Genomic DNA, 57,671 nt, shown 5'->3' with positions numbered 1-57,671 from the left:
CTATGAGTCAAGGTAGAGCCTCTTTCTCTATGGAATTTAAAAAGTATGCAGAAGTGCCAAATAATATCGCTGCTGAAATTATAAAATCTCGTAACTCATAATTAAAAGGAAATAAAAAATGGCTATAAATAATCAACGTATTAGAATTAGATTGAAAGCCTTTGATCATAAGCTTATTGATGTTTCTACGCAAGAAATAGTTGATACTGCTAAGAAAACAGGGGCACAAGTTAAGGGACCTATCCCTTTACCAGTTCGTAAGGAAAGATTTACAATTTTGATTTCTCCTCACGTAAATAAAAAAGCAAGAGATCAATATGAGATAAGAACTCATAAGAGATTGATTGATATCGTAGAGCCTACAGATAAGACTGTGGACGCTCTTATGAAACTAGATTTAGCATCAGGTGTTGATGTTCAGATCAGTTTAAGCTAATATATACGTTACTTTTTTGAATATAATTTCAGAAATTCCAAAAAAGTAGCTATTAGGTCTCTGTGGTCAATCGCAATCATGGAGTTAATATAATAATAATAGAGGATTAAATAATGTCTTTAGGATTAGTTGGTCGCAAATGTGGTATGACTCGTATTTTTACTGAAGATGGTGTTTCTATACCTGTGACAGTTATACATGTAGAGCCAAATACGGTTACGCAAGTTAAAACTGTTGAAAAGGATGGTTATAATGCTATTCAGGTAACTACTGGCTTTAAAAAACGTTCTAATGTAAATAAGCCTATGTCTGGGCACTACGCTAAAGCTAGTGTAGAGCCGGGAAGAGGTTTGTGGGAATTTACAATCGAAGGTGATAATAAGTACCAAGTTGGTTCATCTTTTGACGCTACAGTGTTTGAGGCTGGTCAAAAAGTTGATGTAAGAGGTGTATCTAAAGGTAAAGGTTTTGCAGGTGCTGTAAAGCGTCATAATTTTAGTACACAAGATGCTACTCACGGTAACTCTTTATCTCATAGGGTGCATGGTTCTACTGGTCAGAACCAAACTCCAGGCCGAGTTTTTAAGAACAAGAAAATGGCTGGGCATATGGGTAATGAGAATGTTACTATCCAGTCACTTGAAGTTGTAAGAGTAGATGCAGAAAATGGTTTACTTCTTTTAAAAGGTGGTATTCCAGGAGCGGTTGGTGGAGATGTTATAGTTTCTTCAGCAGTAAAGAGTTAGTAGATTAAATATTAAAATACCGGAGAGTTATTGTGGACTTAAATATTAAATCATTAACTGGTAAAGAGGCTGGTTGTGTTGATGTTGCAGATAATGTTTTTGCAATCGACTATAACGAGTCTTTAATTCACCAGGTTGTTGTTGCCTATATGGCAGGTGCTCGTCAAGGTACAAAAGCTCAAAAAACTAGATCAGAAGTTTCTGGTGGTGGAGCAAAACCTTGGAGACAAAAAGGTACAGGTAGAGCTAGAGCTGGGACCATCCGCTCACCTATCTTTAGAAAGGGTGGAGTTACATTTGCCGCTAAACCTAAAAGTTATAAACAAAAAGTTAATCGTAAGATGTATGCTGGAGCAGTTAAATCAATCTTATCTGAATTGTTAAGATCAGGTAGAATGATTATTGTTGAAGGAATGAAGTTAGAAACTCCAAAAACAAAAGAATTTAAAGCTATTGTTGATACTTTGGGTCTTAAAGATGTGCTTTTTGTGGTTGGTGTTGAGGAGTTTGATGAGAACTTATACCTTTCTTCAAGAAACCTTAAGAATGTGGCTGTGTGTGATTCTGTAGATATTAACCCAGTTTCTTTGGTGTGCTTTGAAAATGTAGTTGTTACTAAAAAAGCAATAAAAGAAATAGAGGAGAAGTTAGTATGAGTTCTCAAGAAAAAATATTAAAAACTGTTATAAGACCTCATGTGTCTGACAAAACTTATGGTTTATCGGATGCTAATTCTACAGTTGTGTTTGAGGTTGCTAGGTTCGCTAACAAGTATGATGTTAAGGATGCAATTGAGCAGCTATTTGAAGTTAAGGTTGAATCAGTTAATATCCTTAACGTGAAGGGTAAAGCACGAAGATTTGGCCGTATTGAGGGTAAAACAAAAGCTTGGAAGAAAGCTTATGTGAAGCTTGCTGAAGGGCATGATATCAATTTTGTTGGTGCAGAGTAATTTTTAAGAAGGTTTGTAAGTCATGATTGAAATAAAAAAAGCTAAACCTACTTCACCTGGCCGTCGCCACGTAGTGAGCGTAAAAAATACAGAATTACATACAGGTAAGCCATTCAAAGGTTTGGTAGAAGTAAAGAAAAAAAATGCTGGTAGAAATAATACTGGTAGAATAACAGTGCGTCATCAAGGCGGTGGTCATAAGCAGCACTATCGTATAGTTGACTTTAAAAGAAATAAAGATGATATTGTAGCTAAGGTTGAAAGGATTGAATACGATCCTAACCGTAGCGCAAATATTGCTTTAGTTTTATACGCTGATGGTGAGAGAAGATATGTGATTGCACCTAAGGGCCTAAGCAAAGACATGTCAATAATTTCTGGTGAGAAAGTTGATGTGGCTGTTGGCAATTGCATGCCACTTAGAAACATCCCTTTAGGTACAGTAATTCATAATCTAGAAATGAAGCCTAAGAAAGGTGCTCAGATGATCAGAAGTGCTGGGACTTTTGCTCAGCTTGTTGGTAAGGATAATGCATATGCAATTATTCGTTTAAGATCGGGTGAGATGAGAAGAGTGCTTTTAGATTGTAGAGCAGTTATTGGTGTTGTATCTAACTCTGAACATAACCTAAAATCTCTAGGTAAGGCTGGTGCTAAGCGTTGGAGAGGAATTAGGCCTACTGTTAGAGGTGTGGCTATGAACCCGGTAGATCACCCACATGGTGGTGGAGAGGGTCGTACTTCAGGTGGTAGACATCCTGTTACACCTTGGGGCGTACCTACAAAAGGTTATAAGACGCGTAAAAATAAGCGCTCTAATAAATTAATTGTTCAAAAACGTAAGTAATTAGGGAGAAGGGTGTGCCTCGTTCGTTAAAAAAAGGACCTTTTGTAGATCATCATCTGCTAAAAAAGGTTTTTGAAGCGCAAGAAAGTAATTCTAAAAAGCCGATCAAGACTTGGTCAAGAAGATCGATGATCGTGCCAGATATGATAGGTTTAACCATGGCTGTACATAACGGTCAGCAACATGTGCCAATTCTTATGACAGAAGAAATGGTGGGTCATAAGTTAGGAGAGTTTGCTATAACTCGTAACTATCGTGGCCATGCAGCTGATAAAAAAGCTAAGAAGAAATAGTTGGGGTTATATACATGGAAGTACAAGCTAAATTAAAATTTGCAAGAATCTCGGCTCAAAAATGCAGATTGGTTGCTGATCAGGTTAGAGGATTGCCAGTAGAAAGAGCTCTTAATATTTTGTCTTTTAGTAATAAAAAAGCAGCGGTTTTAATAAAAGATGTTTTAAACTCTGCAATCGCTAATGCTGAGCATAATGACGGTATGGATATTGACTCTTTATATGTCTCAACTGTATTTGTAGATGAAGGCCCTACTATGAAGCGTTTTGAAGCAAGAGCTAAAGGTAGGGGTAATCGTATTTTAAAAAGAACTTCACATATTACTGTGAAAGTTGCTGAGAAAAATTAAGAGGTGTAGTAATAATGGGTCAAAAAGTAAATCCTAATGGAATTCGTTTGGGTTATATAAGAGACTGGCGTTCAACTTGGTATGCAGACTCCTCTAGCTACGCTACAAAACTTAATGAAGACATTAAGGTAAGAGAGTTCTTACATAAGAAGTTGGCGTCTGCAGCAGTAAGTAAAATCCAAATAGAGAGACCTGCTCAAAATGCTAAAATCACAATTCATACAGCAAGACCTGGGATTGTGATTGGTAAAAAAGGTGAGGATGTTGAAAAATTACGTGCAGAAGTGCATAAGTTAATGGGTATTCCTGTACAAATTAACATAGAAGAGATTCGTAAGCCAGAATTAGAGGCTAAATTAGTGGCTGAAAGTGTTGCTCAACAATTAGAAAAAAGAGTGATGTTTAGAAGAGCTATGAAAAAAGCTATGCAAGCTGCTATGAAGTCAGGAGCTAAAGGTATCAAAATTATGGTAAGTGGTCGTTTAGGGGGTGCTGAAATAGCTCGTTCTGAATGGGCTAGAGATGGTAGGGTTCCGCTACAGACTTTTAGAGCAGATGTTGATTATGCTACAGCTGAAGCTTTAACAACCTATGGTGTTATTGGTGTTAAAGTTTGGATCTATAAAGGAGAAATTCTTCCGGGTCAATTGGCTGAGAAGAAAAATAATAAAAAAGGAGCTAGATAATGCTACAGCCTAAGCGTACAAAGTTTCGTAAACAGCAAAAGATGCGTAATAGAGGCTTGGCTCATAAAGGCAATAAAGTAAGCTTTGGTGAGTTCGGTCTTCAGGCAACATCTAGAGGTAGAATTACTGCTAGACAAATAGAGGCAGGACGAAGAGCAATTAATCGTCACATTAAGCGTGGTGGTAAGGTTTGGATAAGAATTTTTCCAGATAAGCCTATTACACAAAAGCCTTTGGAAGTCCGTATGGGTAAAGGTAAAGGTTCAGTTGAGTATTGGGTTGCTCAAATTCAACCAGGACGTGTGCTATATGAGATTACTGGTGTTAAAGAAGAGTTGGCTCGTGAAGCTTTTGCAAGAGCAGCTGCTAAGTTGCCAGTGTCGACAACTTTTGTTGAAAAGCAGGTGATGTAATGAAGAGAAAAGATACTTTAAAAGATTATAGAGGTAAAAGTATTGACCAGTTGCAAGAAGCTAAAATCGAGTTGCTACAACAGTTGTTCTCGCTTCGTATGCAAAAGGGTACAGGGCAATTAAAGAAAAACCACTTATTTAAAAGTGCAAAAAAAGATATTGCTCGTATAAATACAATAATATCAGAAAAGAATAGATAGGTGCCTATAAGATGGATGATAAGATTAGATTACTAGAGGGTAAAGTCTCTAGCGATGCTATGGATAAAACTGTAGTTGTAGAAGCTGAAAGATATGTTAAGCACCCTTTATATGGTAAGTTTGAGAAAAAAACTACTAAATATTATGTTCATGATGAAAAAAATGAATGTAAGGAAGGTGATGTTATTAAATTTAGGGAAACTAGGCCTTATTCAAAAACTAAGAAGTGGTGTTTAGTAGATATTATTCGTAGAGAAAAATAATAAATTTGATTTTATTTTTGTTTATTGATATATTTATTGGGCTGCAAAAAATCACTGCAGTCTTTATATAATAACAAATAAGGGTTATTTGTATGATTCAAATGCAGACAGAACTCCAAGTTGCTGATAATAGTGGCGCTAAGAGAGTTGAGTGTATAAAGGTGTTGGGAGGCTCTCATCGTAGATATGCATCTATAGGTGATGTTATCAAGGTTACGGTGAAAGAAGCTTCTCCAAGAGGTAAGGCTAAAAAAGGAAATGTGTACAATGCGGTGGTTGTTAGGACTGCTAAAGGTGTACGCAGAAAAGATGGTTCTTTGATTCGTTTTGATAATAATGCAGCTGTACTGTTAAATGCTAATGGTCAGCCAATTGGCACGCGTATCTTTGGCCCAGTTACAAGGGAACTTCGTTCTGAAAAGTTTATGAAGATTGTATCTTTAGCACCAGAAGTACTATAATTATTTATTGAGGTGTAGGTAATGAATAGATTAAAAAAAGGTGATGACATAATAGTCATTGCTGGAAAAGACAAGGGTCGCAGAGGCGTAGTTAAATCATTCGCTAAAGGTGGTTCTTTAGTTTTGGTAGAAGGCATAAACGTTGTTAAAAAACACGTTAAGCCAAACCCGAATAGAAGTATCGAAGGTGGAGTTGTTGAAAAAGAGCTTCCTATAGATGCGTCGAATGTTGCTATTTTTAACCCAGCTACACAAAAAGCTGATAGAGTGGGTTATAAATTTGTTGATGAGAAAAAGGTTCGCTACTTTAAGTCTAATGGCGAGCTTGTAGACTTATAGGAATAAGTTTTATGGCAAGATTAAAAGATCATTATCAAAAAGAGCTTGTTGCTAAGTTAAAAGATGAGCTTAAATTGGATAATATAATGGAAGTGCCTCGTATTGAGAAAATTACTCTTAATATGGGTGTTGGTGATGCGGCAAAAGATAAAAAGATTATGACTTTTGCGCTAAACGATTTGACAGCAATAGCTGGGCAAAAGCCAGTTGTTACTAAGTCTAAAAAATCTATCGCTGGTTTTAAAATACGTGATGGTTGGCCAATAGGCTGTAAAGTTACGTTACGAGGTGAGCGTATGTATGAGTTCTTAGATAGACTTATAACAATTGCTGTCCCTAGAATTAGAGATTTTAGGGGGTTAAGTCCTAAGTCTTTTGATGGTAGAGGTAATTATAGTTTGGGTATGAGAGAGCAAATCTCTTTCCCGGAAATTGATTACGATAAAATTGATATCATTAGAGGTTTAGATATTTCAATAACGACTACTGCTAAAAATGATGACCAAGGAAGAGCTTTGCTAAGAGCTTTTGGTTTTCCTTTTAAATCATAATTAAATTGAGGTTTTAAATGGCAAAAAAATCTATGATTCAGAGAGAGTTAAAGAGAGAGAAATTAGTAGCTAAATATGCTCAAAAAAGAGCTGAGCTTAAAGCTATTATTCTTGATATAAACTCTACTGAAGAGCAAAAATGGGAAGCTCAAATTAAGCTGCAAAAATTACCAGTAAATTCTTCAGCTTCTAGAGTTCAAAGAAGATGTAAGGTTACAGGTAGACCTCACGCTGTTTATAGAAAATTTGGTTTATGCCGTAATAAACTAAGAGAGTATGCAATGGCAGGTGATGTTCCTGGTCTGAAAAAAGCTAGTTGGTAATAAGGAATTTAGATTATGAGTATGCAAGATCCTATAGCGGATATGTTTACAAGAATTAGAAATGGTCTTTCGGCACATAAAGAAACCGTTTCTATTCCTTTTTCAAAAATGAAAATGGAAATAGCAAACTTTTTGGTAAAAGAAGGTTATGTTGCACAATGTTCAAAAGCAACAACAGCAAAGGGTCATCCTTCTATAAATATTGAGCTTAAATACCATGCTGGTGCTCCTGTGATTGAGATGATCAAGAGAGTTTCTAGGCCAAGTTTAAGAATATATAAGTCACATGCAGAGTTACCTAAAGTATATGGTGGTTTTGGTGTTGCTATCGTTTCTACTTCCAAAGGTTTGGTGAGTGATAGAGAGGCTAGAGCTCTTGGTATTGGTGGTGAAATTATTGGCTACGTGGCTTAATTTTGGAGGAATATAATAATGTCAAGAATAGGTAAAAAACCTGTCATTATACCAAGTGGAGTTAGCATAAGTGTGGCTGCTGGTAATGAGGTGCAGGTTAAAGGTGCTAAAGCAACTTTGACAAAAAAATTCTCTACTGATGTGAATTTTGATATCGCTGATAACGTTGCTAATATCAAGCCTTCAAGTAATAGCAAAAATGCTATTGCCCAATCTGGTACAGCTAGAGCTATATTAAGTAATATGGTTGAAGGTGTAACAAAAGGATTTGAAAGAAAGTTAAAAATTATAGGTGTTGGTTACCGTGCTAAAGCTCAAGGTAGTGAATTAAATTTAACTTTAGGTTTTTCACACCCTGTTGTTTATCAGCTGCCTGAGGGGATAATAGCAGAAACTCCAGCTCCTACAGAGATAGTTTTAAAAGGTGCTGATAAGGAGCTTTTAGGTAAAGTAGCTGCCGAAATTAGAGATTATAGAAAACCTGAACCTTATAAAGGTAAAGGTGTTCGTTATGAAGACGAATTTGTAGCTAAGAAAGAAGCTAAGAAGAAGTAGTAGTAAAGGATAGTATTATTATGGATAAGAAAACTGCTCGTTTGAATCGTAGTAAGCGTACTAGAATCAAGCTAAAAGAATTAGGGCATACTAGGCTTTGTGTTTATAGAACACCTAAGCATATTTATGCTCAAGTTATTTCTGGTGATGGTTCTACTGTATTGGCTGCTGCATCTACTGTAGAAAAAGATATAAAAGCAAAGTGTAAATATACTGGAAATGTGGCATCTGCTATAGTTATTGGTGAAGTAATCGCTAATAGATGCAAAGAAAAAGGTATAGAAAGAGTTGCTTTTGATAGATCAGGATATAAGTATCATGGACGTGTTAAGGCTTTAGCAGATGCTGCTAGAGAACATGGTCTACAGTTTTAATAAATAAAATATGGATGATTATTCATTATGTCTAATGAAGTGAAAAAAAATGAAGAACTGATTGAAAAGTTGGTTAGTGTTAAAAGGCACTCTAAGACAGTAAAAGGTGGTAGAATTATGAGCTTTGCTGCCTTGACAGTTGTGGGTGATGGCAAAGGCAAGATTGGAATAGGTAGAGGTAAATCAAGAGAAGTGCCTATAGCTATCCAAAAGGCTATGGAAAGCGCTAAAAGAAACATGGTATCAGTAAATTTAAATAATGATACGTTATGGTATCCGGTGATGTCGAATCATGGAGCATCTAAGGTGTTTATGCAACCTGCTTCAGCGGGTACAGGTATTATTGCTGGTGGTGCTATGCGTGCAGTTTTTGAAGCTGTAGGTGTGCATAACGTTTTAGCAAAGACTTATGGTTCAACTAACCCAGCAAACGTTGTTAGAGCTACTATCGCTGGTTTGGCAAAAATTAAATCACCAGAAGAGATCGCTGAGAAAAGAGGTCTTTCTGTTGAAGAGATTCAGGAGTAATTTAAAATGACTCAAGCTAAAACATTCAAGGTTACTTTAGTAAAAAGTCTTATTGGCCGTAAGCAAAACCATATAGCATGCGCTAGAGGTTTGGGGTTAAGAAAGATACGCCATACAGTAGAAGTTCTTGACACTGCTGAAAATAGAGGTATGGCTAATAAAATATATTATATGGTTAAAGTAGAGGGGTAGTATAAGATGAAATTAAATACAATTGCTCCTGCTGTTGGCTCAAAAAGTGCTCCTAAGAGACTAGGTCGTGGTATTGGAAGTGGACTGGGAAAAACTTCTGGTAAAGGTCATAAGGGACAAAAAGCGCGTTCAGGTGGCTATCATAAAGTAGGTTTTGAAGGTGGACAAATGCCTTTGCAAAGAAGACTACCAAAGTTTGGTTTTACTTCTTCAACTAAGAGATATGTTGCTGAAATCAGATTGCATGAATTAAACAATATTGCAGCAGATGAGATTACTTTGGATATTCTGAAAGACTTTGGTCTTGTTAGAAAAGATATAAAAATAGCTAAGGTTATAGCTAGTGGAGAGATTCAAAAAGCTGTTAATCTAAAAGGAGTGGCTTGCACTAAAGGTGCAAAAGAAGCTATTGAAAAAGCTGGCGGTAAAGTAGAGTAAGAAACAAAAATATGTCAAAGTTTAATAGTGCTTCGGGTACAAGTGAATTAAAATCTCGTTTGATCTTTGTTGTGATGGCTATTATCGTGTTTAGGTTAGGAGTTTATATTCCTATTCCGAACATAGATCCAGCAAAATTGGTAGATATTATTTCTAATCAACGCTCATCAACTAGTGGTTTGATGAGTATGTTTAATATGTTCTCTGGCGGCGCTCTTACTCAGATGAGTATATTTGCTCTAGGTGTAATGCCTTATATCTCAGCATCTATAATTTTTCAAATGCTGTCAGCAGTTTATCCTAAGTTTATGGAGCTAAAAAAAGAAGGTGAATCTGGACAGAAAAAAATAACTCAATATACTAGATATTTGACTCTTGCTTTAGCACTGGTGCAATCTTTAGGTATAGTTGCTTTTGTGTTACATCAAGATGGTTTAGTAACAACAAATAATACTGTTTTGTTTTATTTGACAACTATCGTTTCGGTGACTACAGGTAGTATGTTTTTGATGTGGTTAGGTGAGCAAATTACAGAAAGAGGTGTTGGTAATGGTATTTCATTATTAATCTTCTCTGGTATTGTAGCTAACCTTCCTGCTGAAATTTTAAATACTATTTCACAAGCTAATGCACCAGGCTCTAGTATAACTTATTTATCAGTTTGGGTACTACTTATTTTACTACTACTAGTGATTGCTTTTGTAGTGTTTATGGAAAGTGCTCAAAGAAAAATAACTGTAAATTACGCTAAAAGACAGCAGGGTAGAAAAATGTATGCTGCTCAAACTAGCCATTTACCATTAAAACTTAACATGGCAGGGGTGATTCCAGCGATATTTGCATCTTCGATACTTATGGTACCAGGTGTATTGTTTGGTTGGCTATCTAACTATAGTTCATTAAGTTGGTTGGCGGATGTTTCAGAAATACTTCAACCCGGTAGTATAGTTTACACTATAGTATTTGCAGTAACTATTATATTTTTCTGTTTCTTTTATACTTCTTTAGTATTTAATCCAAAAGAAACAGCTGATAACCTGAAAAAGTCAGGAGCTTACATTTCTGGTGTTAGACCTGGTGAGCAAACTGCTAAATATATAGATGCAGTTATGACAAGGCTAACTTTGGTAGGATCGTTGTATATTACAGCAATATGTTTATTGCCTATATTTGTAGTTAAATTTTTTGCACAGGGATTGTCATTTACATTTGGTGGTACTTCGTTGCTAATTGTGGTAGTGGTTATGATGGATTTCATGGCTCAAGTGAGATCACATATGATGTCAACTCAGTATGATTCTTTATTGAAAAAAGCAAATCTCAGCAGTAAGAAAAAGTAGAGAAATTTTTGGAGAAATATAATGAAAGTTAGAGCTTCAGTTAAAAAAATGTGTAGGAATTGTAAGGTTATAAAACGTAATAGAGTTGTTCGCGTTATATGTACTGATCCTAGACATAAGCAAAGACAAGGTTAAGGTACCAAGCTTATATAAATAAAGCTTGATTATTTGTTTTTAAAAAGTTATCCTAGCAAGTTACTAATTGCTTGTGATAGCACTAAACTAAGAATAATTATTAGGAGTGAAATAAATGGCTCGTATAGCTGGTGTTAATATTCCTGTTCATAAACACGCTGTAATAGGATTGACTTCGATTTATGGAATAGGTAAAACAAGAGCGATGAAAATTTGTGAGAATTGCAAATTAAATCCAACTGTTAAAATCAAGGATTTAACAGAAGAGCAAGTTGAGAGCTTAAGAGCAGAAGTTGCTAAATTTACTGTAGAAGGTGATTTACGTCGTGAAGTTTCTATGGATATAAAAAGACTTATGGATTTGGGTTGCTACAGAGGTAGAAGACATCGTCGTAGCCTTCCTGTAAGAGGGCAAAGAACAAAGACTAATGCTCGTACTCGTAAAGGTCCGAGAAAGCCTATAAAGGCATAATACAATTATAACTATAACGATTAAAGGGTAGATTATATGGCTAAGTCTGTTAGATCAACAAAGAAAAAAGTAAAAAGAGTAGTTACTGATGCAGTTGCTCATATTTACTCTTCTTTTAATAACACTATAGTAACTATTACGGATAGACAAGGTAACGCTTTATCATGGGCTACGTCTGGTGGTAGTGGCTTTAGAGGGTCAAGAAAAAGTACACCATTTGCTGCTCAAGTTGCAGCAGAAAGAGCAGCTGATGTGGCCTTAGAATATGGTGTTAAGAATGTAGATGTTTTAGTAAAAGGACCAGGTTCAGGTAGAGATTCAGCTGTTAGAGCTTTGAATGCTAAGAACTTGAAGGTAACTAGTATCACAGATGTGACTGGTTTGCCTCATAATGGATGTCGTCCTCCTAAGAAACGTCGTGTTTAATATTTTAAAGGGAATTTTATAATGGCTAGATATCTAGGACCAAAGTGTAAACTTTCTAGAAGAGAAGGTACAGATTTATTCTTAAAAAGTGGCGTAAAAGCTATTGATGAAAAATGTAAAATGAATACAGCGCCAGGTCAGCATGGAGCTAGAAAGGCTCGTCTTTCTGACTATGGTCTTCAGTTAAGAGAAAAGCAAAAAGTTCGTCGTATGTATGGTATTTTAGAGGGTCAATTTAAGAAATACTATATTGAAGCAAGTAGAAGAAAAGGTAACACAGGAGCTACTTTACTAGAGCTTTTAGAGTCAAGATTAGACAACTTAGTTTATAGAATGGGGTTTGCCGCGACTAGAGCTGAAGCAAGACAATTAGTCGTGCATAAAGGTATATTATTAAATGGTAAAACATGTAATATACCATCTGCGCAAATAAAAGCTGGTGATGTTGTTGCGGTTAAGGAAAAAGCTAAGAACCAATTGAGAATACAAAATGCAGTAGAGCTTGCAAAACATAGAAAAGAACTTTCTTGGATAGATGTAAATACTGATACTTTAGAGGGAACTTTAAAAACTTCTCCAGATAGATCTGAATTATCGTCAGATATAAATGAACAATTAATTGTCGAGCTTTACTCTAAGTAATTATATTTTTTAAGATTCATTACTTTAGTAGCTCATTATAGCCTTATTTCAAGGAGATTTTTAGTGAGTAATAATAATTTGAAACAGGAATTTACACCTAGTGTACGACTTATAGAAGAATTGGGTGCTTTTGGATATAAGGTGCAGCTTTCTCCTGTGGAAAAAGGTATGGCTCATATTCTTGGTAACTCAATTAGAAGGGTTCTGCTTTCATCTTTGCCTGGAGCATCTATAGTTAAAGTAAATATAAAAGGTGTTTTGCATGAATATTCTACATTAGATGATGTTAAGGAAGACATTGTTGAAGTAGTTTCAAATTTGAAAAAAGTAGCGGTAAAGCTTGATGAAAATGTTGATAATGTTGAACTAGAGCTATCAGTTAATAAAAGTGGCGTTGTTACAGCAGGCGACTTTAAACCTACTGGTGGAGTTGAAATTATAAATAAAGATCAAGTGATTGCAACTTTAACGAATAAGAGAGAACTTAACTTAGTAGCTAGCGTTGTTTGGGGAAGAAACGTTGGTATCCTTTCAGCGATGCCTGCTGAATTAGAGAAAGTAGGTGATATAGCTGTAGATGCTGATTTTAACCCAGCTAAAAAGGTAGCCTTTGAAGTTATTGAGAATGATGATAGTGAAATATTAGAAATATTTCTAAAAACAAACGGGACTATAGAACCATTAGAAGCTGTTACAAAATCGTTGGAATACTTTTGTGAACAAATGTCAGTATTTGTCTCATTAAAGGTGCCAAATCACAGTAAGATCGGAGATGCTTTAATAGATTCTAATATTGATCCGATACTTCTTAAGCCGATAGATGATTTAGAACTTACAGTTAGATCATCTAATTGTCTACGGGCTGAAAATATTAAATATTTAGGAGATCTAGTTCAATACTCTGAGTCGCAACTAATGAAAATACCTAACCTAGGTAAAAAATCTCTTAATGAAATTAAGCAGATACTTATAGATAACAACTTATCTCTAGGAGTTGTAATTGATAATTTTAGAGAATTAGTTGAAGGTAAATAAATATATAGTAATCAAATAATATTAACTATAAAGGAGTAATTACTATGAGACATCATAAACAAGGTAGGAAGTTCAGCAGAACTAGTAGTCATAGAAAAGCAATGTTCAAAAACATGTCAGCTTCTCTTATTAATCATGAGATTATCAAAACTACATTACCTAAAGCTAAAGAACTAAGAACAATAGTTGAGCCTTTAGTTACTTTAGCAAAAAGAGAACATAAATTAAGAAATGAGTTAGATATAAACTCTAATGAGTTTAAATCACAGTCTGTAGCTTTAAGAAGACAAGCTTTTGATTTCTTGAGAAATAAAGCGGCAGTAAAAAAGCTTTTTGAAGAATTTGGAGCGCGTTTCGCTGAAAGAGCAGGTGGTTATACTAGAGTTCTAAAATGTGGATATAGATTTGGTGATAAAGCACCTATGGCTTTCATTGAACTAGTAGATAGACCACAAGCTGAAGAATCAGCTAACGAAGAATAGTTTTTCATTCTTTAATTCGTTTAATCTCTTAAAGTTAAAAGTCATTTTTTAAACACTTAAAAAATTCTATTTTTATTGTAGTTTTAATCGCAGAAAGGTTATAATTTTACATTCACAAATTTAAATACTTAGAATGTTTCAACCTTTTTATTTTTTACTTTTAGTGCTAACTTTCCAAATTGGTAATTCTTTTATATGTTATCCAGAGGTTAATAAATCTAAACCTAAGGAAATAAAAGGAGGACAATTTGACCATTGCAATCTTTCTCAAGAGATAATTTATTGTGATCCTCAAGTGGGCCAAAGTAATCCCATGAGTAGGCATCATATTTTTGACAAAAGTTCGTGGATAGAGATCTTAGATAGAGGTTTAAATCATGGAGGTATACACTCTGAAGCTGCTAAACAAAATATTATTGCAATGCTAAAAGCTATTGGAGCCCCAGCTTCTGTTGTAAGTGACCTTGATAATCAAAGCCAACAATGTAGTAAAATTACTAATAGTTGGTTGACATGGTTGCCGGTTAATCTTTCTTTAGGGCCAGCACCCCAAGATCGTTCATTTGATCCCTCTAATAGCTTTGATAATTGGGCACTACTAATTATTCCTGAAGAATATCAAAATATGTTTATTATTATTAGAAATGCTATTACCAATTATGATAATATGCAAGTAGCAATTACTTTAGCGAAATTGCCTATAGTAGATGGTCCTTGGCCAATGACTTTAGGCCAACAAGCTAATTGGGTGCGAGCATATGATATGAATAAAAAGATAAAGTATTGTCCTAAAGTTATTTTTGATAAAATTTATTTTAAATGCTCAAACTACGATATAAATGTTGGTCAGGAAAATTTTTTACAAGTAGCTTAATAAAAAAATCTTGAAAAATAATATATAACTCTCATATTAACCATGTTGTAAGTAGGTTAATCTAATAAAAGAGGGTTATATAAATGTCAGAAAAAAAATACACTTTTGAAACCGAAGTAGATAAGTTACTTCATTTAGTTATTCATTCGCTATATTCAAATCGTGAAATATTCCTAAGAGAGCTAGTTTCTAATAGTTCTGATGCTATTGAGAAACTTAGATACGAAAGTATTTCAAATGCACAGCTTAATGAAGATGATACTGATTATGCTATAAAAATAGATTTTGATAAAAAGGCTAAAACAATAACTGTTAGTGATAATGGTATTGGTATGACAGAAGAAGAAGTTATCGAAAATTTAGGAACAATAGCAAAATCAGGCACTAAAAAATTTTTAGAAAGTCTAACTGGTGATAAAAGTAAAGACAATGAGCTGATAGGCCAATTTGGAGTTGGTTTTTATTCATCATTTATAGTTGCAGATAAGGTAACTGTAAGAACTAGAAAAGCAGGACAAGATAAATCCCAAGCAACAAAATGGGTATCTGATGCACAAAATGGTTTTACTGTAGAGACTATTACAAAAGAAAAGCGTGGTACAGAGATTACTCTTCACCTTAAAAAAGAGCATGAAGACTTATTGGAGCACCAAGTTTTAAAAGGGTTAGTCAATAAGTATTCTGACTGTATAAATACTCCTATCCAAATGAAAAAAGTTGAGTTTGATAAAGATGGTAAGCAAACTATAAAAGATGAATATGAAACTGTAAATAATACTAAAGCTATCTGGTTAAGATCAAAAGATGAGATTACAGATGATGAGTATAACGAATTCTATAAGTATATTTCACATGATTTTGCTAACGCATTGATATGGTCCCATAATAAGGTAGAAGGTAACCTTGAATACACTAGCTTGTTATTTATACCAGAAAATAAACCTTTTGATTTTTGGAATAGAGATAAGGATTATGGTTTATCTTTATACGTACGTAGAGTGTTTATTATGGAGAACAAAGAATTACTACCTCCATATTTGAGGTTTATTAAAGGTGTAGTTGACTCTGCTGATTTGCCTTTGAATGTGTCGCGTGAAATTCTACAACATAATAAAGTAATTGATAAAATTAAAAAAGCATCAACTACAAAGATTCTTAGTGAGTTAAGTAAGTTAGCTAAGAAAGATAAAGAGAAATACCAAAAGTTCTGGGATAATTTTGGTCAAGTGCTAAAAGAAGGTGTTTCAGATGACTATAGCAATAAAGAGAAAATCGCCGGTCTATTAAGGTTTACTTCTACAGCTAGTGAAGATGCTAAACAAACGGTGTCTTTAGCAGACTATATTTCGCGTATGAAAGAGGGGCAAGATACTATCTATTATATTACATCGGATAGTTATAAAGCCGCTATAAATAACCCTCAATTAGAGGTATTTAAAAAGAAAGGTATTGAAGTACTTCTAATGACAGATAGAATAGATGAGTGGATGATGTCTACTTTAACTGAGTTTGATGGTAAGCATATGAAATCTATAATCAAAGGAAATATAGATTTAGATAAGTTTGAGACTGAAGAAACAAAAGAAAAATTTGAAAAAGAAACTAAGGATTTCGAAAAAGTATTAAAAGATATCAAGGAAGTGTTAAAAGATAAGGTTGAAGATGTGCGTTTATCTAAGCGTTTGACAGACTCTCCAAGTTGTGTGGTTGTAAATGATTATGGTATGAGTTTACATATGCAAAAAATGATGGAGGAGGCTGGACAAGCATTTATGCCTGGGATGGGTATGAAACCTGTATTAGAGCTAAATGCTGAGCATCATCTTGTACAGAGGTTAAAAGATGAGCCTGATACTGAGGTTTTTGGAGATTTATCGGAGTTATTACTTCTACAAGCTATGTTTGTAGAGGGCGCTAAGATAGAAGATCCTATGGCTTTTGTTAAGTTAGTTAATAAGTATATTAAGTAAACTTCCTATGTCAGCCTTGTCCTTTGAGGCTTTCCACTAAACTATGTAAACAGGTTTATAGATATGTCTGTGAGGCTTAGTTTAAGCTGTAGTTACTTTAGGTATCTATTATTTAAATGTTTATAATTATTTTTAATTTCATTCCATTTGTTCAAAAGAGCCGTTGTTTTTACATTAAATTCATTTCTACTATAGGCCTGGTTCGCGCCTAAAAAATGTGTAGCATTGGATAATGAATCTAGGTCATAAAATTCATTACCTATTGTCAAAGAAATCCGAGAATTACTGGCATGACAAGTTAATTTATCTATATGTCCTACAATTTTTTTAACCTCATTATTTTTGACGTAAAGCTTTAGTTGACATTCCTTTGTATTATAAGTAAAGAAAGAACCAACATTATTTCTTGAATTTACAATAATAATATTATTTTTATCTATCATGACATTAAATTTTTATAATTAATAAATAAAGTTGAGCCTTCAATATTTACAACTTGATAGTTATTATCTATAGTTGTAATATTTAATTCCTCACCTAGGGGAATTAAACTAACTTCTTTAATCAATGGATACATTTTATATAATGAAAATAATATTGTGGAATAATAAAAAGGTAGAAACCTATCTCCCATAGACATTAGATTTTTATTATTACTATCGAAATCTGGAATTTCAATATTAAATTTATTACAAATATCTCTTATATCTTCATTCATGTGAGAATCACTTAAGTACTCATCTGGTAATCCGATCATATGACCAAATTCATGTACAGCAATTGGGAAGTCTTGATAAGAATCTTTATGCATGACCTCTATATTACTTCTACCTTTAATTGTTATTTTAGGTGGTATATTTAATGCCTCTTTGTAAGTAATATTAGGGTAAATATTCTCTTTTTTAATACGTTGATACAAGCCTAAGTTATTATAAATAGTTATTGGATAAAACTCATAACAACCCTTATTCACATAATTTTTTAATTTTTGAATAAGTTCATTTTCATTACTGATTTGTAAAATGGATTGTAACTTAGTTTTTGAGTAATGAGTTATAGTTGAAGTATTTGACCATTGTCCAAAAGCTAACTTGTATCCTATATTCATAGCCATGCTTTTAGTAGAAGAGCTTGAATCTAAGGCTCCAGAATATAATACTACATTTCCACTAAAGCAATTAACACAAGAGCGTCCTGAAGCCATATTTTTAACTAAAATATTCCAACAATCTTTTTCATTGTCGGGGTCAGCTTCAATAATTTTAAATATAGGAATAAGTTTTTCACCATCTATATTTATAATAAATCTACGTGACCAGTTAGATTCTATTGTATTTTTCCAGTCATTCTTAAATTTTTCTTCTGTATTAATAGGAGAAAGGATGGACCATCCTTTCTCAAATTTCCAACTAACATATAATATAATATACAGAATATTAGATTCTTTTTTGAGATGATATCTTTTTTTTGTAAAATTACCCTCAGCAAACTCTTTATTTATTAATGTAGTCATTAATAATGCTCCTTTTACATTTTTAAGGTAAACTATCTGTGATCTATGTTGTGAGCTGACCAATTATTAAATTATTAATATTGCTAATAACAATTACCTATATTTTATTGATATTCATTGTTTATAGCTGTTATTTGTTTCAATTTGAACTAGATATACATTAACATTATTTATCTCACCTTGTTATATTAAAAATGAATGTATACTATCATTTTTTGATAAACTATCTCATATATGATGCAGAGTTTCTTGATATTTTATAGGGCTTTGTTGGAACTTAGTAGGTTTAATGTTTTATCTACCTTTATTAACTTTATAAGTTCACGCGAAATATTTTAGTCAAGAAAATCATAGATTTTAATTTGCTATTGAAATGTGCTATTTTGAAATGGTAACATCTAGCTAAAAATGTTATTATTATGTTCCATGATTTTCTAAAATTTCTTTTTTCAAGATGAATTCAAGCACTAAAATTATTTTTGTAACTGGTGGGGTTGTATCTTCACTTGGTAAAGGTGTTACAGCTGCATCTTTAGCCACTCTTTTAGAAAGCCGTGGTTTAAACGTAACTATGCTAAAACTTGACCCCTATATTAATGTCGACCCTGGCACGATGAGTCCGCTACAGCATGGAGAAGTCTTTGTAACTGAAGATGGTGCAGAAACTGATTTGGATTTAGGGCATTATGAGCGTTTCATACGTGCTAAAATGACTCAAGCAAATAATTTCACTACAGGTAAAGTTTACCAAAGTGTACTTAGAAAAGAGCGTAAAGGAGACTATCTAGGTGCTACTATTCAGGTTATCCCCCATATTACAGATGAGATTAAAAATCGTATTTGTATGGGTATAGCTGATAATGTTGACGTGGCTATCGTAGAGATCGGTGGTACAGTTGGCGATATTGAGTCTTTACCATTTTTAGAAGCTATTAGGCAGCTAAGAATAGAGTTAGGTAGATCTAGAACTTTATTTGTACATTTAACTTTGTTGCCATATATAAGGGTAGCAGGTGAACTAAAAACTAAACCTACGCAACACTCTGTAAAAGAGCTAAGAGGTATTGGTATACAAGCAGATGTTTTAGTTTGCAGATGCGAACAAGCTTTTGATGAGAGTGAGAAAAGAAAGATAGCCCTTTTTACGAATGTAAGCCAAGATTGTATTTTTATAGCCGAAGATGTAAAGACTATTTATGAAGTACCACTTAAGTATAATAAGCAAGGATTTGATGCTAAGCTGGTAGAGCTTTTATCTTTACAAGCTAAAGAAGCAGATTTGACAGAATGGCAAAGTGTTGTTGACACTATTAAAAACGTTAGTGGTGAAGTAACGATAGCAATGGTTGGTAAATATGTTTCATTAACAGAAGCCTATAAATCTCTTAATGAAGCCCTTTATAACGCTGGCTATAAAAAAGGTGTAAAGGTAAACATCAAATTTGTTGATTCAGAAACAATTACAGAGAATAACATAAATTCATCTTTTAAAGGTGTGTCAGCAATCCTTGTGCCTGGTGGATTTGGTAGTAGGGGTGTAGAAGGGAAAATCACTGCAATAAAATACGCCCGTGAAAATGATATTCCATTTTTGGGGATCTGTTTGGGTATGCAGCTTGCTGTAGTGGAGTATGCTCGTAATGTTTTAGGTTTAAAGGATGCTCATTCTAGTGAATTAGAATCGACTACAACTAATCCAGTAATTGCTCTTATAGAAGAGTGGCAATCTGAAGATGGAACTATATATCAGCGTAGTAAAGAATCAGATCTAGGTGGTACAATGCGTCTAGGTGGTTATAAATGTGTATTAAAAGAAGGCTCTCGTGCTAGAGAAATATATCAAGCGGATAGCGTTATAGAAAGACATCGTCATAGATATGAGGTAAATAATAATTACGTTGAAAGGCTTGAGCAGGTAGGATTAATATTTTCAGGCAGATCAGAAGATGGTAACTTAATGGAGCTTATAGAGATACCTCAGCATAGTTGGTTTATAGCTTGTCAAGCACACCCGGAATTTACATCGACACCAAGATATGGTCATAAATTATTTGAATCATTTATAGAAGCTGCTATAGAAATAACTAATAATTAGCTGCTAGTTTTGATATTTCGTGAATAAAAGTGCTATAATTCAAACTAATAAAATATTGGAGAAGTAAAATGAGTAAACAGAAAACTCTATCTATAATAAAGCCTGACGCTGTAGAAAAGAATGTTATAGGTGAGATTTATAGTCGTTTTGAAAAAGCTGGTTTAAAAGTAATTGCTGCGAAGATGAAGCATTTATCAAAAACAGAGGCAGAAGGTTTTTATGCTGTACATAAAGAAAGACCTTTTTTTAGCGCTTTGGTAGAATTTATGATTTCTGGGGCAGTTATGATTCAAGTTTTAGAAGGTGAAAATGCAATAGCAAAAAACCGTGAGTTAATGGGGGCTACTAATCCTAAAGAAGCAGCAAAAGGTACAATTAGAGCTGATTTTGCAGATAGTATAGATGCTAACGCTGTACATGGCTCTGATAGTGAAGATACAGCAGCCCAAGAAATAAAATATTTCTTTAGTGATATAGAAATATTTAGCTAGTTTTGTATATCTGTTTTATTTTAGGAGGACAGTAGTTTATGAGTTGGTTAACTAGGGTAATAAGTAGGAGTCTAGGGTTAAATGCTCAGAAAAAAGATTTACCAAGCGGAGTATGGAGTCAATGTCCAAGTTGTCAGGTGACACTATATTCTGAAGAGTTAAATAATAATAAATCAGTATGTCCTAATTGTAATTACCATTATAGAATCTCTGCTAGACATAGACTAGAGATATTTTTTGACCACCACAGCGCTGTAGAGCATTTTGCTAATATAGAGCCTGTAGATATGCTTAAGTTTAAAGATACAAAATCTTACAAAGATAGACTGTCGCAAGCTCAAAAAAAGACCGAAGAAAAAGATGCTTTGGTAGTTATGCAAGGAACAGTAGAAGGTTTTCCAGTCGTAGCGGCGGCATTTAACTTTATGTTTCTAGGTGGTTCTATGGGATCTGTAGTAGGTGAAAAATTTGTGCGAGGTGTTAAGCTTGCAATGGAGAAAAAAGTACCATTTATATGCTTTACAGCAAGTGGTGGTGCTAGGATGCAAGAGTCATTATTTTCATTAATGCAGATGTCAAAAACTAGTGCTGCTTTACAGAAGTTAGCTGAAGCTAAGCTACCATATTTAGTTGTTCTAACAGATCCTACCACTGGTGGGGTATCGGCATCTTTAGCTATGCTTGGTGATGTACATATAGCTGAGCCAAAAGCTTTGATTGGTTTTGCTGGGCCTAGAGTTATAGAGCAGACAGTCAGAGAACAATTACCAGAAGGTTTTCAAAGAAGTGAGTTTTTGGTAGAAAAAGGTATGGTTGATATGATTGTAGATCGTAGAAACTTAAGAGCTGAAGTAGCACAGCTAATCGATAAGCTAATGCCAGAACTTACAAAAAATAATTCTTACGCTTTGGAGCATAAGCATACTGAGCAGCCACAAGCTTAAGAAGAACTCTAGAATGAGCGTTGAAACTAAAATAGCTAAAATTATGGCTAATGACGCTCGTAAATGTACTCTTACAGATATTCTATTTATTCTTAGTAAATTCAATTTTAACAAGAAATTTCAAGTTATAACGATAGCTGGAACTAATGGTAAAGGGACCACTGTAGCTATGCTTGAAGAGTTGCTTGTTGCAAATAATAAAAAAGTATTAAGTCATACATCTCCTCATGTTTTTAAATTTACTGAAAGGATATCTTTGAATAAATGTCCTATATCAGATAGTCAGTTATTGGAGTTGCTAGAAAGGTTAGAAGAACTAACGCCAGAATATAAACTATCTTATTATCAAATAGCTTTTTTGTGTGCTTGTTTGTATTCACAAAAAATAGCAGGACTAGATTATTTACTACTAGAGATTGGTATAGGTGGTAGGCTAGATGCTGCTAATATGATTGACCCAGATATAGCAGCGATTACAAATATAGATTTTGACCATTGTGAAATTTTAGGGGACACTTTGGAAAAAATAGGCATAGAAAAAGTAGCTATAGCTCGTAAAGGCAAACCCCTATTTTTAGGTTCAAAGATGCCTTGCAGTGTGTATGAATATGCAAATATTATAGAAGCTGTAATCTACGATAAAGACTATAACTCTAAAGTAAAGAACTGCTTTCATGACAGCTATAATATAGCTATGGGGGTAGCTGATTATTTACTAAGGAAGATGCAGATTACTTATATCCCAAGGTTGGAGGATATAAGAGCTAGAGCGCGTTTTAATATACTCAAAAATGACGAAATAAATAATAGTTATGTAGTAGTTGATGTTGCACACAATCCAGCTTCAGTAGAGTATTTGTTTAAGCTTTTGAATAATAGGTTTGGTACTAAGGATATTAAATATGAAGCTATATTTGGTGTTTTGGCGACCAAGGATATAAATGCAATTGTATCTATAGCTAAAAACCACATCTATAGATGGGAGATTGTAGATCTGAAAACTTTCGATCAAAGAGCTCTAGATATAGATAATATAAAACAAGTATTTAGTAACCACGGTATTTTCCGGGTTGAGTTTAATAAGGATCTAAGTAGTGTTTATTTGTCAAAAAAGAGTACTGTAACTGTAGTTTTTGGATCATTTGTATTAGCAGGAGAATTTATAAAGGAGTATGAAAAAAATAGTTTCTAATGAAGGCCAAATGCTAAGTTTAGCTGCTGAGTATTCTAAAAGTTTACAACCTGGTAAAATAATTTTCTTACATGGTGATTTGGGAGCAGGTAAAACAACTTTTGTAAAAGGTATACTAAAAGCATTAGGCTATAAGGGCAATGTAAAGAGTCCGACCTATACTTTAGTAGAGAGTTATGAGTTTAATGATTTTAATATTTACCACTTTGATTTGTATAGAATTTCTGATCCTGAGGAATTAGAATGGGTTGGTATTAGAGATTACTTTAATGAAAAAAGTATATGTTTCATAGAATGGCCAGATAAAGGCAAAGATTTTTTACCAAAACCCTCTTCAAATATTTACATAAGACATCTGGTTGAAAGAAGAGAGGTAGAAATTTCTTAAATAATTAAGGTATATTTTTATGGAAATATTAAATATTACTATATATCATTACCTTAAATTGTCTTTAATTCCAGCTAAGTTAGAAGGGAAACTGCATGAAAGTTAAGTTTTTAATTTGTTTTTTAGGTTTGTTGGTCTTTGGATCATCTTACGCGACTTTGGAAAGTTGCTACCAGGATGGTGCGCAGGAGAAATATGGTCAAGCTTTGGAAAACTGCCAGCCATATGCTAAAAAAGATGCAAAAGCTACAACAATATTATCTCAAGCATATATTCAGACAGATCAAGATAATAAACTTGCTTTAGAATACGCTTTATGGGTAGTAGACTTTTACAATAAAAATGGTATCCCAAGTAGTGGGGACGGTTTAAGAGTTTATTATAGCCTAATGTATTCAATAGGAGAGATGTATTATTTTGGAGCGGATGGTGTAAAAATTAACCGAGCTAAAGGTTTTGAGTATATCAAAAAATCAGCAGAGTTAGGATATATGGTTGCACAAAATCAATTAGGAAACCTTTATGCTAGATCTGGAGGAAATCCGTGGCCTAATTTTGCTCAAGCATTTAAATGGTATAAGTTAGCTGTAGCTAACGGAAGTTTAATGGCTAGAGATTCTTTCTTGATTAAAAAAGAAAGTAGCTTTGTGAAATTATATCCATATTGTGTAGCTCAGGCTAGAACGTTTATTGGTGATGCCTATATGTCTGGCACAGGAGGTTTGCCAAAAGATGACGCTATAGCATTAGAGTGGTATAAGAAGGCTTATGAACTTAACCATGTATCACCAGTAGAAGTTGGGTTAGCAAAAGTATATTTGGCTGAAGGTGATAAAAAAACAGCTCTAGTATATATTAAACAGGCTATAACCCAGCCTTTTGCACCAGCTTTTGTGTTGGCTGCTGAGCTCACTCAAGATTCTGTAGAAAAGTATGCTTATTTATCTGTGGCAATTGATTTGTTCAAAAATCCTAAGAGGGATTATTGGAAACAGTTTAATGAGTATTGTATGCCGGATCTTTCAAAAGAAGGTTTAAAAAATGCTCAAGCTAACTTAGCAGCGATTAAGTTATCAGAAAGCCAGGTTCAAGCTGCTAAACAAAAAGTAAAAGCAATAGAAAGTCAGTGGAAACTATAGTGTCTTTAAAGAATTCTAACTAGTTTTTATTTTATTCTTGATTCCTATTTTGGGTTGTCTACGGTTATAATACCACTTTCAACACATATTATTACTTTCTAACTTTGTATTTCATACCTAATTTAATCCTTTAATATTTGCCAATAGCTGCTGCTATTGCCTGCACCTCAAAAACTTAAATTAGTCATAAACTCCTTTGTGATAAATGCTCCAATTTATGTTGGAATTGGTATAATTGGTAGATAGGGATTTTATTAACATTTGTATTCTGTGAAAAAATTTTTTTCCAATAGTTTAGTTATTTCTGGATTATTGCTTATATCAAAAATATTAGGCTTTATTCGAGATTTATTATTGGCAAGGTTTTTTGGGAGTAGTGGAGCATTACAAGCATTTTTAGTAGCATTTAGAATACCAGAATTTATGCGTAAAGTTACGACTTCAGGTACCTTTACTCAAATTATTAATCCATACATTGATGGGAAAATTTCAGATGAGCAAAAAGAGTTTATAGCAACAATATTATATTTAATCGCTATAATACTGATGTTTTTAATCATAGTAGGTTTAAGTTTTAGTAGTGTATGGGTTGATATATATGCCTATGGACTTATTTCTAATGACGTGATGCTGCAGCTTGTCTACACTATGTTTATCATAATGCTACCGTATGTTTTATTAAATTGTATAGTCGGATTAATAGCTGCAATTCTTAATAGTTATAGTAGGTATATAATCTCTTCATCTTTCCCAATATTTTTAAACTTAGTAATGATAATTGGAATAGTGATATCACCGAGATTTAATATACCGATTTATATTGTAGCTTATAGTGTTTTATTAGCAGGACTGTGTCAGTTAATAATAGCGGTACTCTCATTATCTATGCTCTTAGGTAGGATAAATATAACTAAGGCAATACTTCTTGTGAAAAATATAAAAGCTAAGCTTTTTTTCAAAAAGCTACCTATGGCTTTTCTAGGGGCAGCAGTTTTACAAATCAGCTCACTTATAGAAACTTTCTTTGCTTCATTTTTGGTATCAGGGAGTTTGGCATGGTTATATTATGCTGATAGAGTGAACCAATTTTTATATGGTATATTTGGTACAGCTATCGCTATGGCTATGATTCCATATTTAGTTAAATCTAAGAAAGATAATGCACTATTTTATAAAAATCTAGCTTTAGTAATAAAAGTTATGTTTTTGATGGTAATACCAGCTATTATTGGGCTATCAATATTAGCTAAACCTATAGTTATAACATTATTTTATTATGGTAAGTTTAGTTTAAACGATGTGAATTTCACATATTTGGCAATGTTAGGATATTTGCTTTCCCTGTTTTGTTTTGTTTTTATAAGGGTTGTAGTATCTGCTCTTTATGTTCAAAATAAAACTAACACAGTTTTTTATATTAGTTTAATGAGTTTGATTTTGGGGGTGGTGCTTGATATCTATATAATACATATGTATAGCGATGATAAATATGCTTTTGTATATTTAGCTATTGTTAGCTCTATTACTGCTTTATTAAATATGATTGCCCAGATATTAATACTCATAAATTTTAATTTGAGATTGTTTGTTGACATTTTTTTACCATTCAAATATTTGTTGAAGATAGTTATAGCCTGCATTTGTATGATACTGTCACTAAAATTATTTAATTTGAACGATGAGTATTGGATTAGTTTAACAATGTTTGATAGACTCAAAAATATACTAGTAATTACATTGCTAGGCACCTTGGTGTATGTGATCGTAATATTTGTTTTACGATTTAAACAAAAACGCTAGTATAGACTAACTAACTTTTTAGTAAGGCTGGTTCAACTGTTTAGGGCTGTAAAATGAACGATTTAAAAAATATAACCAATCTTAGAGGCATTGAGAGGGAGACTTTACGCATTTATGGTGATGGTAGCTTAGCTTGTTCTTGGCATCCACAATTTTTAGGACATAAGCTTACTAATAGCAGTATCACAGTTGATTTTTCGGAAAACCTTCTAGAGATAATAACTAAACCCCATAAAAATATAGACACAGCACTACATGAGCTAACAATCTTAGGCGCTTTTACTTTGCAAAATATGTCACAGGAAGAGTTTATTTTAAATACTAGTATGCCATTATCAGCAACAGAAACCCAGATAAAAGAAGCTGATTTTGGTAGCTCAAATTCCGGTAGGATGAAACAAGTGTACCGTAAAGGGTTGGCTGCTCGTTATGGTAAGGTGATGCAGATTATAGCTGGGATTCATTATAATTTTTCATTTGATAAAAGCTTGATTCTAAAAAAAGCAACTAAGCTTGGGATATCAAATGCAGACGTTTATTTTGGGGTTATAAATAATTATTTTGAATATATGTGGTTATTACCATATCTATTTGGAGCAAGCCCTATTTGCGCAAAAACTTCTGTTAAGAAAAAACCAGAATATTTGATAGACCTAGATGAAGAGTTCTATGTTGGGAAGTTTTCAACTAGTCTTAGGATGAGCGATCTTGGCTATACCAGCCCTGCTCAAAAAGAGCTTAATATCTCGTATGACAATGTTAAAGCTTATGTCAAAGATATGCTAAATGCAACAGCTCAAGAATTTAAACAATATAAAGAAATTGGGCTGCACAATGAAAGTGGTGGGAGAATACAACTTAACGAGAGTATTTTGCAGATAGAAAATGAGTATTATAGCCCTATACGACCTAAGCAAATAACAAAAAGATGTGAAAGGCCTGCTTGTGCTTTATCTAATAGAGGAGTCGAGTATATTGAGGTTAGGGTACTTGATGTTGATCCTTTTGATAAAAATGGGATTAGTAAAAACACTGCACTGTTCGTAGAGGCAATGCTAATGACCTGTTTAATGCAAGAATTTAAGGGCTACTCTCAAAGGCAGATTAGTTTAGGTAAACAAAATCTCACTAATGTTGCTATACAAGGGCGTAAGCCTAATTTAGAACTAGTTGACCCTATTGGTGAAAAAGTTTTATTAAAAGAATATGGCTTAGCTTTATTTGGCAAAATCGAAATAGTAGCTAAACAAATGGGGCAAGAGTATCTAGATGCAGTCCTGCTTGAGAAACAAAAAATTTTAGATGCTTCCAAAACTCCTTCAGCAAGAGTTGTGAAGTTAGCAAAAGACCTTGGATATAAAAACTTAGTGCTAGAAATTTCTAAGCAAGCTTCAGATGACTTTAGAAAGGTCGCTTTAACGCAAAAAGAAAGAGAAATATTGCTTGATCAGGTTAAGCAGTCGATAGAGGCAGAAAAGAGTTTAAGAGATAATGATACAATTTCTTTAGATGAGTACATAAGTAGATATTATAAATCTGTAGGGGATTGTTGTTGATAAATAAAATACAAAAAAACCAGCTTAAGGCTGGTTCTAATGTTTTTTGGTGTGAGTAGGTATAGTAATTATACTTTTTTAAGAGCACCAAATCTTTTGTTAAATCTGTCAACACGTCCCGCTGTATCAACAACTCTCTGCTTACCTGTGTAGAATGGGTGGCACTCAGAACAAATATCTATATTCATAGCTTCTTTAGCTACAGTTGATCTAGTTGTGAAGCTGTTACCACAACTACAAGTTACTTTAACTTCTGTATAGTTAGGATGAATTTCTTGTTTCATTATTTATTTTCCTTATTTTTGTAAACTTTGACATCGCCACTTAGACTATCTCATCTAAGCACCATATCCTAATAAAAGTAGAATAGCACAAAGATTTTAGCTTAAATTATTAATAGTATCAAGCTTAATTGGAAGAAATATATTTCTCTCGGCGTACACTTTTAGCTTCAAAGCCAGCATTTGTAAGTATTTCATAAGATTGGTCAATCATGTTAGGATTACCGCATATGTAGATGACATCTTTTTTTGGGTCTAAAGCGATTTTTCCAAATTGCTGTTGAACATAACCAGAAACCTCATACTCTTTTAAACTCTCTGTTTCTCTACTTAAACAAAGTGTGAATTTTATATTGTCGTGTTTTTTTGCGAATTCTATAAAATCATCTTGGTATAGAGCATCTTTGCGATATTGTACACCTAATAATATGTGTATTTCAGTAGTTTCAGCTCGTTGTAAAAGTTCTGGAAACATTGATCTATAAGGAACAATACCAGTGCCAGTGCCTACAAGTATTAGTTTTCTAATCTCTTCGTCTTTTAAGACAAGTCTGCCAGCAGGTCCCATAGCAGCAGCAGTATCACCGATTTTCATATTGAAAAAAATTTCTGAAGCTGTGCCACCTTTTACATAGGTTATTCCTATTTCTAGGAGCATGTTGTCAGAAGGTAGTGATCCTAAACTATAACTTCTACGCTTTAAGTTACCTTCGTTATCTTTTAAAAGAAAAGTGATAAATTGCCCAGCTATAAAATTAAGTGGTTTTCCATCTGTTCTTTTAAAAACAAAATGTCTTACATTATTAGTAATATCTTTGAATGATACTAATTCTAGATCAAATTTTTCTAACGCCATGATATTTAGCTTATTGTGTATATTTGCAGCAGCTATAATTGTATAATAAATTTATCTCGATGATAAGTTTGTATTTTAAATATGTTTAGGTATTTTTATGTATTTTTGATTACACTAATACTGGTAAATACAGCTGTAGCTAAGATGACTCAAGAAGCTGTTGATAAAGTGTATACAAAACCAATAGTTCTTGAAGATAAACAAAAAATAATAAATATTAGTTTGCCAGTAGACTCAACAGATGGGTATAGATGGTTTTTGGTATCTCCTGATTATGATTATATAAGGGCTGTTAGTTTTGTCCATAAAAGTGTGGATGTGAAAAACTCAGAATATGGGTCTACAGATAACTTTAAATTTAGGTTACAAGATAGCTTTAAAAAGGTTCCACAAAAGGTAGTTCTACATTTTGAATGCTTTAGATTGTTTGGAGAAAATAATCAAATAATTAGTAAAGATATTGTGATATTGTCAGCTTTAGATTAAAAAGGTGTTTATGGTTTGGTTAGTATTTTTAATAGTACTTATTGTTGTATTGTTAGGTTTTTCGATAAGTCTTGTAGCAACACAGTCTGTAAATGTAGTCGAAAGGTTTGGGAAGTTTGTAAGGATTCAAAAGGCAGGCCTTAATTTTAGAATTCCATTTATAGAAAGGGTAGCTGGTAGAGTTAGTTTAAGAGTTCAGCAACTAGATATAATCGCAGAGACAAAAACAAAAGATAATGTATTTGTACATATGAAAGTTTCGGTACAGTTTTTAGTGGAAGAATCTCGAGCTGTAGATGCGTTTTATAAGCTTACAAATGCTAGAGCTCAAATGGAGTCGTATGTATTTGACGTGATTAGGTCATCTTTACCACGTATGAGTTTAGATGAGTCTTTTGAGAATAAAGATGCTATAGCTTTAGATATCAAAAAAGAGCTTTCTGAGGAAATGAGTACTTATGGTTATACAATAATTAAATCTTTAGTTGTTGATATAAATCCAGAAGAAAACGTAAAACGCTCTATGAATGAGATTAATGCCGCCCAAAGGCAACTTGAAGCTACAAAAGCAAAAGCAGAAGCCGAAAAGCTTATAAAAATAAAAGAAGCTGAAGGTCAAAAAGAATCGATGAAGCTACTTGGTGAAGGTATTGCTGAGCAACGTAAAGCAATAGCTAGAGGCTTACGAATTTCTATAGAAGATGTTAAGGAAGGTACTGATGGTAGTATATCTTCTGAATATATATCTTCACTTGTGATGATGTACCAATATTTAGATACTTTAGAAAATATGACAAAATCAGGTAAATCAAATGTTATATTTACTCCCAATTCTCCAAAAGGCTTTAATAATTTAACTTCTGAAATGATAAGTGCTTTATCTGCTGCTAAGGATATGTAGAGAAATTATACTCTAACAAGGCCCTAAAAGAATGTCGGTTCTTTTCACCTTATTAGAATTAGATACATGGTTTGGGCTTATTTGTACACCTTTTACGATTATAATCATTTTATAACTTGTTTAATTTAACCAGTAGCTATCAAAAAAGAATATAGCTATACTATTTTTTTTCTTATATTATTTAACGTTATGTAAGTTATAAGTGTTGATAAGCTTATTAGGCTTGTACTACAGCTATAGTAATGTCAGCCCTAAGTACTAGGATATAGCAAGTTGGTTAGATAACCTTAATGACAGGCCATTATATTGAGAACACTAGTCAGAGTAAAAAGCATATAGTTTATGAACTTGTAGGTTAAGAGGAGCCACATGATTAAAAAGATAATAAATAGGTTTAAAACAAGAAGGTTTGTCACTGAGTTTGAAATTTACAGATATGAAAATAAACTAAGGTTTGTAAAAGTTAGGTGATATTAAGGAGTTATACTTAGTTGAAGAGAAAAAGTTTTCCTAGATTTTACCCAGAGCATATACAAAATATAGAAACTAAAACTAATATAGAGCTTAATAGCAATCAAATTTATAAGTTTCCAAGCGGAGCTTAAATTATATTCACCAACCTTTAGGGCTGGGTTAGTTAGTATCTTTTTAAGATAGATAGATAATTCCAACTAAAATTGTAAATAATTTAAGCCTATTGTCCTAACATTTTATTTTTGCTACGTGGTGATTATCGTTATTTAGTATGAATGTAAATTAAATTGTTGAGAATAGTTATATGGTTGATGAAGGCTTTAAACTAAAAGTGGTAGCTATGACTGGACTTGAACCAGTGACCCCAGCATTATGAATGCTGTGCTCTAACCAACTGAGCTACATAGCCACAAAGATGTAGCATATTATAGTGAAATTATAGTTTTTGTCAATAATAATTGCTTTTCATAACAAAAAAAATCTACACAAAGCTTTATTGCTTGCTAAAAGATATGATTTTGTAGTAGGATATAGGATAAGTATATAAAAGAGTAGAACTCTACAAATTAGAAAATAAATAAGATGTCTGAAGGTAGAAATAAACTAAATGATTTTTCATTGTTACAGTCTTTGATTGGTGGATCTTCTAAGATAGAGGAAAAAACATCTAGAATGAAACAAGCTAGAGATAAAAATATCTCTAAAAATAAAACTATCCCCCCTACAAAGGCTCCTGCTAAAAAAGTAGAAGATAGAGATACCTCTTTTATACGTATTCCACAATATGGTCATAGAATAAATAATAAAATAGTTGATGAGCTACAAAACCCTATAATTGAGGATAGCGGAGAGCTAGTTATTACTGTAGATATTGAAAAAGAAAGACAAAAAGAAGAAGCCAAATTATTTAAATGGTTGTGTGTTCGTTTCCCTAAATGTTTTGACCCAATAAGCAAAAAACCACTCAAAATAGGTATAAGTGAAGAGATAGAAATAATATATCAAAACGAGCATTTCACACCTGTAGATAAACTAGTTTTACGTAATGTGTTGCGTCGTTATGTTGGTGATACTCGTTATCATAGAGCTGTTTTTGAGCTTAAGCAGAGATTTAATTTACAGGGTCAACCAGTTGAGGATTATGCTCCAGAACATGTTGAGTATTCTAAGAGAAGACTAGATGAAATAGCAGAAAAAGCTGAGTTTAGAGCTAAAGGTCTAACTATGAAAGACTACTATGAATACAAAAAGCAACAAAATTCTGAAGATGTTGAGACAGAACAATAAATACACCTAAAATATTATAAATCCTTGCGTATCTAGCAATAAAGGTTTAAGATTTGCTTTATGAAATAGAAATTTGGAAGGTTTCTATGAGAATAAAAAAACGTTTTCTAAAACTAAAGAGAAATGCAACAATAGTTTTAAGTTTAGTTATTGTATCCGTTGGTTGTGTTACAGAAACCCAATCACAAGTTAAAGCTCAAAGATTAGCGTTATTAGACCAAGGGTTTAGTAAATCAAAAGTTACTGCATATAAAGATTACAGCTTTGATTCGGCTAATTTGCCTATTGGAATAAAAAATATTGAACAAGCAGACCCAACAGAGTTTAATATCAAAGTTTATATAACTAATAATAAAGGTTGTAAATTTATTTATATAAAATCTAAAGATGGTATAAAAGACCAGCAAGCAGAGTCTGGTTCCTTCAAAGCTTACTTGTCTGATAAAAATGTTTTGTTAAGAGCATCATGTAAAGGAAAAGAGTCAAATATTGATTATAAAATAATCACTAAAGTTAACGGTATAGAGTATAACCGTATAGGTAATTTGTCTTATAGAGCAGAGGCATCTGAATTTTAGAGGTTTACTTCTTCCAGAACTCTGGCATAAATAAAACTAAGATAGTAAAGATCTCCAAACGTCCAGCAATCATGGTAAAGTTGCATATCCAAAGAGCTTGGGTTGGTAAATTCTTGAAGGTAGAACCTATTTCTCCTAAACCTGGACCTACATTAGATAAAGTGGTAGCAGTTGTAGAAAAGGCTGTAGTAACATCTAATCCACATCCTAATAAAGCCAGCCATGCAACAGCAAAAACTATAATATAAACTGATATATACCCTGATACCCTATTTAGGGCTTGTTCTGAGATGTGTATATCACCAAGCTTAACTGTAAAAACACCTTGGGGGTGAATAACTCTTTTTGCTTCAAGCATAGCTTTTTCTTTAAAGAGTATAGCCCGAATCATTTTTAATCCGCCAGCAGTTGAACCACCGCAGCCGCCAATTATAGCCATAAACATAAGCATGACTGGTAGAAAACTGGGCCATAAGTAGAAGTTACTGTCAGACACAAATCCTGCACTAGAACTTATAGTTATTACTTGGAATATACTATCAGTTATAATTCTAGGGATCTTTGTTAAATCATCTGTATAAGCTATCATGGTGATAGCTATAACAAATGAACAAAAAAACAAAAAGTAGCAATATGCTTTAAACTCTATGTTCTTGAAATAATGCTTAAGGCTTAGTTTTGATAAAGCTATATAGTGGGCTTTAAAACTTGTAGCACCTAGAAATAAAAATATACCACAAACAATCAGAACCCCGGTAGATTTGTCAGTCATACTGGCATCACTGGGAGCAAAACCGCCAGTTGATACTGTGGAAAACGTATAGCATATTGCGTTAAAAGGATCCATTCCAACAATTATATAAGAGATAAAGCATAAAAATGTAAATAGCAAATAAACCATCCAAAGTGCCTTAGCTGTACTAGAAATTTTTGGTGTTAGCTTTTCATCTTTCCATTGTCCAGCTATTTCAGCTTTGTAAAGTTGCATACCGCCAACTCCAAGTAAAGGCAGGATAGCTACAGATAAAACGATAATACCCATACCACCAAAAAACTCTGTTTGTTGACGGTAAAATAAAATGCTATGAGGTAACTTATCCAAACCACTTATGACTGTGCCACCGGTTGTAGTAAACCCAGATGTTGACTCAAATACAGCATGGCTAAAGGATAGGCTCAAACCAGGAAAAGTCATATAGGGGATTGCTCCAAACATAGTAACAATAATCCATACTAGCGCAACGATAATAAAACCATCTCGGTTAGAAAGTTTTTTGCTAGAATTTCTACCTATAAGCCACAGTATAAACCCAGCTGAAAAAGTAATTGTAAAACTTATTAAAAAAGGAAATGAGTTATGCTCAGAATATATATAATCTATTATAATGGGGCTAAGCATAGTAACGCTTAGAAACATTAAGAATATTCCAATAATTCTAGGTTTTTGACTTAACCGCATGCGCTTAATACTTAAAAGCTTATGTTTATAAGTGACTTTGGTGTCTAGTTTAGTATAATTATCAGTAAGCCACAAGAAAAATGTAATAGTATAAAGAGAGGTTCTATAACATGATGAAACTTATATTGCGATTAGCGCATTTGTTTGATAATAAGAAAAATAGAGCTTATGTTAGTGAGATTGATAACTTTTTGCAGGAGTTTGATAAAAAAAATCCTCAGAAGTCAGAATCTCAAAAAAAAGAAATCTTAAAACATAGAAATATTTTTAAAAGAGAGTCTAAAAAGAAACTAAGCTTTTTAGATGGTTAAATTTAAATGTATCAAGTTATACTAATTTCAACATAAATTGGTGCATTTATCACAAAGGAGTTTATTGGTAACAGAAAAAAAGATACTTTTAAAATTAATTATCAGCTTAAACACTTATTAATAAGATTCCGCATATTTTTTATTAGATTCATACATTTGATTACTCTCAAAAAAATTAAGAAAGTCACTACTATTTGCAAAAGGTTCTCCGGCAAAACTGCAAAAGTACTGTCTTAAAAAATTGCTGTCGTAATTTTCTTTCATAGCATTATATATGTTAAGCATATTAATATTAAGATTATTGTGCATGTAGATATAGTCGATGAGGCTAAGTACTAAAAAGCCACAGTCATTATTTCGTTGAAAATTGTCTGTAAGGGGAGTTAAAAAATAATTTCTTAATTCAGGAATATTTTTGGTAATACCTTTTATCCAATCAACCCGCTGATCGCCATAGGAGTCAAAAAAATAAAGCGTACGATGTTTGGTATCAATGATTAAAAGTATAAAATGCCAATTGCTAAAACTTATTGGTAATAGGATTAAGTTATTGCTGAATGCTCCTAAACTTCTGATAAGTTTTAAGATATTGGGCACTATAGGGCCTTCAAGCTCATCTTTTGTTACACAACGGCAGGGTTTAATATAAAATTTTTCTGCAGGATTTAAGTTAATCTGTCCTGATAAATGCCTTTTACCTATACAGACATCAATAAAACCACTAGAAACTAAGGAAGCACGTTCTATATCATGGCTATTGACGTCGCTTACTATTTCTAGTGCAACACTGCTTCGCATTTCATCGTCTAGTAAATATAATGGAGCTAAATTTTTACTAATCTCCTTAACTTGAGGATGATTTATATCAATTTCTTCTACAGGTCCTCTTTGATTACTCATATGAGGGCTGTGTCCTAAATTGCTAGAGTCATACTTGTAGTGGAAACTACGGCTCCTTTTATTTAAAAAGTCAAATTTGATATCTGGTTTGCTCTTGGAAATTTGTTTTTGTTTTGAAATATAATTGGATAAGTCTCGAGCTAAAAATACGTAAACGTTATGTACATCATCTTGCCGTTTATTATTTTTTTTAAGGCGGGTGTCTGCAACTTCTATAATTTTATCGATTTTTCTTTGTAGGTCTGGTTCATTTTCATCATTTAATATTTTTTGGATTTCTTTAATTCCCTTCGCTAAATGACTTGTGGTATAAAGATAATCAATTACCTCTCCTATAAGAGTTAGGTGCCACCATTTAAAGTTAAGAACTCCTTTATAATGATTACTATTTTCAAGTATGTCCTGGCAGATTATAGTGATGATTTGCTCATATTCATAGTTAAGTAAACCACAGGGTAGTACAATAGAGTCAACATTGTAATCAGGAAGTATAATATTATTTGAGAGATACTCATGATACCTGTCAGTAGAACTTCTAAAACTACTGAGGTCGTAAGATGTAGTAGACGGATCAAAAAGTATACGATTTAATATTTGTTTTTCTTCAGTGTCAAGAATATTTAGGTAGTTTGTTAAAGCTTCTTCATTTCTTAACTCATAGATAGTTAAAAGATCTGAGTGTGATATAATTATAAAATTCTTATTTTCTTTCATAAAAGAATATATTTTATCAAGCTCATTAGTAGTTCTAGTAAACTTGTCGATTAAGCCAAATTCCTTATATGAGTTAGTATAGAATTTGATTTTATCAAAAGATCCAATTTTTAACCGAGATAGACTGCTTGAAATAAATGTCTCGAGTTTAGAGAGATCTAAACTATTATTATGCTCAAAACCTTTAGATTCTTGAGTTTTTAGTGTAAACTCGATATAAATATTAAGTTCTCGCATACTTATTTTAAACTCTTTGATAATCTTATCTAGTTTTGTGGTTTTGAAATCTGTATTGATAGCTAGTTGAAAGTCTATAATAAGTTTATCTAAGAATTTTTCATATTTATCAGGGTCTTTCTTTTCAAAACTTTCCCCAAAAATGTTTATAATTGCATCCATATAGTACTCACTCATTTCAGCTAAAATTCTAAGAAACACGTAAAACCTATTATCTATATTATGAGGAATGACTTCTTGTTTAATTTCTTTATCGTAAAATGCACCTAACACTTTTTGGTCATTTTCATAGCTAAATTTGTGTAAAGAAGTTCCTATATTTGCTACTTCCAAAGCAGTTTTAGACTCTTCTTTGTTAAAGCTTTCTGGTATATTAGAAGGGCTTAAGTTTTGGTGCCGAGTCAAAGAAGATTCTTCGTTGCGGACAAATGTTTTTGATAGATAATAAGCCATATTGTCCATGAACATATCGTTGGGTTTAAATGGTTTTAAGCTTGTAACAGTGTATTGAGAGAAATAGCATTGGTCGATATGGGTTAGCTTAGAATACAGTTCACTAAAAACAGTAACAGCTTTTTTTAAATTAGCTTTACACTTAGATTCTCTTACAGTAGCTTTAGTGATATCTTTATCTTCTAAAAGTTTTTTAATGTTCATTATAAAATCTTCTAATACATTTAATTCTAACCTATCCAATTTTGAACCTGATTCAAGAAAATACCTTTTATAGAAGTCACATTTTTCTAAGATGTAGTTAGTAGCTTGGATTTTTTTGTTTTCTGTAGCCTTAGGTGATTTTTTCTTCGCTGATTTTCTTGTATATTTAGATAAATCAAACATTAAGTATTCTAAATCTGTACAGTTTTCTTTTAAGTCTATAAAAGAGCTAACCGGGTCACTTTTTAATTTAACTTGACGAAAGGCTTGAAATATTTCATTAGTATAAAAACCTTTAAACTTTACTTTCGGTAAATCAGTATCTATTAAAAAAATATCAAAATATTTCTTCATGAATATAATTGCTGCAAGTGCTATAACTGCTGTTTGATCTCCTAACTCCTGTAATTGTTGAAGCTCTTCTTTTATTTCGTTGTATTCATTATGAGATAATGTTAGTTTAAATAGAATTTTATTATCTTTTTTATAAGCTAAAACCTGATTGTTTCGATTGCTTTCAATAAGGGAAACCCCATTTTTTCTTTCGGTTAGAGAGCGGATAAAAAGTATACATTTAGAACTAATTTTGACATTTTTTTTAGTAGTAAAATAGTTCTCCAGTTTTGAAACGTCAAATTCTTCAGATGTAAAAATTAAACTTTCTATGACAGCGAGCCTTTTGAATCCTATATGGTGATTTGGATTTTCAGGTTTTATAGAGAAGATGGAGAGAAATTTTAAAACCATACTCTGGGTTGATTGGTCTAGCTCATCATAAATAGAGCTGAAAATGTAATTTAGGTAGATGAAATCTGTGTATAAAATCTCAAAATCAGCACCCTTAACACTTTCTATCCCGATGTAATAACTAGAAAGATTATTGCCAAAATTTTCGAAAAAATTTATAAAAGCTCTTAATTTGTACCATTCACAATATATAGTAATTAAAGGGTAAAGAGGATGTTTGTTTGTCCGTTTAGCAATTTCTTGGTACTGTTGTCTCATGTGTGCATTAGGTATAATACAACAAAACTCTTCTATACAGTTTTGAGTAATGGGAACAAGTGAGCTATTAGCGTCTTTAAAAAAATTTGCTATAACATCTTGGGTCTCGATGTCAAGATTTTGTTCACTACAGATACTATCCATAAGCATAAGGGGGTTTTTTTGTATATTTGTTATTAACTTTGATTTCTCTGTAACTATTGTGCGAATAGTTGTGTCGTCAAATGGTGTGTTGGTAAATATGGCATCATATAATTTAGAAGTTTTATCATATTCACTTAAAATAGCAGATATTAATTTATAATAAATAAGATATAGGAAGTTATCAGTTTGGTTATCAAGCGATGTTATGAATTCATCAAGGGCTTTTTTCCATTTAATAAACCGTGGTAATTTATCAGCATTTACCTCATGTTTTTTAGGTATCTTTAGGGTCTTTGCTACTGTGGAATCTAAATTTGATAAGCGTTCACTTAACTCTTGTACCATAGCTACAGTTAGGCTTATTGTCATTAATATAATCGATTGTTTAAGAGGTACGTTAACTTTATTCTTTTTTTGTTCCTTTAGTCGCAAAGCTTTATTCTTGATTTTTTCTATCTCTTTAAAGTAACTATTTGTTTTATTCTGTATGCTTTCAGCGTTCGCTAGTACTGAGTTGAGCTTGGAGGAAATATTGTCCTTTTCAATTTTTTTTGGTAGTTTTTTATAAATGTCTTTATCAATTATGTAATAAATTTCAGGAGCTTTATTTGACTCTTTAATTTTATCGTAGGCAAATTTATAGCTGCGATTATCTTTAAAGTAGCAAAGAATATAGTAAAGTATTTGGTAGTGAAAGTTTGATTCAAGTGTTATTTGGGGCAGGTCTTTGGAGATTTTTTTACTGAAATTTGAGTAATCTCGTTCAATTCTGTTAAAGAAAGAATCTTGATTTTTTTCTAGTGTACTAGTAACTTCTGTAGGTATAAGCAAATCGAATAAATAAAAAGTAGCATTCTCTGAAGTGTTAAGACATTTAAATGCGAAGATATAACCTTGGTCTTCATCTTTAGCTATTTCATGTAGTGATGTGGCTAAATTGGCAAGTACATCGCTTCCATAGGATGAAAGTATTAAATTGCGTGCTAAGTGGAAGATATTTATACTTTTAATAGAGTTTTCCATTGAAGTAAGAGAACTATTTTTTTGTTTTGCTAAGCAATATTTACGATAAATTTCCTCAACGATTATTTCATGATGCGCTTGTATTATTGCAAGTGCTCGATTTTTTTTATTAGGATCCTCAAGAGCGCGGATAATTTGTGCTAAAGTAACAGTAGATGAGTCTTGTCCTATTATTATGTCGTCTTTTTCTTTTAGTGCTTCGGTGAATTCTTTTAGGTTTTCTTTAGCTTTGTTATATATGTCTTCTTCACCGCGGAACTTTGTAAGGGAAATAACAGCTAGTAGATCATCTTGCATATAAAGAATCTCAATAGCTTTTTGTATATATTCAAACTCTTCCATCTCACTACCACCTTAACTTTTGTTAGGATTTTAACTTGGTAACTAAACTAAACCATAAGATATTATTTGCTAATTTCCAAGTTGTTTTATAGCAATTTGCTTGGGTATTTAAAGAGAAAAAGCTGGTTGAGGTAATTAAGTTTCGTCAATTATATCGGTACCTTTGGGAGGTACGAAGTTGAAGTCATCGGTGTTTATGCTAGATATATTTGTTTTCGTGTTACTAAAATTTATTTGAGTGTATTGCTGCAAAGATGTTGAAATGTCTAAATAATCTAGCTGATTTTCATCGGTAAATTTTATAGTTAAGCTATTTATCATTTCCTCATTTTTTGGCTTTAAGATATAAGTATTATTATTTTTTTTATATATATTAAACATTTCACCAATATTCTCAGTATTGTCTGCTAGTAATATCAAATAAGGAAATTGAGCAATATTATCAGATACCTTTTTAACAATTAGTTGCTCAAGGTCGCTATCATAAATCCAAAGTTTTTTACCATTTGATACAATTTCTTGTTTATTGGGAGACTGTGTTACCCATTTGAAAAAGTGAGGTTTTTTTAAGAGCATAAAGCCTTTTGAGCTAATATTATTATTGCTTTGTCCATCAATTAGCTTTTGTGTAAAATTTGCTGTCATTGAGTCTATATCGTTTAGCTTATCAATCAAGCTAGTAGAATCAGATTTAGCAAAGCAAGTGCTAGTGATTAGTATTAACAATATGTATAAAATGGCTTTTCTCATTAATTTTCTCTCTTTATAAGTACTTCACGCATACCATTTGAATTCATTTCTGATACTATACCGTTTTCTTCCATCTCTTCCATAAGTCTTGCTGAGCGGTTATAGCCAATTTTGAGCTTACGTTGTACTGCAGATATAGAAGCTTTTTGAGTTTTAATAACTATTTCAACAGCTTCATTATACAGAGGATCTTCACTTTCTCCATTAGAGTTTGAAGCTCCATCGTTACTGTCTTCGGTAGATTCTAGTATACTTTCAATATATTCTGGGGCACCATACTCTTTCCAAGCGTCAACAACTTTATGGACTTCATTATCATCCACAAAAGCACCATGAATACGCATAGGGGCACCAAACCCTGGTTTTAGATATAACATATCACCTTGACCTAATAGTTGCTCTGCTCCTTGTTGATCTAAAATAGTTCTAGAGTCAATTCTTGAGGAAACCTGAAATGACATTCTAGTAGGAATGTTTGCTTTTATAAGACCAGTTACTACATCTACAGAAGGTCTTTGAGTCGCTAAAATTATGTGTATCCCAGCAGCACGAGCTTTTTGTGCAAGTCTTGCTATTAGCTCTTCGACTTTTTTACCAACAACCATAATCATATCCGCAAACTCATCTGCAACTACCACTATATATGGCATTTTTGTTAAAGTGGGCGCTTCGTGTGCTCTTTCTGGATTCATCTTTATGAACATAGTATCTTTTAATGGGCGTCCTGCTTTTTCAGCTTGCTCTATTTTGTCATTTAAAAGAGCTATATTACGTACTCCAGCAGCTGACATAAGAGCGTAACGGCGCTCCATTTCCTTGACACACCAGCGTAGTGAGTTAGCAGCTTCTGTCATATCTGTAACTACAGGGGTTAATAAGTGAGGTATGCCATCATAGATAGAAAGCTCTAACATTTTAGGGTCAATCATAATGAATTTTAGCTCATCAGGGGAACATTTATAAAGCATACTAAGAATCATGGCATTAACACCTACAGATTTACCAGATCCTGTAGTACCAGCAACTAGTAAATGAGGCATTTTTGCAAGCTCAGCAAATGTAGGCTTACCAGAAATATCTACACCTATTCCCATTAAGGTAGGAGCTTTTGATTTGATAAACTCAGGAGCTGATAATACTTCTTTTATACGTACCATTTGGCGATAGGAGTTTGGTAGCTCTAAACCAACATATGGTTTGCCTGGGATCACCTCTACAACACGCACAGCGGTAGTTGATAAAGCTCTAGCTAAATCTTGAGAAATATTTGTAAGTTTACTAACTTTAGTACCTCTAGCTAAATCAATTTCATATCTAGTAATTACAGGTCCTGGGTATGCTGCGATAACTTTTGCACTAATATTAAAATCATTGAGGGTTTGCTCAAGTAAAGAAGATGTTTGCTTAAGCTCCTCTTGCGAGACTACGGTTTTTTTCTTCTCAGGTTCTATAAGTAAATCAAGAGATGGTAGACCATTTTTCTTAAGAGCAGTATTCGCTTTCGCTGAGTTTGAGCTTTGTACTGTTGTTGAGAGAGATGTTTTTTTTACAGGTTGTTCTATAGTATTAATTTCTATTTCGTTTTTTTTATCTATAAATGTAAGTTCATCTGGGGCTTTTTTATTGCTTAGAATTTCTCTAAAGACATCTTCTTTGGAGTTTGTAGAGTTTTTTATTTCTAAAGAAGATATTTGGTTTTGATCTTTAGCTAGAGGTTTTGTTTGTTGTGTATTAAATTCGTTAAAATCACTTGGATCTGATATTTTATAATTATTAGATCTAGGTTTAGTAATATACCTAATACCTTTTGTTAAAGAGAGGATTATAGTTTTAGTCAAATGAATCCATGTGGTTCCACAATAAAGTGTTAGCCCTACAAAGAGTGTAATTAGTAGAGCAAATGCTCCACCAACTGTACCTAGGTACTTAGTTGTAAACTTAACAACTTCGTAGCCGATGATTCCACCAGAGCGTTGAGGCATCCAGTAGTTAGCAAAGCCTAAGTATAATTCAGCAAGCCCATCGCAGGCTAGTATAAATGCGATTATTCCCAATGCTTTTATCACAGCCATGATGTAATTAGGAATTTGACTAGGTTTTTTTAACAGAAGGATCCTAATGCAATCAATAAGTAAAAATGGTAGTATGAAACCAATAATACCAAATATTGATAAAATAATACTAGCAACGTATGCACCTACTGGACCAGCGTAGTTTTTAATATAAGGCTCTGAAGAGACACTACTCCAACCCGGGTCATTTATATTGTAACTAAAAAGTGCTATAAATAAATATATTACAGTGGCAGTTAGAATGACTATAAGGGTTATTTTAAGCCGTCCAGTCGCATGATTTGTTTTTTTAAGCTTACTATCTGTCATATTTTTGTATAAAATTAAAAACTAAAATAATAAATTAAACTAATAAGTATTCTAGCAAAAAAAAGCTTAAAAATGTTAGAGTCTTTGGTTTATGTGTAAGTAAACTTATAAAATCGAGATTGTTAAGGAGCTGTTTTGATAAGATTTCATATAGCGTTAGGTGTTGTTGTCTGTTTTATTGCTTGGGTGTTTTTTTTAATTTTCCCTAACTTAGATATAACTATAGCTGGCTATTTTTATAATTACTCAACACAAGAGTTTATCGGTAGGTATGACGGTTTTTTAGGATTTTTGCATCTTTTTGCTAGATTTTTTCCTATTATTTTTTCTGTTGTAGTAATTTTATTTCTGCTTGGCTCTTTATTTATTAAGGCTTTGCAAGTTAAGTATAGAAAAGAAGTATTCTTTATAGTTGTTTGTTTATGGGTTGGCCCTGGTTTGGTTGTTAATTATATATTCAAAGATCATTGGGGCAGGCCCAGGCCTGAAATGGTGCAAGAGTTTAACGGTGATAAGGTTTTTCAAAAACCGTTTGTAATATCTTCACAATGTAATAAAAACTGTTCTTTTGTTTGTGGTGATGCTTCGATGGGTTTTTGGCTATTTGCCTTTATGCCTTTGTTAGTTTCTAGGAAAAAGAAAGCCTTAGTATTTGCTGCAGCAGTATTTGCTGGTGGGGGGTTAGGTTTAATGAGAATCGCACAAGGTGGGCATTTCTTTAGTGATGTGGTGTTTTGTGGGATATTTGTCTATATATGCACATGGGTGGTATATTGGATTATATATCGTTCAGGGGACAGAAAGACGGATGCCAAATGACAGGGTATAAGTTTTTACAATATGCGATTTACAAATTCTTTTATGTGGGAGTTTCTTCATGGCTGTAAATTAACCTTTAAACAAAAAATATAATTGATTTATTGAGTGTTAATAGACATAATGAAGTTAGTAAATAAAAAATGAGTGTATAGGATGGATTTAGGTTTTATTTTTATGGCAGAGGTTTGGAATATTTAGAAAGAAGGTAAAAACTTTCAACCTTGCTTTCTTTTCTCATGTTATTTTTACCTAATAATTCCCTTACAAACTGATGCCTAAATAGGGCAAGTAAATTTTATAGTTTTATTTTTGTAATAAAGCTTAAAAGCTACATATGTAGTTTAAGGAGAAAAATATAAATGTCAGAAAGTCTTAGTCGTAATTTACAAAGCCGTCATATGTCAATGATAGCCTTAGGTGGCTGCCTTGGTACGGGATTATTTTTAGCTTTAGGTGGAGCTATAGCTGATGCCGGACCTGGTGGAACTGTTTTAGCATATACCATAATAGCGATTATGGTATATTTTTTAATGGCAAGTTTGGGTGAGATGGCAGCTTATAATCCAGTTGCAGGTACTTTTTGTGAGTATACTACAAAATACGTGGATCCTGCACTTGGGTTTAGTACAGGTTGGAGCTATTGGTTTAATTGGGCAATTACTGTTGCTACAGAGGTTATTGCTGCAGCAATAATTATTCAATATTGGTTTCCTGATACTTCTATATTGTTATGGAGTTCCTTTTTTTTCTTAATTGTTTTTTGCTTAAATTTGTTTTCAGTGAGAGTGTATGGTGAAGTTGAATATTGGTTTTCTTTTATAAAGGTGTCTACTGTTATTATATTTATCATTGTTGGAGGATTATCAATATTTGGTTTAGTTGGAAATCATACAAATGTTGGTTTTAATAATTGGCATATAGGAGACGCTCCTTTTCATAACGGCTTTTTTGGATTTATGGCTGTGTTTATGATAGCAGGTTTTTCTTTTCAGGGTAGTGAGCTTGTCGGTGTAACAGCAGGAGAGGCAAAAGATCCTAAAACTTCTGTGCCTAAGGCAATAAAACAAACATTTTGGCGTTTGGTTATCTTTTATATTTTTGCGGTGATAATTATTAGTTTCTTGATCCCGTATAATGATCCTAATCTAGTAAGTGTAGCTAATGAGTCTCATAGTGATATTTCTATGAGTCCATTTACTATAGTTTTTAAAGCTGTTGGGTTATCATCAGCAGCTACTATAATGAATGTTGTGATTTTAACGGCGATATTATCAGCTTGTAATTCTAGTATGTATAGTGCTACTAGAGTTTTATGGCATTTGGGTAAGATCAACCATGCTCCTAGAACCTTTGCAATTACTAATTCTAAAGGTACGCCAATGATGGCGTTACTTGCTACATCTTTGATAGGTAGTTCATTTTTTTTAGTGTACTTCGTGGGAAGTAAGGGTATATTTAATTGGTTAGTAAATATTTCTAGTCTTGCTGGTTTTTTGGCATGGTTTAGTATAGCAATTAGTCATTATAGGTTTAGAAGAGCATATATAAAACAAGGTAAAAGCTTAAAGGATTTACCTTTTGTGGCGAAGTTTTTCCCGTGGGCACCTTTGATTGCCTTAGCTCTTGTAAGTACAATTATCCTTGGGCAAGGTATAAATATCTTTATAAACCCTAGTAAGAGCTGGCTTGGAGTTAGTATAGAGTTTTTTTCGACCTACATTGGATTTATAGCATTTGTGGTATTATATTTAGCATATAAGTTTATTAAAAAGACAAAACTGATAAAATTAGAGGATTGTGATCTGACATCTCAATTATAGATAGACTTATGAATACATTTTTTATTGAGGGTAAACAAGGCCGTATAGAAGTAGCTCATGATAAAGTCAAAGAGGCTAGAGAGGATATTGTAGCGGTTATATGTCATCCTCATCCCTTATACCAAGGTAGTATGCATAACAAAGTAGTTACTACCATCTCTAGAGCCATGAAAACTTTTAAAATAGAATCATATAGGTTTAACTACAGAGGTGTAGGGGATAGCCAGGGTGAATATGGTGAGGGTTTAGGCGAACTTGAAGATTTGCTTGTGGTTTGTAAGTGGATAGAGCAAAATACAAATGTTAAAAAAATAATTTTATGTGGTTTTTCTTTTGGTGGAGCTATAGCATACAAGGGCGTAAGCAAACTAGATAATGTAGTATCTTTAATTACGATAGCTCCAGCTGTAGATAGATTTAATTTGTCAAAATATCCAGAACCAAATTTACCTTGGTTTTTAGTTCAAGGAGTAGACGATGACGTTGTTAATCCAAAATCCGTTTTTGATTTTGCTATTAATAAGGTGAAGTCTGATCTTGTGATGCTCAAAATGAATCAAGTTGGACATTTTTTTCATGGTAAACTAACTGATTTGAAGAAAAATATAGAAAATTTTATATCTCCTATTTTGAGTGAGTTGTAACTGTAAAATAATTAAAAAAGGATCTGTAAATGAATAGAAAAGTAGCTCTTGAGGCGGTTAGAGTAACAGAGTTGGCAGCTTTAGCATCATGGAGTCAAATGGGTAGAGGAGATAAAATAGCAGCAGATCAAGCTGCTGTTGATGCTATGAGAAACGCCCTTAATGAAGTAGATGTTGATGGTACAGTTGTTATCGGTGAAGGAGAGCTAGATGAGGCGCCTATGCTATACATAGGTGAAAAGGTAGGTAGAGGTGGACCAAAGGTGGATATAGCTCTAGACCCCCTAGAAGGGACAACTATCACGTCAAAAGGTGGGCCAAATGCTCTTACAGTTTTAGCTATGGCTGATGAAGGAGGTTTTTTGAATGCTCCTGATGTATACATGCAAAAAATAGCAGTTGGAGGTATAACAGCTCCTAAAGGGATAGTAGATTTAGATGATTCTGTTACAGAAAATCTTAAACGGATAGCAGAATATAAAGGCGTTCATTTATCAGCGTTGGTTGTTTGTACTATGGATAGGCCAAGGCATGCTGATATTATTAAAGAAGCAAGAGCGTGTGGAGCTAGGGTTATATTGATAGATGATGGTGATGTTTCAGCAGTTATTTCAACAGCTACGGAAGGATCTGGAATAGACGTATATATAGGTACAGGTGGAGCTCCAGAAGGAGTTTTAGCAGCTGCAGCCTTGAAATGCCTGGGTGGGCAGATGCAAGCACGGTTAGTATTTAATAATGATGAAGAAATTAGAAGAGCTTATAAATGGGGTATAACAGACCTTAATAAAAAGTATGATATAGATGATTTGGCGTCAGGAAATATTATATTTGCTGCAACAGGAGTTACGGATGGTAATATGCTGAAAGGTGTTAAGAGAATAAACAGTTCTCGCAGAGGCTCATTTGCTGTAACTCATAGCGTAGTTATGCGCTCAACAACAAGAACAGTGCGCCATATAACAGCTGAACACAGTTTTGACTTTAAAGACGGTGTTGAGAAGTTCATGTCTTAATATTTTTTTGTTTCTTTTTTATTTTTATTTTTAGTAAAACCAGTTTGGGCATTATATGGTGTAAATTTTACTAGATTGGGTTCCCAAAAGCCTTCTAAAATGTTAATTTTTAACCAGGTATGATAATTAATTAGAGGCTCTTGATGAATAATACACAAATACTTTGGGTAACTTTTATTGTTTACATAGTTATTATATTTGCTATAGGTATTTATTCGTATTTTCAAACAAAAAAAGTTTCTGATTATATGCTTGGAGGTAGATCCTTAAGCGCCCCGATAGCAGCATTGGGAGCTGGTGCTTCTGATATGGGCTCTTGGCTATTATTAGCTTTACCTGGTGCTTTTATGATGTATGGTTTTAACCAAATATGGTTACCTTTAGGATTAACTATAGGAGCTTTTATAAATTGGGGTGTTATAGCTAAAAGATTAAGGATATACACTGAAATAGTAAAAGATTCGATTACAATACCTGCTTATTTCGAAAATAGGTTTCATGATGATAAAGGAATACTTCGTTCTGTTACAGCTATAGTTATAGTAATGTTTTTCACGATTTACGTTGGAGCAGGTTTTGTATCCGGAGGAGTATTGTTTGGCTCTATGTTTGGTATTTCATACCATCAGGCTTTGCTTCTTACTGCTTCAATAATGTTTGTTTATACATGCGTGGGCGGTTTTTTGGCTATATCTTGGATAGATTTTTTTCAAGGAACTTTAATGCTATTTGCTCTTTTAGTGGTACCAATAGTTGTATTTAGTAATTTTGGTGAAGCAGATATTATGAGTGCTCTTTCAAATATAAATATATCTGGATTTTATGATATTACTGCTGGTGTTCCTATTATTACAATAGTATCTCTATTAGCTTGGGGTTTAGGATATTTTGGTCAACCACATATTATTGTTAGGTTTATGGCTATAAAAGACCCAAATAAAACTTCTAAAGCAATGTGGATATGTATGTCATGGATGATAGCTGCACTCGTAGGCGCTGCTTGTATTGGTGTATTAGGAGCTGCTTATTATCAAGCAGAAAAAATAAACCCAGAATCAGTTTTTCTTAGGTTATCAGCGGTGTTTTTTAATCCTTGGATAGAAGGGGTCTTACTCGCAGCAGTGCTTTCAGCTGTTATGAGTACTGCTTCGGCTCAATTATTGTCTTTATCTAGTGCTTTTTCTGTGGATGTGTATGCTAAATTTTTTAGGAAAAAAGCCTCGCATACCGAGCAGCTGAATGTAAGTAGATTGACTGTTTTAGCGGTAACTATATTAGCGATTATTATCTCTTATAATCCAGAGAGTAGTATATTAAATCTAGTTAGCTATGCTTGGGCTGGCTTAGGTAGTTCTTTTGGCGCTGTAGTAATATTTTCATTATTTTGGTCAAGAATGAATAAGTATGGTGCTATAGCTGGGATTATTTCAGGGGCGTTTATGGTTTTGATATGGCCACTGTTTAAAACTTTTGGGGGATGGTTTGAGATTTATGAGATGGTCCCTGCGTTTGCGCTTAGTTGTATTTGTATAGTTACCTTTAGTTTAGTAACTTCAAAACCAGAAGGCTCAATTACAGCTGAATATGAAAAGTATAAGCTGGCTTTATAGATTTATCTGTTAAGACTATTAACTCTTTTGAGTAAAATGTAGCATCATTTTGCTTAATTATTAGTCTCATGATAGGTGTACTACTTATCATTAATAACTGGAGTTACGGACTTTTAAATTTAAGCAGTCATTTTGAGTATTTTTTTCATTTTTATAATTTCCCTATGACTCGCTTGATTGGCGGCGATTAACATTTTCCTTTTCAACGCATAGTGATTTTTATTTGAAGCAAGTTTTAGTTTTTCAAGTTCAATAAATGCACCTATAGATAAACCTATATGGTTAAGCTGAGTAGTAATTACAGATGTAGGTGATTTAGCAAGACTAGCGTTTTGTTTTATACTTCGATGATAAACTTCTATATTCCATCTTTTTTGATAGATATCTTCTATGTGGTTACTCTCTAGGTTTAGATCATTAGTAATTAAATAAATCTCACCTGTTGAATTGTCCCCGTTTTTGAAGACTTGGCGAGTAACCACAAGACTATATTTTATATCTTTTAAATAAATTTTCATAGCCTCATTTTCTAGCAATCCTAATTCATCTAACCTACAGTAGTTACCAGCAAGAGCATTAGCTTTACTCTTAGCAACTAAACGATTATTTGCTATACCTATTACATACGAGAGTTTATGTTTGTTAAAGAATTTCAAATTAGTTTTAGAAGCAAAATATCTATCAGCTACTATATAATCAAAACTAGAGAAATTCTTAATAATTTTCAATATCAGTTTTCTTGCCAGTTCATTAATTGTGTAGCGTGCTTTACGCTTTAAGCGCTCCATACCTGCTTTATCTTTTTCTACTACAAAGTTTTCCTTAGTTTGTACTTCAAAGCCTACAGGAATATTAGCATCTCCAACGTGGATTAAAGCACTAATAAGATTGATGCCTTTAACTGCTCTACCTACAGAATGATCATAAAACCAGTTTACTACCTCATTGACCATACTATCAGATTTAGGACTTATTGTATTGTCTATAGATAATATCTTTGGCTTATCTTTGTAGGCGTTTAAAATACTTTTACCTTTTAACCAGACATATTTACTTTCATAACTACCAACTTTTAACATCCGAGAAAAACTATCATGCTTTACTAGTTCATCTAACATACTTGAACACATTGTCGCACTTGCTTGGGAGTTTTGACATAATAAATATTCAGTATATAGATTGGCTAATTCACGTTGTTTCATTTTTAGAACATAACATAGTTGATGTAATTATAAATTAACACATAGAAAACTTTTTCGCTTTAACTTTTTCCCAAAAGTCCGTAACTCCAGTTAATAATTACTGGCTAACTTTTTCATACTTAAAGTGTATAACACCAGAATATTTATTTTTATTTATTTTTAAAAATTGTAATGTATAATTAAAATTTACATTTCATATATTAAGTTACTATTTTATGGTTGATGACCTATATGAATTTATTGCTACTAACTAAGTGTTAAGAAAAAGATTATTGAAAGATGAAAAGTATGATTAGGAAAAAAGGTTTTTCATTATTGGAAGTATTAATAACATCAGCATTAGTTATATTTTTGTTATTTGCGATATTCTACGCTATAGGTAATCTTTTATCAGGGTCTATTTTGGCTGAGAAAAAGGTTAAGCTAAACAGTGAGCTAGATGATAGGATTAACCATTTTTTTATCACAGGGACATTTGATGATAGTGCCTCTGGAGAGATGGGTTTTGCTAATAGCGGAGAAAGTGATAGTATTCTAACTTTTACAGGAACCAATTCTAATTATAATATTAGTGTAACTAAAAGATTATTCAAATTAAATGAAGTTGAGAATGATGGTAGTTCAAATGGTAGTTCAAAGGTAGTTATATGCCATAAACCTGGTACTAAAGCTCAAAAAACTTTAACAATACCAACTCCTGCTTTAAATGCACATCTTGGTCATGGTGATTATATAGGAGCTTGTTTAAGTAGTTAGGCAAAATAAGATTAAAGTAGAGTGAAGAAAAAAGGATCTATTAAATGTATGCTAGGAAAAACTTAGCAAGGTTAAGAAAGGGGTTGACGTTAGTAGAATTATTAGTTTCTACAGTAATTGCTATGATAATTTTTTCTATGGTTATAACTATTTATTACACAGCAAAGACTAAATATAACTCTTTCAAAGATAAACTATCTATTGAAGTCAAAGAGTTAACTATTAAAAAGACTTTGTATGATTTCATCAAAAATACTGGCTTTGCATGCAAGTTTGGTTATAGTAGTCAAACTTATTATGATAAAACAGGGGACTCTTTAGATAGTTTTTTTTTAGGAAATTCGGGATTGCGTGTAGGCCCTTTACCATTAGATAGTAACAATATTAAATCTTCTTTAAGAAGTAGCTGCACTAGTAACTGTTATCAGCCAGGAACTAACTATATAATGGTCAAAAAAGAAGACAGCTATACTAAACTTAAAGATACTAACATTTTGTCAACAATATTAAAACTTGACTCTTTGGACAATGTATCCGTAGGTGTGTACATGGCTTTATGTAATAAAAGCGATATTAACTTAACTAAAGTATCAAGTATAGATAGTAATACCAATACGGTCGAATTAGCGTCTGCACCTAATAGTATATATTACGCTGGTGATTATGCTGGAATATACCGTTTAGAAATCCTTTATATTAAGGCTACAGGAGACCAAGATGCAAACGGTAATAATATTTATTCATTATATGTGTACATAAAGACTAATAATTCTAGTGGTAATACATATGAGCTAGTACGAGGAGTTAAAGATTTGCAAGTAGAGTATGCTACTGTAAGTAATGGTAATATTACTTGGAGTTCAGTATCTACCGATATGGATATTAAAAGGGCAGATTACCCCGCATTAAAGATATCATTTACAATTGATGGTGAAACATTTAGTAAGGTAGTAGTCCTGTAGGAGTTATATGCTAAAGTCTAAAAAATTAAAGGGTTCATCATTGCTAACCGCCCTTATATTTGCTTTTGTATTGATGGTAATAATATCTGCTCTTGCTTATAACTTTAGGATCAGTGCACTTGCAGTAAATACTTTGGTGAGTAAGGAGGAGAACATAAATGTTGATGAGGGATATATAGATGATATTTTTGTAACAAACGACGTGGCAAACACCTTAGATGAATCGATAGATGAATCAGCAGGAAGTTTTAGATTTTTTACAACTCATAACTTTACTATCCCAGGATTTTCTTTTGAAAACATAAATGCAGAGCTATATCAGGCTGATCCATATTTGTTAAGTAGTAACCTTACTTACAAATTTTTTTATAACGGCATTGTCGAATCTACTAAAAATCTTATATTTAATAGCTTAATTGGTGATATTATGATTCAGTATAGTGATAATATTTATCCTTTAAATGTGCCTTATGTTAACTCTGATAGTATAAAAGACTCTTTAGTTATTAATTATAAGTTAGATAATAGTGGTAAAATTGTAAGTAATAAAAGAGCTTATATAGGTTATATTGAAAAAAATAGCAACAAATTAGATATAAAAGCTAGCGGTACTGATTCTAGTGTTACAGTACCAACTGATTTATCTATAAGTGATTATAAGTTTAGTGTGGGATGGGACCTTAAAAGTGGCAACTGGAATATTTTTTTAGCTGTTTATGATAATGATAAAACTTATACATCTTCTACAACCTTAGACAATTTAGTGGATAATGCATCTCAAGCACAAGTTGATTTGGCAGGTTGGCAACAAATAGTGATGCCTAGTGGTAGTGGGATAGTTAGTGGAAGTACGGTACTTACTAAATGGTTTCAAGATTCTAGTGTTGATGTTCCTAAACCTTTGATACTAAGAAAAGTTATTAGGTCAGAAGGTGGAGAAGATGTATATGACTTAGATGTACATTCAAGCACTTACGATGCAAATTCCAAGGTATTTACAGCTACCTCACCAGCTAGTTTTAGATCAACTAGTGACTTACTTAGCTCTAATGTGACAGTAGCTTTGCCTGATAATTTATTTACTTTAGATGTTGTAAACCCTTTAGTGCAAGAAGGGCAAAATTTTATGACATATGACCCTATTAATTATAGTTTAAGTAGCGCTACACAGCTTGCTATTAGTTCAGAAGGCACACCAGTTATAGTTAGAAAAAATAATACTGATTTGTATTATATAATCTTTAATGGCAGTCAGTATTACCAATATAATTACGCTGGTGAGGCAATTAATGGTAGTCAACATGTTGATTACACTGGCGAAACCATTAACAAAATAATAGCTAAATTTGAAGCCTTGTTTATATTTACGGATCAGTATTTGCGAATTAATGACTTTAGTACAAATACTTTAAGTATAATATCTATCGATAATACAAAAGATTACCAAATTCTCCGGGATGATAATGGCCAGATATATGCTATGCCAGACGGTTTATCTTGTAATATCAATAATAGTTGTGATTCAAATAGTAGGATTTATATAGATACAGGTTGCTCTACTTATTGTGATGAAATAACAGCTTTAAATGATATTTACTCTAATTTAGGTCTAGTCTATAGAAACGTAGTGTAGTGCTAATAAAAAATCTCTTAAATTGCATTGTTGCTACCCACCTAACTGACGCTAGCTTGCAATATACCCTTTATATACAGAGAATTTTTTTAAAAAAACTTCAAATTTAGTTATACTAGTAGCTTATAATGTAACTTTTATAAAAGTATTTTTTATTTTATGATTTTCTATAATTCCCTATCTGGTAAAAAAGAGAAGTTTAAGCCAATTACTCCTAACAAAATCAAGATGTATACATGTGGCGTAACAGTATATGATGATTGCCATATTGGTCATGCAAGAACCTACATTGCGTTTGATGTTATAAATAGGTACTTTAAATATCGTGGGTTTGATGTAACTTTAGTAAGAAATATTACAGATATTGATGATAAGATTATTACTCGTGCTAAGCAAAATAATGAGTCAACTGTAGAGCTTGTAAATAGAAATATAAAAGCTATGCATGAGGTTTTTGGTAGGCTTAATATCCTTACCCCTACTAGTGAGCCTAGGGCTACAGAAACAATCCCTGAAATGGTATCTATGATAGAAGTCTTGATAGAAAAAGGCTATGCCTACCAAGGAGCAAATAAGGATGTATTTTATCGTGTAACTAAATTTGTTGATTATGGTAAGTTAAGTAAGCAGAATCTAGAATCTTTGCAACAAGGGGCTAGAGTTGAGGTTACTGATGAAAAGGAAAACCCTATCGATTTTGTACTTTGGAAGGCAGCTAAAGAGGGTGAGCCAGCTTGGGATTCACCATGGGGAGCAGGACGCCCAGGATGGCATATAGAGTGTTCAGCGATGTCAAAAAAACTTTTAGGAAAGACTTTTGATATCCACGCAGGTGGCTCTGATCTTAGATTTCCACATCATGAAAATGAAATTGCTCAGTCAGAAGCTTGTAATGAATGTACTTTTGCTAACTACTGGTTACATTCTGGTATGGTTAAAGTTAATGCTGAAAAAATGTCTAAATCGTTAAATAACTTTTTTACCATAGTGGACGTTTTACAAGAATATCATCCAGAAGTTGTTAGATATTTCTTAGCTTCGACTAATTATAGAAGTGAGATTAATTATTCAAAGGAAAACTTAGACAATGCTAAAGCTTCTGTTGAGAGATTATTTAATGCTCTTAGAAATATTGAGCCTATAGAGGTTAATTTGCCAGATGACGCTTGTGAGTATGAGCAAAAGTTTATAAAGGCCATGGATAATGATTTTAATACCCCAGAAGCATTAGCGGTTTTATTTTCATTAGCTAAAGAAATAAATACCCTTAAGGCAATAAATAAATATAAAGCTAGTGGCTATGCTTTTTTATTACGTAAACTGTGTGATGTTTTGGGTATCTTATTTACAAATGTAGAAGATTATTTTAAACATACTAGTGATGAAGATGTGAATATCGAGCAAATAGAAGAGTTAATAGCTAAGCGTATACAAGCTAAGAAAGATAAAGATTATACAACAGCTGATCAAATAAGAACCCAGCTACAACAACAAGGTATCGTATTAGAAGATACAGCCACAGGCACAACTTGGAAAAAAGGATAGTTAATGTTTAGCAGAGAAAAACATAAGGATATTTTAGAAAATTTACACTCTATTAGAGACTATATCCGTTGGGCAATTTCAGAGATGACTTTGCAAAAGGCTTATTTCGGTCATGGTTCAGAGTCTGTGTGGGATGAAGCTGTACACTTGGTGCTTTCGGCAATAAATATATCTCACGACATTGATAGTAACATGATTAGTGCAAAGTTGCTTACCGAAGAAAAAAGCAAAATTGTAGATTATGTTTACCAGCGAGCATATAAGCGTAAACCACTACCATATATCCTTAAAAAAGCATGGTTTGCTGATATGGAATTTGATATAGATGAAAGGGTGATTATCCCTCGTTCACCTATAGCTGAACTTATTCGTAATGATTTTTCTCCGTGGATAAACGATGTTGATGAGGTTAGTGAAGTACTTGATTTATGTACAGGTAGTGGTTGTATCGGTATTGCTTGTTCAGGTGTTTTTGAAAAAGCAGATATAACTTTGGTGGATATATCTGATGGTGCTTTAGAGGTAGCTAGACATAATATTGCAAAGCATAAGTTAAATGATAGAGTAAAAGCTATAAAATCAGATTTATTTAATAATTTGCAAGGTAAAAAGTTTGATGTAATAGTTTCAAATCCACCATATGTAGATAGAGAGGATCTAGCAAGTATGCCTAGAGAATATCACTATGAGCCAAAGCTTGCTTTAGAAGCTGGTGATGATGGTTTAGATCTTGCTAAGAGAATTATCCTAGAGGCTGATCAGTATATGACTGAAAATGGGGTTTTAATTGTTGAGGTTGGAAATAGTCAGTATGCTTTGATGGAGATGTGTCCAGATATTCCATTTACTTGGTTAAGTTTTAGTGAAGGTGGCGATGGTGTATTTTTACTTACATACGCAGAATTACTTAAATATAAGGAGCTTTTTAAAGAGTATTTTCAGAAGCGTTAGTATAAAAAATACTATCTTCAGTAAGTAAGATTTAGCTATAGTCTTATTATTTAATCACTATGTCAGGAAAGAAGTGTTTAACACACTTAGTGTAATCTCCTGGCGTAAGTGCAGAAAATGGAGTTTGGTAACCCACTAGTTTGCATGTATAAGATTCATTTTTAGGGTTTTCAGCTACCCAACTATCATCTTTTTCCCAGTAAATGTTAATAGTTCCAGCACCACTAGCATTAAAAGGTTTCATGGCTTTACAACTAAAAACCTCATCTGCAGGCATATCTACTTTAAGGTACTTAGCGAAGTTTTCATAATAGTTGATACGGTTTTTAGATTGAGGAGCCTCTATACCTTTTCCACATTCTACACCACCATTGATGATCTGGGTTGTTACACCAAATCCTGGAAATAAGCCATTAGCTTTATCAGCAGCATTTGGCTCCCATGTTCCATCAATTACATGTAGCATAGATGGCTTTGGTGGTTGTGGGTAAATAAAGAAGAATACTGCAGAAGCTAAATTTAACCAAGTATCAGCAACTAGTTCTGGATTATCTAATAATACTCTCACATCACCAAACATTGCTTGTGAGAAAGGACCATAGTTATAGTTATTACTTAGTTGTTTTGCACCTCTACCGAAGTATGATTTGAATGTGCCATCTTCGAATTTGCCACAAGGCCAAGTTTCACCTTGCCATGTTGTTGGATTGCATTCTTGGTTATAGCCATCTCTAGATTCTTCAGTAAATCCAGACTCACGTAAGAAAACTAGACCTTGACGCCATTCAGGAATACTAGATTGAGTATTATGTCCACCAGTTTCTTGAGTAAAGTGGACAAACATAGTAGCTAGTGATTTACGACATATTGCTTCAGCGTCTCTGCCATCATTATAACTACCACAGAAAGCTGGAAACTTAGCTACAGCTTTTAGGAAATTTTCATAGCTGTATTCAGGAGCCCTATCAGGGAATAGGTAATTCCAATTTTCTTCAGAGATTATCTTTTCAACTAACTTTACATTTCCCGGGTTGCTAGGAGCTTTAGCTTTGACAGACTCAACAGTTTCGTTATCTCTAGTTCTAATAGAGTTTTTTATTTGGAGCATTTTCGGATCATTGGTTAACTCTGCTTCTTTAGCATCTAATGCAGCTTGGGTAGTAACGTATTTATCACTTGGATTTACAGGAGTTATTGAATTACTTTGGCTACCCTCGTCAACATGATTTTCATATACTGAAAGATCAATACCTCTACTTTTATCAAATCCTTCTATATCATATGCCTCAGTATATGAAACTATACTTATTAGGGCTAGAATAGCAGTCGAAATAAGTTTCATTTTTAATTTCATAAGTTTTTCCTGTTTTTAAATCATTATTAATAATTTGCATAGGTAAATATATAGATTAGGCGTGTTACTTTATATATGGCAAATTTGATAAGGTATGGAGAGTTTTTGATAGGGTTTAGTGGAACTGTTGAAAGCTTTCAACAGTTCCTTAGTAGTAGATAACCTCTAGTAAGTTCACCTTCTAAACTATTTGTAATTATTTTGTGTTTTGAGTTTATATTAATTATTCTCAGTATAATTAATTAAGCGAAAGTCAGTCATTAGATGAGAGGGCAAGTTGATAAATAGTATGCTTAAAATTTTAAGAGTAAAAATAAATAAATGAAAATAAATTTAATTTTATAATTAAGTTTATTAAAATAATAAATATGTTAAAATAATTTATTGGTAATTACTGACTGGTTATGATGTTAGTTGGATACATACGTTTTTTATTGGGAAATACAAATAGTCAAAAACATTTACAATTTAATGCTTTAAGAGAATATGGAGTAGAGAAAAAAGATATATATAAGGATTATGTTTTTGGGGATGAACCTAAAATAGAAGGGTTAAATAAAGCTATGAAGCGTCTTCAAATAGGTGACACTCTAGTAATGTGGAGCTTAAATAATTTAGCTGAATCTTACTCTCAGATTATAGATATAATAAAAAAGCTTAGTGAGAGAAAGATAAGATGCTTTTTTATCAAAGAAAATTTTGATACCATAGTGTTTGT

Annotated in this window: 64 protein-coding genes, 1 tRNA gene and 2 pseudogenes (2 of these 67 cut by a window edge); 55 read left to right on the top strand and 12 right to left on the bottom strand. The window is 32.8% G+C overall.

Going from position 1 to position 57,671, the window contains the following annotated elements; all coding sequences use genetic code 11:
• From fusA to htpG, 31 genes are all read left to right on the top strand, one after another.
• Nucleotides 1-101, top strand: partial view of an elongation factor G gene (gene fusA, locus E4K63_RS07190; RefSeq protein WP_133941954.1) — the end only. Its footprint begins 2,014 nt before the window's first position; the window shows 101 of its 2,115 coding nt (coding positions 2,015-2,115); its start codon lies beyond the left edge, outside the window; the stop codon is at nt 99-101.
• Between the two features lie 17 nt (nt 102-118).
• Nucleotides 119-436, top strand: a complete 318-nt coding sequence (rpsJ, locus tag E4K63_RS07185; protein WP_096334699.1) for a 30S ribosomal protein S10 — start codon at nt 119-121, stop codon at nt 434-436.
• A gap of 113 nt (nt 437-549) precedes the next feature.
• Entirely contained in the window at nt 550-1,182 is a 633-nt protein-coding gene (gene rplC / locus E4K63_RS07180) for a 50S ribosomal protein L3 (protein ID WP_133941952.1), read from the top strand.
• A 32-nt stretch (nt 1,183-1,214) separates the two neighbouring features.
• Entirely contained in the window at nt 1,215-1,838 is a 624-nt protein-coding gene (gene rplD / locus E4K63_RS07175) for a 50S ribosomal protein L4 (RefSeq protein WP_133941950.1), read from the top strand.
• Complete coding sequence (rplW, locus tag E4K63_RS07170; protein ID WP_133941948.1) at nt 1,835-2,134, top strand: 50S ribosomal protein L23; 300 nt, start codon at nt 1,835-1,837, stop codon at nt 2,132-2,134. Before rplD ends, rplW begins: the two co-directional genes overlap by 4 nt.
• A 22-nt stretch (nt 2,135-2,156) precedes the next feature.
• On the top strand, nt 2,157-2,981 hold the full coding sequence (rplB, locus tag E4K63_RS07165) for a 50S ribosomal protein L2 (RefSeq protein ID WP_035720297.1): 825 nt from the start codon (nt 2,157-2,159) through the stop codon (nt 2,979-2,981).
• A gap of 14 nt (nt 2,982-2,995) precedes the next feature.
• Nucleotides 2,996-3,274 carry a 30S ribosomal protein S19 gene (rpsS, locus tag E4K63_RS07160; RefSeq protein WP_035720295.1) on the top strand — a complete coding sequence of 93 codons (279 nt, stop codon included), beginning with the start codon at nt 2,996-2,998 and terminating at the stop codon, nt 3,272-3,274.
• A 14-nt stretch (nt 3,275-3,288) separates the two neighbouring features.
• Nucleotides 3,289-3,624 (top strand): 50S ribosomal protein L22, encoded by a 336-nt coding sequence (gene rplV / locus E4K63_RS07155; RefSeq protein ID WP_133941946.1) that lies wholly within the window; start codon nt 3,289-3,291, stop codon nt 3,622-3,624.
• A 14-nt stretch (nt 3,625-3,638) separates the two neighbouring features.
• Nucleotides 3,639-4,310, top strand: a complete 672-nt coding sequence (rpsC, locus tag E4K63_RS07150; RefSeq protein ID WP_133941944.1) for a 30S ribosomal protein S3 — start codon at nt 3,639-3,641, stop codon at nt 4,308-4,310.
• Complete coding sequence (gene rplP, locus E4K63_RS07145) at nt 4,310-4,723, top strand: 50S ribosomal protein L16 (RefSeq protein ID WP_039123590.1); 414 nt, start codon at nt 4,310-4,312, stop codon at nt 4,721-4,723. The genes rpsC and rplP overlap by 1 nt, the downstream gene beginning before the upstream one ends.
• Nucleotides 4,723-4,923: a 50S ribosomal protein L29 gene (rpmC, locus tag E4K63_RS07140; protein ID WP_133941942.1), complete on the top strand. Its 201-nt coding sequence runs from the start codon at nt 4,723-4,725 to the stop codon at nt 4,921-4,923. Before rplP ends, rpmC begins: the two co-directional genes overlap by 1 nt.
• An 11-nt stretch (nt 4,924-4,934) precedes the next feature.
• Nucleotides 4,935-5,186, top strand: coding sequence for a 30S ribosomal protein S17 (gene rpsQ, locus E4K63_RS07135; RefSeq protein ID WP_133941940.1), 252 nt, complete (start codon nt 4,935-4,937; stop codon nt 5,184-5,186).
• A gap of 92 nt (nt 5,187-5,278) precedes the next feature.
• A complete protein-coding gene (gene rplN / locus E4K63_RS07130; protein WP_133941938.1) occupies nt 5,279-5,647 on the top strand; it encodes a 50S ribosomal protein L14 in 369 nt (122 codons plus the stop codon).
• Nucleotides 5,648-5,668: 21 nt separating this feature from the next.
• A complete protein-coding gene (gene rplX, locus E4K63_RS07125) occupies nt 5,669-5,986 on the top strand; it encodes a 50S ribosomal protein L24 (RefSeq protein WP_133941936.1) in 318 nt (105 codons plus the stop codon).
• An 11-nt stretch (nt 5,987-5,997) separates the two neighbouring features.
• Nucleotides 5,998-6,537, top strand: a complete 540-nt coding sequence (gene rplE, locus E4K63_RS07120; protein ID WP_133941934.1) for a 50S ribosomal protein L5 — start codon at nt 5,998-6,000, stop codon at nt 6,535-6,537.
• A gap of 17 nt (nt 6,538-6,554) precedes the next feature.
• Nucleotides 6,555-6,860: a 30S ribosomal protein S14 gene (rpsN, locus tag E4K63_RS07115; protein WP_035720277.1), complete on the top strand. Its 306-nt coding sequence runs from the start codon at nt 6,555-6,557 to the stop codon at nt 6,858-6,860.
• Nucleotides 6,861-6,875: 15 nt separating this feature from the next.
• Nucleotides 6,876-7,274 (top strand): 30S ribosomal protein S8, encoded by a 399-nt coding sequence (rpsH, locus tag E4K63_RS07110; RefSeq protein ID WP_133941932.1) that lies wholly within the window; start codon nt 6,876-6,878, stop codon nt 7,272-7,274.
• Between the two features lie 18 nt (nt 7,275-7,292).
• A complete protein-coding gene (rplF, locus tag E4K63_RS07105) occupies nt 7,293-7,829 on the top strand; it encodes a 50S ribosomal protein L6 (protein WP_133941930.1) in 537 nt (178 codons plus the stop codon).
• Nucleotides 7,830-7,849: 20 nt separating this feature from the next.
• Nucleotides 7,850-8,203: a 50S ribosomal protein L18 gene (rplR, locus tag E4K63_RS07100; protein ID WP_133941928.1), complete on the top strand. Its 354-nt coding sequence runs from the start codon at nt 7,850-7,852 to the stop codon at nt 8,201-8,203.
• A gap of 27 nt (nt 8,204-8,230) precedes the next feature.
• Nucleotides 8,231-8,731, top strand: coding sequence for a 30S ribosomal protein S5 (gene rpsE, locus E4K63_RS07095; RefSeq protein WP_035720265.1), 501 nt, complete (start codon nt 8,231-8,233; stop codon nt 8,729-8,731).
• A 6-nt stretch (nt 8,732-8,737) separates the two neighbouring features.
• A complete protein-coding gene (rpmD, locus tag E4K63_RS07090; RefSeq protein ID WP_133941926.1) occupies nt 8,738-8,923 on the top strand; it encodes a 50S ribosomal protein L30 in 186 nt (61 codons plus the stop codon).
• Nucleotides 8,924-8,929: 6 nt separating this feature from the next.
• Entirely contained in the window at nt 8,930-9,361 is a 432-nt protein-coding gene (rplO, locus tag E4K63_RS07085) for a 50S ribosomal protein L15 (protein WP_133941924.1), read from the top strand.
• 11 nt (nt 9,362-9,372) lie between these two features.
• Nucleotides 9,373-10,701: a preprotein translocase subunit SecY gene (gene secY, locus E4K63_RS07080; RefSeq protein ID WP_133941922.1), complete on the top strand. Its 1,329-nt coding sequence runs from the start codon at nt 9,373-9,375 to the stop codon at nt 10,699-10,701.
• 21 nt (nt 10,702-10,722) lie between these two features.
• Nucleotides 10,723-10,836 carry a 50S ribosomal protein L36 gene (rpmJ, locus tag E4K63_RS07075; protein ID WP_003017816.1) on the top strand — a complete coding sequence of 38 codons (114 nt, stop codon included), beginning with the start codon at nt 10,723-10,725 and terminating at the stop codon, nt 10,834-10,836.
• A 115-nt stretch (nt 10,837-10,951) separates the two neighbouring features.
• Nucleotides 10,952-11,308 (top strand): 30S ribosomal protein S13, encoded by a 357-nt coding sequence (rpsM, locus tag E4K63_RS07070; protein ID WP_035720260.1) that lies wholly within the window; start codon nt 10,952-10,954, stop codon nt 11,306-11,308.
• A 36-nt stretch (nt 11,309-11,344) separates the two neighbouring features.
• Nucleotides 11,345-11,734, top strand: a complete 390-nt coding sequence (gene rpsK / locus E4K63_RS07065) for a 30S ribosomal protein S11 (RefSeq protein WP_133941920.1) — start codon at nt 11,345-11,347, stop codon at nt 11,732-11,734.
• A 21-nt stretch (nt 11,735-11,755) separates the two neighbouring features.
• Nucleotides 11,756-12,376: a 30S ribosomal protein S4 gene (gene rpsD, locus E4K63_RS07060; RefSeq protein WP_133941918.1), complete on the top strand. Its 621-nt coding sequence runs from the start codon at nt 11,756-11,758 to the stop codon at nt 12,374-12,376.
• A gap of 63 nt (nt 12,377-12,439) precedes the next feature.
• Nucleotides 12,440-13,411, top strand: a complete 972-nt coding sequence (locus E4K63_RS07055; protein WP_133941916.1) for a DNA-directed RNA polymerase subunit alpha — start codon at nt 12,440-12,442, stop codon at nt 13,409-13,411.
• Between the two features lie 44 nt (nt 13,412-13,455).
• Complete coding sequence (gene rplQ / locus E4K63_RS07050; RefSeq protein WP_133941915.1) at nt 13,456-13,893, top strand: 50S ribosomal protein L17; 438 nt, start codon at nt 13,456-13,458, stop codon at nt 13,891-13,893.
• Nucleotides 13,894-14,026: 133 nt separating this feature from the next.
• Nucleotides 14,027-14,767 (top strand): hypothetical protein, encoded by a 741-nt coding sequence (locus E4K63_RS07045; protein ID WP_133941913.1) that lies wholly within the window; start codon nt 14,027-14,029, stop codon nt 14,765-14,767.
• A gap of 83 nt (nt 14,768-14,850) precedes the next feature.
• On the top strand, nt 14,851-16,737 hold the full coding sequence (gene htpG / locus E4K63_RS07040) for a molecular chaperone HtpG (RefSeq protein WP_133941911.1): 1,887 nt from the start codon (nt 14,851-14,853) through the stop codon (nt 16,735-16,737).
• A gap of 92 nt (nt 16,738-16,829) precedes the next feature.
• Here htpG and E4K63_RS07035 read toward each other — a convergent pair whose 3' ends face one another.
• Nucleotides 16,830-17,180, bottom strand: a complete 351-nt coding sequence (locus tag E4K63_RS07035) for a hypothetical protein (RefSeq protein ID WP_179965701.1) — start codon at nt 17,178-17,180, stop codon at nt 16,830-16,832.
• Nucleotides 17,177-18,250: a hypothetical protein gene (locus tag E4K63_RS07030; RefSeq protein WP_179965700.1), complete on the bottom strand. Its 1,074-nt coding sequence runs from the start codon at nt 18,248-18,250 to the stop codon at nt 17,177-17,179. Before E4K63_RS07030 ends, E4K63_RS07035 begins: the two co-directional genes overlap by 4 nt.
• 454 nt (nt 18,251-18,704) lie before the next feature.
• Here E4K63_RS07030 and E4K63_RS07025 point away from each other — a divergent pair, with 454 nt between their 5' ends.
• The 8 genes from E4K63_RS07025 to gshA all read left to right on the top strand — a co-directional run bounded on the left by E4K63_RS07025 (nt 18,705) and on the right by gshA (nt 27,855).
• Nucleotides 18,705-20,345 (top strand): CTP synthase, encoded by a 1,641-nt coding sequence (locus tag E4K63_RS07025; RefSeq protein WP_133941907.1) that lies wholly within the window; start codon nt 18,705-18,707, stop codon nt 20,343-20,345.
• A 68-nt stretch (nt 20,346-20,413) separates the two neighbouring features.
• On the top strand, nt 20,414-20,836 hold the full coding sequence (ndk, locus tag E4K63_RS07020; RefSeq protein WP_133941905.1) for a nucleoside-diphosphate kinase: 423 nt from the start codon (nt 20,414-20,416) through the stop codon (nt 20,834-20,836).
• Nucleotides 20,837-20,874: 38 nt separating this feature from the next.
• The gene (gene accD / locus E4K63_RS07015; protein ID WP_133941903.1) at nt 20,875-21,780 is read left to right on the top strand and encodes an acetyl-CoA carboxylase, carboxyltransferase subunit beta; all 906 of its coding nucleotides are present in this window, start codon (nt 20,875-20,877) and stop codon (nt 21,778-21,780) included.
• 13 nt (nt 21,781-21,793) lie between these two features.
• Nucleotides 21,794-22,972, top strand: coding sequence for a bifunctional folylpolyglutamate synthase/dihydrofolate synthase (locus tag E4K63_RS07010; protein WP_133941901.1), 1,179 nt, complete (start codon nt 21,794-21,796; stop codon nt 22,970-22,972).
• Nucleotides 22,953-23,360: a tRNA (adenosine(37)-N6)-threonylcarbamoyltransferase complex ATPase subunit type 1 TsaE gene (gene tsaE, locus E4K63_RS07005; RefSeq protein ID WP_133941899.1), complete on the top strand. Its 408-nt coding sequence runs from the start codon at nt 22,953-22,955 to the stop codon at nt 23,358-23,360. Before E4K63_RS07010 ends, tsaE begins: the two co-directional genes overlap by 20 nt.
• A 95-nt stretch (nt 23,361-23,455) precedes the next feature.
• Nucleotides 23,456-24,499: a tetratricopeptide repeat protein gene (locus E4K63_RS07000; RefSeq protein ID WP_133941897.1), complete on the top strand. Its 1,044-nt coding sequence runs from the start codon at nt 23,456-23,458 to the stop codon at nt 24,497-24,499.
• Nucleotides 24,500-24,769: 270 nt separating this feature from the next.
• On the top strand, nt 24,770-26,299 hold the full coding sequence (gene murJ / locus E4K63_RS06995; RefSeq protein WP_133941895.1) for a murein biosynthesis integral membrane protein MurJ: 1,530 nt from the start codon (nt 24,770-24,772) through the stop codon (nt 26,297-26,299).
• Nucleotides 26,300-26,352: 53 nt separating this feature from the next.
• Entirely contained in the window at nt 26,353-27,855 is a 1,503-nt protein-coding gene (gene gshA / locus E4K63_RS06990; protein WP_133941894.1) for a glutamate--cysteine ligase, read from the top strand.
• A gap of 68 nt (nt 27,856-27,923) precedes the next feature.
• Here the strand turns inward: gshA and rpmE are convergent, their stop codons facing one another.
• The gene (rpmE, locus tag E4K63_RS06985) at nt 27,924-28,139 is read right to left on the bottom strand and encodes a 50S ribosomal protein L31 (protein ID WP_133941892.1); all 216 of its coding nucleotides are present in this window, start codon (nt 28,137-28,139) and stop codon (nt 27,924-27,926) included.
• 124 nt (nt 28,140-28,263) lie between these two features.
• On the bottom strand, nt 28,264-28,992 hold the full coding sequence (locus E4K63_RS06980) for a ferredoxin--NADP reductase (protein WP_133941890.1): 729 nt from the start codon (nt 28,990-28,992) through the stop codon (nt 28,264-28,266).
• Between the two features lie 144 nt (nt 28,993-29,136).
• Here E4K63_RS06980 and E4K63_RS06975 point away from each other — a divergent pair, with 144 nt between their 5' ends.
• The gene (locus E4K63_RS06975) at nt 29,137-29,478 is read left to right on the top strand and encodes a hypothetical protein (RefSeq protein WP_208318262.1); all 342 of its coding nucleotides are present in this window, start codon (nt 29,137-29,139) and stop codon (nt 29,476-29,478) included.
• Between the two features lie 4 nt (nt 29,479-29,482).
• Entirely contained in the window at nt 29,483-30,379 is an 897-nt protein-coding gene (locus E4K63_RS06970; protein WP_208318261.1) for an SPFH domain-containing protein, read from the top strand.
• Between the two features lie 806 nt (nt 30,380-31,185).
• Here the strand turns inward: E4K63_RS06970 and E4K63_RS06965 are convergent.
• Nucleotides 31,186-31,262, bottom strand: a tRNA-Met gene (locus tag E4K63_RS06965).
• A gap of 173 nt (nt 31,263-31,435) precedes the next feature.
• Here E4K63_RS06965 and E4K63_RS06960 point away from each other — a divergent pair.
• Entirely contained in the window at nt 31,436-32,140 is a 705-nt protein-coding gene (locus E4K63_RS06960; RefSeq protein ID WP_133941884.1) for a ProQ/FINO family protein, read from the top strand.
• A gap of 86 nt (nt 32,141-32,226) precedes the next feature.
• Nucleotides 32,227-32,718 carry an FTL_1709 family lipoprotein gene (locus tag E4K63_RS06955; protein ID WP_133941882.1) on the top strand — a complete coding sequence of 164 codons (492 nt, stop codon included), beginning with the start codon at nt 32,227-32,229 and terminating at the stop codon, nt 32,716-32,718.
• A 4-nt stretch (nt 32,719-32,722) separates the two neighbouring features.
• Here E4K63_RS06955 and E4K63_RS06950 read toward each other — a convergent pair whose 3' ends face one another.
• Complete coding sequence (locus E4K63_RS06950; protein ID WP_133941880.1) at nt 32,723-34,177, bottom strand: potassium transporter TrkG; 1,455 nt, start codon at nt 34,175-34,177, stop codon at nt 32,723-32,725.
• Between the two features lie 110 nt (nt 34,178-34,287).
• Here E4K63_RS06950 and E4K63_RS06945 point away from each other — a divergent pair, with 110 nt between their 5' ends.
• On the top strand, nt 34,288-34,488 hold the full coding sequence (locus tag E4K63_RS06945; RefSeq protein ID WP_035720226.1) for a CBU_0585 family protein: 201 nt from the start codon (nt 34,288-34,290) through the stop codon (nt 34,486-34,488).
• A 117-nt stretch (nt 34,489-34,605) separates the two neighbouring features.
• Here E4K63_RS06945 and E4K63_RS06940 read toward each other — a convergent pair whose 3' ends face one another.
• From E4K63_RS06940 to E4K63_RS08405, 4 genes and pseudogenes are all read right to left on the bottom strand, one after another.
• A complete protein-coding gene (locus E4K63_RS06940) occupies nt 34,606-39,510 on the bottom strand; it encodes a hypothetical protein (protein ID WP_133941878.1) in 4,905 nt (1,634 codons plus the stop codon).
• A 135-nt stretch (nt 39,511-39,645) separates the two neighbouring features.
• Complete coding sequence (lolA, locus tag E4K63_RS06935) at nt 39,646-40,260, bottom strand: outer membrane lipoprotein periplasmic chaperone LolA (RefSeq protein WP_133941876.1); 615 nt, start codon at nt 40,258-40,260, stop codon at nt 39,646-39,648.
• Nucleotides 40,260-41,789 (bottom strand): annotated as a pseudogene (locus tag E4K63_RS08410) (DNA translocase FtsK); the annotation flags it as partial. The gene lolA and the pseudogene E4K63_RS08410, both read right to left, overlap by 1 nt.
• A 243-nt stretch (nt 41,790-42,032) precedes the next feature.
• Nucleotides 42,033-42,641 (bottom strand): annotated as a pseudogene (locus E4K63_RS08405) (DNA translocase FtsK 4TM domain-containing protein); the annotation flags it as partial.
• A 135-nt stretch (nt 42,642-42,776) separates the two neighbouring features.
• Here E4K63_RS08405 and lpxF point away from each other — a divergent pair.
• From lpxF to putP, 5 genes are all read left to right on the top strand, one after another.
• A complete protein-coding gene (lpxF, locus tag E4K63_RS06925; protein ID WP_133941872.1) occupies nt 42,777-43,460 on the top strand; it encodes a lipid A 4'-phosphatase LpxF in 684 nt (227 codons plus the stop codon).
• Nucleotides 43,461-43,819: 359 nt separating this feature from the next.
• Nucleotides 43,820-45,280, top strand: a complete 1,461-nt coding sequence (locus E4K63_RS06920) for an amino acid permease (protein ID WP_133941870.1) — start codon at nt 43,820-43,822, stop codon at nt 45,278-45,280.
• An 8-nt stretch (nt 45,281-45,288) separates the two neighbouring features.
• Nucleotides 45,289-45,924: an alpha/beta hydrolase gene (locus tag E4K63_RS06915; protein WP_133941868.1), complete on the top strand. Its 636-nt coding sequence runs from the start codon at nt 45,289-45,291 to the stop codon at nt 45,922-45,924.
• 29 nt (nt 45,925-45,953) lie between these two features.
• The gene (gene glpX / locus E4K63_RS06910) at nt 45,954-46,940 is read left to right on the top strand and encodes a class II fructose-bisphosphatase (RefSeq protein WP_133941866.1); all 987 of its coding nucleotides are present in this window, start codon (nt 45,954-45,956) and stop codon (nt 46,938-46,940) included.
• 143 nt (nt 46,941-47,083) lie between these two features.
• Nucleotides 47,084-48,550 (top strand): sodium/proline symporter PutP, encoded by a 1,467-nt coding sequence (putP, locus tag E4K63_RS06905; protein ID WP_133941864.1) that lies wholly within the window; start codon nt 47,084-47,086, stop codon nt 48,548-48,550.
• A 119-nt stretch (nt 48,551-48,669) separates the two neighbouring features.
• Here the strand turns inward: putP and E4K63_RS06900 are convergent, their stop codons facing one another.
• Complete coding sequence (locus E4K63_RS06900; RefSeq protein WP_179965672.1) at nt 48,670-49,752, bottom strand: IS701 family transposase; 1,083 nt, start codon at nt 49,750-49,752, stop codon at nt 48,670-48,672.
• 288 nt (nt 49,753-50,040) lie between these two features.
• Between E4K63_RS06900 and E4K63_RS06895 the strand changes: the two genes are divergently transcribed.
• From E4K63_RS06895 to prmB, 5 genes are all read left to right on the top strand, one after another.
• A complete protein-coding gene (locus tag E4K63_RS06895) occupies nt 50,041-50,508 on the top strand; it encodes a PulJ/GspJ family protein (protein WP_133941983.1) in 468 nt (155 codons plus the stop codon).
• Between the two features lie 44 nt (nt 50,509-50,552).
• Complete coding sequence (locus tag E4K63_RS06890; protein WP_133941985.1) at nt 50,553-51,470, top strand: prepilin-type N-terminal cleavage/methylation domain-containing protein; 918 nt, start codon at nt 50,553-50,555, stop codon at nt 51,468-51,470.
• Between the two features lie 7 nt (nt 51,471-51,477).
• The gene (locus tag E4K63_RS06885) at nt 51,478-53,103 is read left to right on the top strand and encodes a hypothetical protein (protein ID WP_133941987.1); all 1,626 of its coding nucleotides are present in this window, start codon (nt 51,478-51,480) and stop codon (nt 53,101-53,103) included.
• 159 nt (nt 53,104-53,262) lie between these two features.
• Nucleotides 53,263-54,648, top strand: coding sequence for a cysteine--tRNA ligase (gene cysS, locus E4K63_RS06880; protein WP_133941988.1), 1,386 nt, complete (start codon nt 53,263-53,265; stop codon nt 54,646-54,648).
• 3 nt (nt 54,649-54,651) lie between these two features.
• Complete coding sequence (gene prmB / locus E4K63_RS06875; RefSeq protein WP_133941990.1) at nt 54,652-55,599, top strand: 50S ribosomal protein L3 N(5)-glutamine methyltransferase; 948 nt, start codon at nt 54,652-54,654, stop codon at nt 55,597-55,599.
• 46 nt (nt 55,600-55,645) lie between these two features.
• Here the strand turns inward: prmB and E4K63_RS06870 are convergent, their stop codons facing one another.
• Complete coding sequence (locus tag E4K63_RS06870; protein WP_133941992.1) at nt 55,646-56,953, bottom strand: chitinase; 1,308 nt, start codon at nt 56,951-56,953, stop codon at nt 55,646-55,648.
• Between the two features lie 404 nt (nt 56,954-57,357).
• Here E4K63_RS06870 and E4K63_RS06865 point away from each other — a divergent pair, with 404 nt between their 5' ends.
• A protein-coding gene (locus tag E4K63_RS06865; RefSeq protein ID WP_133941994.1) for a recombinase family protein crosses the window boundary here: on the top strand, nt 57,358-57,671 show its beginning. The gene runs 1,141 nt beyond the window's last position; only the first 314 of its 1,455 coding nucleotides appear in the window; it begins with the start codon at nt 57,358-57,360; the stop codon falls past the right edge of the window.

The organism is Allofrancisella inopinata (assembly GCF_012222965.1).
In the GTDB taxonomy this organism is placed as follows: domain Bacteria; phylum Pseudomonadota; class Gammaproteobacteria; order Francisellales; family Francisellaceae; genus Francisella; species Francisella inopinata.
This window is presented reverse-complemented; position numbering and strand designations above follow the sequence as displayed.

Coding starts and splice junctions, on each gene's coding strand:
- rpsJ (WP_096334699.1), top strand. CDS start 119: ATGGCTATAAATAATCAACGTATTAGAATTAGATTGAAAGCCTTTGAT.
- rplC (WP_133941952.1), top strand. CDS start 550: ATGTCTTTAGGATTAGTTGGTCGCAAATGTGGTATGACTCGTATTTTT.
- rplW (WP_133941948.1), top strand. CDS start 1,835: ATGAGTTCTCAAGAAAAAATATTAAAAACTGTTATAAGACCTCATGTG.
- rplB (WP_035720297.1), top strand. CDS start 2,157: ATGATTGAAATAAAAAAAGCTAAACCTACTTCACCTGGCCGTCGCCAC.
- rplV (WP_133941946.1), top strand. CDS start 3,289: ATGGAAGTACAAGCTAAATTAAAATTTGCAAGAATCTCGGCTCAAAAA.
- rpsC (WP_133941944.1), top strand. CDS start 3,639: ATGGGTCAAAAAGTAAATCCTAATGGAATTCGTTTGGGTTATATAAGA.
- rplP (WP_039123590.1), top strand. CDS start 4,310: ATGCTACAGCCTAAGCGTACAAAGTTTCGTAAACAGCAAAAGATGCGT.
- rpmC (WP_133941942.1), top strand. CDS start 4,723: ATGAAGAGAAAAGATACTTTAAAAGATTATAGAGGTAAAAGTATTGAC.
- rpsQ (WP_133941940.1), top strand. CDS start 4,935: ATGGATGATAAGATTAGATTACTAGAGGGTAAAGTCTCTAGCGATGCT.
- rplN (WP_133941938.1), top strand. CDS start 5,279: ATGATTCAAATGCAGACAGAACTCCAAGTTGCTGATAATAGTGGCGCT.
- rplX (WP_133941936.1), top strand. CDS start 5,669: ATGAATAGATTAAAAAAAGGTGATGACATAATAGTCATTGCTGGAAAA.
- rplE (WP_133941934.1), top strand. CDS start 5,998: ATGGCAAGATTAAAAGATCATTATCAAAAAGAGCTTGTTGCTAAGTTA.
- rpsN (WP_035720277.1), top strand. CDS start 6,555: ATGGCAAAAAAATCTATGATTCAGAGAGAGTTAAAGAGAGAGAAATTA.
- rpsH (WP_133941932.1), top strand. CDS start 6,876: ATGAGTATGCAAGATCCTATAGCGGATATGTTTACAAGAATTAGAAAT.
- rplF (WP_133941930.1), top strand. CDS start 7,293: ATGTCAAGAATAGGTAAAAAACCTGTCATTATACCAAGTGGAGTTAGC.
- rplR (WP_133941928.1), top strand. CDS start 7,850: ATGGATAAGAAAACTGCTCGTTTGAATCGTAGTAAGCGTACTAGAATC.
- rpsE (WP_035720265.1), top strand. CDS start 8,231: ATGTCTAATGAAGTGAAAAAAAATGAAGAACTGATTGAAAAGTTGGTT.
- rpmD (WP_133941926.1), top strand. CDS start 8,738: ATGACTCAAGCTAAAACATTCAAGGTTACTTTAGTAAAAAGTCTTATT.
- rplO (WP_133941924.1), top strand. CDS start 8,930: ATGAAATTAAATACAATTGCTCCTGCTGTTGGCTCAAAAAGTGCTCCT.
- secY (WP_133941922.1), top strand. CDS start 9,373: ATGTCAAAGTTTAATAGTGCTTCGGGTACAAGTGAATTAAAATCTCGT.
- rpmJ (WP_003017816.1), top strand. CDS start 10,723: ATGAAAGTTAGAGCTTCAGTTAAAAAAATGTGTAGGAATTGTAAGGTT.
- rpsM (WP_035720260.1), top strand. CDS start 10,952: ATGGCTCGTATAGCTGGTGTTAATATTCCTGTTCATAAACACGCTGTA.
- rpsK (WP_133941920.1), top strand. CDS start 11,345: ATGGCTAAGTCTGTTAGATCAACAAAGAAAAAAGTAAAAAGAGTAGTT.
- rpsD (WP_133941918.1), top strand. CDS start 11,756: ATGGCTAGATATCTAGGACCAAAGTGTAAACTTTCTAGAAGAGAAGGT.
- rplQ (WP_133941915.1), top strand. CDS start 13,456: ATGAGACATCATAAACAAGGTAGGAAGTTCAGCAGAACTAGTAGTCAT.
- E4K63_RS07045 (WP_133941913.1), top strand. CDS start 14,027: ATGTTTCAACCTTTTTATTTTTTACTTTTAGTGCTAACTTTCCAAATT.
- htpG (WP_133941911.1), top strand. CDS start 14,851: ATGTCAGAAAAAAAATACACTTTTGAAACCGAAGTAGATAAGTTACTT.
- E4K63_RS07035 (WP_179965701.1), bottom strand. CDS start 17,180: ATGATAGATAAAAATAATATTATTATTGTAAATTCAAGAAATAATGTT.
- E4K63_RS07030 (WP_179965700.1), bottom strand. CDS start 18,250: ATGACTACATTAATAAATAAAGAGTTTGCTGAGGGTAATTTTACAAAA.
- E4K63_RS07025 (WP_133941907.1), top strand. CDS start 18,705: ATGAATTCAAGCACTAAAATTATTTTTGTAACTGGTGGGGTTGTATCT.
- ndk (WP_133941905.1), top strand. CDS start 20,414: ATGAGTAAACAGAAAACTCTATCTATAATAAAGCCTGACGCTGTAGAA.
- accD (WP_133941903.1), top strand. CDS start 20,875: ATGAGTTGGTTAACTAGGGTAATAAGTAGGAGTCTAGGGTTAAATGCT.
- E4K63_RS07010 (WP_133941901.1), top strand. CDS start 21,794: ATGAGCGTTGAAACTAAAATAGCTAAAATTATGGCTAATGACGCTCGT.
- tsaE (WP_133941899.1), top strand. CDS start 22,953: ATGAAAAAAATAGTTTCTAATGAAGGCCAAATGCTAAGTTTAGCTGCT.
- E4K63_RS07000 (WP_133941897.1), top strand. CDS start 23,456: ATGAAAGTTAAGTTTTTAATTTGTTTTTTAGGTTTGTTGGTCTTTGGA.
- gshA (WP_133941894.1), top strand. CDS start 26,353: ATGAACGATTTAAAAAATATAACCAATCTTAGAGGCATTGAGAGGGAG.
- rpmE (WP_133941892.1), bottom strand. CDS start 28,139: ATGAAACAAGAAATTCATCCTAACTATACAGAAGTTAAAGTAACTTGT.
- E4K63_RS06980 (WP_133941890.1), bottom strand. CDS start 28,992: ATGGCGTTAGAAAAATTTGATCTAGAATTAGTATCATTCAAAGATATT.
- E4K63_RS06975 (WP_208318262.1), top strand. CDS start 29,137: ATGACTCAAGAAGCTGTTGATAAAGTGTATACAAAACCAATAGTTCTT.
- E4K63_RS06960 (WP_133941884.1), top strand. CDS start 31,436: ATGTCTGAAGGTAGAAATAAACTAAATGATTTTTCATTGTTACAGTCT.
- E4K63_RS06955 (WP_133941882.1), top strand. CDS start 32,227: ATGAGAATAAAAAAACGTTTTCTAAAACTAAAGAGAAATGCAACAATA.
- E4K63_RS06950 (WP_133941880.1), bottom strand. CDS start 34,177: ATGCGGTTAAGTCAAAAACCTAGAATTATTGGAATATTCTTAATGTTT.
- E4K63_RS06945 (WP_035720226.1), top strand. CDS start 34,288: ATGATGAAACTTATATTGCGATTAGCGCATTTGTTTGATAATAAGAAA.
- E4K63_RS06940 (WP_133941878.1), bottom strand. CDS start 39,510: ATGGAAGAGTTTGAATATATACAAAAAGCTATTGAGATTCTTTATATG.
- lolA (WP_133941876.1), bottom strand. CDS start 40,260: ATGAGAAAAGCCATTTTATACATATTGTTAATACTAATCACTAGCACT.
- E4K63_RS06920 (WP_133941870.1), top strand. CDS start 43,820: ATGTCAGAAAGTCTTAGTCGTAATTTACAAAGCCGTCATATGTCAATG.
- E4K63_RS06915 (WP_133941868.1), top strand. CDS start 45,289: ATGAATACATTTTTTATTGAGGGTAAACAAGGCCGTATAGAAGTAGCT.
- glpX (WP_133941866.1), top strand. CDS start 45,954: ATGAATAGAAAAGTAGCTCTTGAGGCGGTTAGAGTAACAGAGTTGGCA.
- putP (WP_133941864.1), top strand. CDS start 47,084: ATGAATAATACACAAATACTTTGGGTAACTTTTATTGTTTACATAGTT.
- E4K63_RS06900 (WP_179965672.1), bottom strand. CDS start 49,752: ATGAAACAACGTGAATTAGCCAATCTATATACTGAATATTTATTATGT.
- E4K63_RS06895 (WP_133941983.1), top strand. CDS start 50,041: ATGATTAGGAAAAAAGGTTTTTCATTATTGGAAGTATTAATAACATCA.
- E4K63_RS06890 (WP_133941985.1), top strand. CDS start 50,553: ATGTATGCTAGGAAAAACTTAGCAAGGTTAAGAAAGGGGTTGACGTTA.
- E4K63_RS06885 (WP_133941987.1), top strand. CDS start 51,478: ATGCTAAAGTCTAAAAAATTAAAGGGTTCATCATTGCTAACCGCCCTT.
- cysS (WP_133941988.1), top strand. CDS start 53,263: ATGATTTTCTATAATTCCCTATCTGGTAAAAAAGAGAAGTTTAAGCCA.
- prmB (WP_133941990.1), top strand. CDS start 54,652: ATGTTTAGCAGAGAAAAACATAAGGATATTTTAGAAAATTTACACTCT.
- E4K63_RS06870 (WP_133941992.1), bottom strand. CDS start 56,953: ATGAAATTAAAAATGAAACTTATTTCGACTGCTATTCTAGCCCTAATA.